General features: G+C 34.2%; 49 protein-coding genes, 1 pseudogene and 1 riboswitch (1 of these 51 running past the window's edge). Of the genes and pseudogenes, 40 read left to right on the top strand and 10 right to left on the bottom strand.

What is annotated here, in order from left to right; genetic code table 11:
* On the top strand, positions 1-129 hold the 3' end of the coding sequence (locus tag BLV68_RS00240) for a hypothetical protein (protein ID WP_093749690.1). 378 nt of this gene lie to the left of the window's left edge; only the last 129 of its 507 coding nucleotides appear in the window; its start codon lies beyond the left edge, outside the window; the stop codon is at positions 127-129.
* Positions 130-172: 43 nt separating this feature from the next.
* Here the strand turns inward: BLV68_RS00240 and BLV68_RS00235 are convergent, their stop codons facing one another.
* Positions 173-1,087 (bottom strand): DUF2935 domain-containing protein, encoded by a 915-nt coding sequence (locus tag BLV68_RS00235; RefSeq protein ID WP_093749688.1) that lies wholly within the window; start codon positions 1,085-1,087, stop codon positions 173-175.
* Positions 1,088-1,390: 303 nt separating this feature from the next.
* A riboswitch (purine riboswitch) is annotated at positions 1,391-1,493 on the top strand.
* Between the two features lie 140 nt (positions 1,494-1,633).
* Between BLV68_RS00235 and BLV68_RS00230 the strand changes: the two genes are divergently transcribed.
* The 15 genes from BLV68_RS00230 to BLV68_RS00160 all read left to right on the top strand — a co-directional run bounded on the left by BLV68_RS00230 (position 1,634) and on the right by BLV68_RS00160 (position 22,606).
* Positions 1,634-5,350 carry a phosphoribosylformylglycinamidine synthase gene (locus BLV68_RS00230; protein WP_093749686.1) on the top strand — a complete coding sequence of 1,239 codons (3,717 nt, stop codon included), beginning with the start codon at positions 1,634-1,636 and terminating at the stop codon, positions 5,348-5,350.
* A 116-nt stretch (positions 5,351-5,466) separates the two neighbouring features.
* Positions 5,467-5,952 carry a 5-(carboxyamino)imidazole ribonucleotide mutase gene (gene purE / locus BLV68_RS00225; protein ID WP_093749684.1) on the top strand — a complete coding sequence of 162 codons (486 nt, stop codon included), beginning with the start codon at positions 5,467-5,469 and terminating at the stop codon, positions 5,950-5,952.
* Positions 5,953-5,961: 9 nt separating this feature from the next.
* Entirely contained in the window at positions 5,962-7,320 is a 1,359-nt protein-coding gene (gene purF, locus BLV68_RS00220; protein WP_093749682.1) for an amidophosphoribosyltransferase, read from the top strand.
* Positions 7,321-7,335: 15 nt separating this feature from the next.
* The gene (purM, locus tag BLV68_RS00215; RefSeq protein WP_093749680.1) at positions 7,336-8,388 is read left to right on the top strand and encodes a phosphoribosylformylglycinamidine cyclo-ligase; all 1,053 of its coding nucleotides are present in this window, start codon (positions 7,336-7,338) and stop codon (positions 8,386-8,388) included.
* Positions 8,357-8,980, top strand: a complete 624-nt coding sequence (gene purN, locus BLV68_RS00210) for a phosphoribosylglycinamide formyltransferase (RefSeq protein WP_093749678.1) — start codon at positions 8,357-8,359, stop codon at positions 8,978-8,980. Before purM ends, purN begins: the two co-directional genes overlap by 32 nt.
* 4 nt (positions 8,981-8,984) lie before the next feature.
* Complete coding sequence (gene purH / locus BLV68_RS00205; protein ID WP_093750381.1) at positions 8,985-10,517, top strand: bifunctional phosphoribosylaminoimidazolecarboxamide formyltransferase/IMP cyclohydrolase; 1,533 nt, start codon at positions 8,985-8,987, stop codon at positions 10,515-10,517.
* A gap of 11 nt (positions 10,518-10,528) precedes the next feature.
* Entirely contained in the window at positions 10,529-11,800 is a 1,272-nt protein-coding gene (gene purD, locus BLV68_RS00200) for a phosphoribosylamine--glycine ligase (protein WP_093749676.1), read from the top strand.
* Positions 11,801-12,542: 742 nt separating this feature from the next.
* Entirely contained in the window at positions 12,543-14,135 is a 1,593-nt protein-coding gene (locus BLV68_RS00195) for an ABC transporter substrate-binding protein (protein WP_159428562.1), read from the top strand.
* 25 nt (positions 14,136-14,160) lie between these two features.
* Positions 14,161-15,171 (top strand): ABC transporter permease, encoded by a 1,011-nt coding sequence (locus BLV68_RS00190; protein ID WP_093749672.1) that lies wholly within the window; start codon positions 14,161-14,163, stop codon positions 15,169-15,171.
* Positions 15,172-15,181: 10 nt separating this feature from the next.
* Complete coding sequence (gene nikC / locus BLV68_RS00185; RefSeq protein ID WP_093749670.1) at positions 15,182-16,072, top strand: nickel transporter permease; 891 nt, start codon at positions 15,182-15,184, stop codon at positions 16,070-16,072.
* A gap of 15 nt (positions 16,073-16,087) precedes the next feature.
* Positions 16,088-17,872, top strand: a complete 1,785-nt coding sequence (locus BLV68_RS00180; RefSeq protein ID WP_159428561.1) for a dipeptide ABC transporter ATP-binding protein — start codon at positions 16,088-16,090, stop codon at positions 17,870-17,872.
* Between the two features lie 5 nt (positions 17,873-17,877).
* Positions 17,878-19,470, top strand: a complete 1,593-nt coding sequence (locus BLV68_RS00175) for an AroM family protein (RefSeq protein WP_234949791.1) — start codon at positions 17,878-17,880, stop codon at positions 19,468-19,470.
* Positions 19,471-19,496: 26 nt separating this feature from the next.
* Positions 19,497-20,594, top strand: a complete 1,098-nt coding sequence (locus tag BLV68_RS00170; protein ID WP_093749664.1) for a DUF917 domain-containing protein — start codon at positions 19,497-19,499, stop codon at positions 20,592-20,594.
* A 16-nt stretch (positions 20,595-20,610) separates the two neighbouring features.
* The gene (locus tag BLV68_RS00165) at positions 20,611-21,441 is read left to right on the top strand and encodes a hypothetical protein (RefSeq protein WP_093749662.1); all 831 of its coding nucleotides are present in this window, start codon (positions 20,611-20,613) and stop codon (positions 21,439-21,441) included.
* A gap of 4 nt (positions 21,442-21,445) precedes the next feature.
* Positions 21,446-22,606, top strand: a complete 1,161-nt coding sequence (locus BLV68_RS00160) for a PucR family transcriptional regulator (RefSeq protein ID WP_093749660.1) — start codon at positions 21,446-21,448, stop codon at positions 22,604-22,606.
* Between the two features lie 312 nt (positions 22,607-22,918).
* On the opposite strand, the gene nagA is transcribed toward BLV68_RS00160, so the two are convergent.
* From nagA to BLV68_RS00140, 4 genes are read right to left on the bottom strand one after another with little or no spacing between them, the layout of a single operon-like run.
* Positions 22,919-24,115 (bottom strand): N-acetylglucosamine-6-phosphate deacetylase, encoded by a 1,197-nt coding sequence (gene nagA, locus BLV68_RS00155; RefSeq protein ID WP_093749658.1) that lies wholly within the window; start codon positions 24,113-24,115, stop codon positions 22,919-22,921.
* Between the two features lie 10 nt (positions 24,116-24,125).
* A complete protein-coding gene (locus BLV68_RS00150; protein WP_093749656.1) occupies positions 24,126-25,454 on the bottom strand; it encodes a family 4 glycosyl hydrolase in 1,329 nt (442 codons plus the stop codon).
* Complete coding sequence (locus BLV68_RS00145) at positions 25,444-26,214, bottom strand: MurR/RpiR family transcriptional regulator (RefSeq protein WP_093749653.1); 771 nt, start codon at positions 26,212-26,214, stop codon at positions 25,444-25,446. Before BLV68_RS00145 ends, BLV68_RS00150 begins: the two co-directional genes overlap by 11 nt.
* Entirely contained in the window at positions 26,214-27,785 is a 1,572-nt protein-coding gene (locus BLV68_RS00140) for a PTS transporter subunit EIIC (RefSeq protein WP_200773573.1), read from the bottom strand. Before BLV68_RS00140 ends, BLV68_RS00145 begins: the two co-directional genes overlap by 1 nt.
* A 544-nt stretch (positions 27,786-28,329) precedes the next feature.
* Here BLV68_RS00140 and BLV68_RS00135 point away from each other — a divergent pair.
* Together BLV68_RS00135 and BLV68_RS00130 are read left to right on the top strand one after the other, a co-directional pair.
* The gene (locus BLV68_RS00135) at positions 28,330-30,000 is read left to right on the top strand and encodes a formate--tetrahydrofolate ligase (RefSeq protein WP_093749651.1); all 1,671 of its coding nucleotides are present in this window, start codon (positions 28,330-28,332) and stop codon (positions 29,998-30,000) included.
* A 73-nt stretch (positions 30,001-30,073) separates the two neighbouring features.
* Positions 30,074-30,382: a YerC/YecD family TrpR-related protein gene (locus tag BLV68_RS00130; RefSeq protein ID WP_093749649.1), complete on the top strand. Its 309-nt coding sequence runs from the start codon at positions 30,074-30,076 to the stop codon at positions 30,380-30,382.
* Positions 30,383-30,573: 191 nt separating this feature from the next.
* Here the strand turns inward: BLV68_RS00130 and BLV68_RS00125 are convergent, their stop codons facing one another.
* Positions 30,574-31,536 (bottom strand): zinc-binding dehydrogenase, encoded by a 963-nt coding sequence (locus BLV68_RS00125; RefSeq protein ID WP_200773572.1) that lies wholly within the window; start codon positions 31,534-31,536, stop codon positions 30,574-30,576.
* Between the two features lie 257 nt (positions 31,537-31,793).
* On the opposite strand from BLV68_RS00125, the pseudogene BLV68_RS00120 reads away from it, so the two are divergent.
* The 4 genes and pseudogenes from BLV68_RS00120 to BLV68_RS00110 all read left to right on the top strand — a co-directional run.
* A pseudogene (locus BLV68_RS00120) lies at positions 31,794-32,279 on the top strand (response regulator transcription factor); the annotation flags it as partial.
* Positions 32,280-32,283: 4 nt separating this feature from the next.
* Positions 32,284-32,403, top strand: coding sequence for a helix-turn-helix domain-containing protein (locus BLV68_RS15595; RefSeq protein ID WP_200773571.1), 120 nt, complete (start codon positions 32,284-32,286; stop codon positions 32,401-32,403).
* A complete protein-coding gene (locus tag BLV68_RS00115; protein WP_093749647.1) occupies positions 32,396-33,514 on the top strand; it encodes a sensor histidine kinase in 1,119 nt (372 codons plus the stop codon). Before BLV68_RS15595 ends, BLV68_RS00115 begins: the two co-directional genes overlap by 8 nt.
* A gap of 63 nt (positions 33,515-33,577) precedes the next feature.
* Entirely contained in the window at positions 33,578-34,456 is an 879-nt protein-coding gene (locus BLV68_RS00110; RefSeq protein ID WP_093749645.1) for an ABC transporter ATP-binding protein, read from the top strand.
* Here the strand turns inward: BLV68_RS00110 and BLV68_RS15590 are convergent.
* The gene (locus BLV68_RS15590) at positions 34,430-34,588 is read right to left on the bottom strand and encodes an MscL family protein (RefSeq protein WP_200773570.1); all 159 of its coding nucleotides are present in this window, start codon (positions 34,586-34,588) and stop codon (positions 34,430-34,432) included. The genes BLV68_RS00110 and BLV68_RS15590 overlap by 27 nt on opposite strands.
* 308 nt (positions 34,589-34,896) lie before the next feature.
* Between BLV68_RS15590 and dpaL the strand changes: the two genes are divergently transcribed.
* The gene (dpaL, locus tag BLV68_RS00100) at positions 34,897-36,117 is read left to right on the top strand and encodes a diaminopropionate ammonia-lyase (protein WP_093749643.1); all 1,221 of its coding nucleotides are present in this window, start codon (positions 34,897-34,899) and stop codon (positions 36,115-36,117) included.
* 48 nt (positions 36,118-36,165) lie between these two features.
* Here the strand turns inward: dpaL and BLV68_RS00095 are convergent, their stop codons facing one another.
* Together BLV68_RS00095 and BLV68_RS00090 are read right to left on the bottom strand one after the other, a co-directional pair.
* On the bottom strand, positions 36,166-38,166 hold the full coding sequence (locus BLV68_RS00095; protein WP_159428560.1) for a molybdopterin-containing oxidoreductase family protein: 2,001 nt from the start codon (positions 38,164-38,166) through the stop codon (positions 36,166-36,168).
* Positions 38,167-38,207: 41 nt separating this feature from the next.
* Positions 38,208-38,804: a TetR/AcrR family transcriptional regulator gene (locus tag BLV68_RS00090; protein ID WP_093749639.1), complete on the bottom strand. Its 597-nt coding sequence runs from the start codon at positions 38,802-38,804 to the stop codon at positions 38,208-38,210.
* Positions 38,805-39,029: 225 nt separating this feature from the next.
* On the opposite strand from BLV68_RS00090, the gene BLV68_RS00085 reads away from it, so the two are divergent.
* From BLV68_RS00085 to BLV68_RS00020, 14 genes are all read left to right on the top strand, one after another.
* Positions 39,030-39,992 (top strand): ABC transporter permease, encoded by a 963-nt coding sequence (locus BLV68_RS00085; RefSeq protein WP_093749637.1) that lies wholly within the window; start codon positions 39,030-39,032, stop codon positions 39,990-39,992.
* Between the two features lie 12 nt (positions 39,993-40,004).
* Entirely contained in the window at positions 40,005-40,835 is an 831-nt protein-coding gene (locus BLV68_RS00080; protein WP_093749635.1) for an ABC transporter permease, read from the top strand.
* Positions 40,836-40,839: 4 nt separating this feature from the next.
* Positions 40,840-41,808, top strand: coding sequence for an ABC transporter ATP-binding protein (locus tag BLV68_RS00075; RefSeq protein ID WP_093749633.1), 969 nt, complete (start codon positions 40,840-40,842; stop codon positions 41,806-41,808).
* Complete coding sequence (locus tag BLV68_RS00070; protein ID WP_093749631.1) at positions 41,798-42,784, top strand: ABC transporter ATP-binding protein; 987 nt, start codon at positions 41,798-41,800, stop codon at positions 42,782-42,784. Before BLV68_RS00075 ends, BLV68_RS00070 begins: the two co-directional genes overlap by 11 nt.
* Positions 42,785-42,803: 19 nt before the next feature.
* On the top strand, positions 42,804-44,393 hold the full coding sequence (locus BLV68_RS00065; RefSeq protein WP_093749629.1) for an ABC transporter substrate-binding protein: 1,590 nt from the start codon (positions 42,804-42,806) through the stop codon (positions 44,391-44,393).
* A gap of 65 nt (positions 44,394-44,458) precedes the next feature.
* Positions 44,459-45,847: a M14 family zinc carboxypeptidase gene (locus BLV68_RS00060; RefSeq protein WP_093749627.1), complete on the top strand. Its 1,389-nt coding sequence runs from the start codon at positions 44,459-44,461 to the stop codon at positions 45,845-45,847.
* Positions 45,848-45,858: 11 nt separating this feature from the next.
* Complete coding sequence (locus tag BLV68_RS00055) at positions 45,859-47,010, top strand: amidohydrolase family protein (RefSeq protein ID WP_159428559.1); 1,152 nt, start codon at positions 45,859-45,861, stop codon at positions 47,008-47,010.
* Positions 46,998-48,140: an amidohydrolase family protein gene (locus BLV68_RS00050; protein WP_093749623.1), complete on the top strand. Its 1,143-nt coding sequence runs from the start codon at positions 46,998-47,000 to the stop codon at positions 48,138-48,140. Before BLV68_RS00055 ends, BLV68_RS00050 begins: the two co-directional genes overlap by 13 nt.
* Before the next feature lie 106 nt (positions 48,141-48,246).
* Entirely contained in the window at positions 48,247-48,888 is a 642-nt protein-coding gene (gene pcp, locus BLV68_RS00045; RefSeq protein ID WP_093749621.1) for a pyroglutamyl-peptidase I, read from the top strand.
* A gap of 172 nt (positions 48,889-49,060) precedes the next feature.
* Positions 49,061-49,756 (top strand): response regulator transcription factor, encoded by a 696-nt coding sequence (locus BLV68_RS00040; RefSeq protein ID WP_093750375.1) that lies wholly within the window; start codon positions 49,061-49,063, stop codon positions 49,754-49,756.
* 4 nt (positions 49,757-49,760) lie between these two features.
* Positions 49,761-50,831, top strand: a complete 1,071-nt coding sequence (locus tag BLV68_RS00035) for a sensor histidine kinase (protein ID WP_093749619.1) — start codon at positions 49,761-49,763, stop codon at positions 50,829-50,831.
* A gap of 85 nt (positions 50,832-50,916) precedes the next feature.
* On the top strand, positions 50,917-51,684 hold the full coding sequence (locus BLV68_RS00030) for an ABC transporter ATP-binding protein (protein ID WP_093749617.1): 768 nt from the start codon (positions 50,917-50,919) through the stop codon (positions 51,682-51,684).
* Positions 51,671-53,635, top strand: coding sequence for an ABC transporter permease (locus BLV68_RS00025; protein WP_093749615.1), 1,965 nt, complete (start codon positions 51,671-51,673; stop codon positions 53,633-53,635). The genes BLV68_RS00030 and BLV68_RS00025 overlap by 14 nt, the downstream gene beginning before the upstream one ends.
* A 164-nt stretch (positions 53,636-53,799) precedes the next feature.
* Positions 53,800-54,672 carry a YitT family protein gene (locus BLV68_RS00020; RefSeq protein ID WP_234949790.1) on the top strand — a complete coding sequence of 291 codons (873 nt, stop codon included), beginning with the start codon at positions 53,800-53,802 and terminating at the stop codon, positions 54,670-54,672.
* 108 nt (positions 54,673-54,780) lie between these two features.
* Here BLV68_RS00020 and BLV68_RS00015 read toward each other — a convergent pair whose 3' ends face one another.
* Positions 54,781-55,662 (bottom strand): nucleoside hydrolase, encoded by an 882-nt coding sequence (locus tag BLV68_RS00015; RefSeq protein WP_093749611.1) that lies wholly within the window; start codon positions 55,660-55,662, stop codon positions 54,781-54,783.
* A 307-nt stretch (positions 55,663-55,969) separates the two neighbouring features.
* Here BLV68_RS00015 and BLV68_RS00010 point away from each other — a divergent pair, with 307 nt between their 5' ends.
* From BLV68_RS00010 to BLV68_RS00005, 3 genes are all read left to right on the top strand, one after another.
* Positions 55,970-57,208 (top strand): ABC transporter substrate-binding protein, encoded by a 1,239-nt coding sequence (locus tag BLV68_RS00010; RefSeq protein WP_093749609.1) that lies wholly within the window; start codon positions 55,970-55,972, stop codon positions 57,206-57,208.
* Positions 57,205-57,330, top strand: a complete 126-nt coding sequence (locus tag BLV68_RS16060; RefSeq protein ID WP_268807600.1) for a hypothetical protein — start codon at positions 57,205-57,207, stop codon at positions 57,328-57,330. The genes BLV68_RS00010 and BLV68_RS16060 overlap by 4 nt, the downstream gene beginning before the upstream one ends.
* A gap of 87 nt (positions 57,331-57,417) precedes the next feature.
* The coding region (locus BLV68_RS00005) for a transposase (protein ID WP_200773569.1) at positions 57,418-57,671 on the top strand (254 nt) is incomplete at its 3' end.

The raw sequence follows: 57,671 nt of genomic DNA, 5'->3' as shown, positions 1-57,671 counted from the left end.
GGGGAAATAGTTGAAATTACAAGCAATGAGGATGAGAAAGACATAACTAGACCAATAATATTAACTGTTGAAAAAACAGATGAAAATTGGATAATTAGCGATGTAGTATTAGGCGAGTATAATGAATAGATTTAACCTTGGCAGTAAAGCCAAGGTTTATGTTTTTTATTCATTAACAATTATTTAAAGCCTTTTTAAGTATTCTTATATATCTATTAGCCTCCCTAAGAGTATGGTCAGCAAGTAATGGGTTTATGATGGATTTGATTTTACACTGGATTATGCCTTCTGTACCACTGGTCTTAAATTCTTTAATGTCCTTAGTTGCTTCAAGATTTTTATTTGTTACTTTACAAAAGTCTTCCTCATCAGCTTCTTTAGTTTCCTTTAATAGTTTTTCAAACAAATGGACAAAGGAATCGGCTGTTTTAAATAATTGCTTTTCAGTAGGATCTAATAATCCCCTTATATATTGGGCATGTTCTCCCATGATGTCATTCCAAAATACTTCTTTTTCCAAAATATCCTCCATTGGTATCCTTTTTTCTTGAAGGGCTGATAGGGATTTTAAATAATATTTTCCCTCTTTTATTAGGTGATCCAACATGTTAGGATATATGAACATGAATATATTACAGTCCATAAACTGAACTAATAATCTTTCCTTAAAATCAATTAATTCCTGTAATAAATTGATATATCTGTTATTTAAATTAAAAACATAGTTTTCTATATAAGGGGTAAATTCATAATCAGGGTCGGAAATAAGTTTTAGTTCAGCTAATGTTAAATCCCTGTTTATACATACTCCTGTTAGGTCTTCTAATATCCTTTCTGCATCTAGTGTAAAAGGGGTTGCCAACTCTTTTGAAGCGATGACTTCTTTCGATATGGTTCCATTAGCTATATTTACTGTTTCCATCAGCAGTCCTTCAAAGGACCTTTTGAATTCGTCAGCTTCTAATATATAGTTGCTATTCTTTACAGGTAGACTAGCTTGGATGAAAGTCATGTGTTCCTTCATAATTCTGCCAAAAAATAGGTTGAGTTCTAATGAATTTTGAATAAATTCCTTTCTTTCTACCATAGAATTCCTCCTTTACAAATATATCTAACTAATAAATTCTATTAGGTATTAGGAAGGTTTATTACAATAGTGAGCAAGGAAATGTGTCCTTAAATCGAATAGCCATATTCTTCCACTATAGGAAATATGTCTTTAATAAGAAAAACCTATCCTTCGATTCGATTTTTTTCATCACAGGATTTGATATAAAATTTTTTGAGGGCCAGTTTGGAAAGAGGGATGTGTTGATTCACTACATTCCAAATAAGTAGATAGTAAAAACAATCCTTGACTTATTCTACACCTACTGATAATATGAAATTATACAAAAGTGAATATGAAGCTCATATAATTCTCATAATATGGTTGAGAAGTTTCTACCAAATGACCGTAAATCATTTGAGCTATGAGCGAAAGTGTGCCTAGGGTTCCGAAGGTTTTACCTTGTCTGGACCAAGCGGCGCAGATGTTGTCGTTGACAATATTACACCGAAGGGATAAAAGCCCAGTCGGGTAGGTTTCGCTTGCCTACCTGACTGGGCTTTATTTTTTCAAGGAGGGTTTAATGTGAATTTTAAAAGAGTTTTTATTGAAAAAAAAGAAGACCTTAATATAGAGGCATCTAATCTATATTGGGATTTTAAAAACTATTTAGGGATTGAATCTTTAGAAGGAGTAAGGATTATTAATTGTTATTATATTTTTAATGGAGATGAAAAAGATTATAAGGCTATAATAGAAAAAATACTTTTCGAAAAGAATTTAGACCATCTATACGAATCAAGCCTTCCTTTAAAGGATGATGACAGATGTTTTAGAGTTGAATTTGCTCCTGGTCAATATAACCAAAGGGAAGATGCAGTTAATGAATCTATCTATGTTTTACTCGGTAGAAAGGATATTAAAGTAAAGCACTCAAAGGTTCTTGTGTTAAAAGGTGTAAATGATAAGGAATATGAATTGATAAAAGATTATTATATAAACCCTGTTGAAATGAGAGAAATAGATATGGACTTTATTCCCTATGAAAAGCATGAAGAAGTTGGGGATGAAATAGAAGTTTTAGATGGATTTATCCTTATGACGGAAGAGGAACTGGCCCTAATGAGAGAAAAATACGGATTAGCACTGGACATGGAGGATTTGCTATTTACTCAGAATTATTTTAGGGATAGGGAGAAGCGCAATCCAACTATTACTGAAATAAAGGTAATAGATACCTATTGGTCGGACCATTGTAGACATACTACCTTTAGGACTGAAATAGAAGGCATAGAATTTGAAGAGGGCAAATACAAAATGCTAGTCGAAAAGGCCTTTGAAGAATACTTAAAGTCTAGAAGTTATGTCTATGGGGATAGGGAGAAGCCTATTAGTTTAATGGATTTAGCTACCATAAATATGAAGGAGATAAAGAAGAAGGGATTGTTAGATGATTTGGAGGAGTCTGAGGAGGTCAATGCAGCCAGTATAGAAATTGATATAGATGTGGATGGGAGGACGGAAAAATGGCTTTTGATGTTTAAAAACGAAACTCATAACCATCCAACTGAGATTGAACCCTTTGGTGGAGCTTCCACCTGCTTGGGAGGATGTATAAGAGATCCTCTTTCAGGTAGGGCCTATGTATATCAGGCAATGAGAATAACTGGGGCAGCAGATCCTAGACAAAGATTTGAAGATACCTTATCAGGAAAGCTTCCTCAAAGGAAGATTACCCAATTGGCTATGGAAGGCTATAGTTCCTATGGAAACCAAATAGGGGTACCTGCAGGTTATGTTAAGGAGATATACCATGAGGGCTATGTGGCTAAGAGGATGGAAGTTGGAGCATTGGTTGCAGCAGCACCTAAAAGAAATGTGGTGAGGAGATCCCCAGAGCCTGGAGATTTGATATTACTAGTAGGCGGCAGAACTGGAAAAGATGGATTGGGCGGTGCTGTAGGTTCATCTAAAAGACATACTGAGGAATCTTTGGAAAGGGGTGGAGCAGAAGTTCAAAAAGGCAATCCTCCGCTTGAAAGAAAGATTGTAAGGCTTTTTAGAAATGAAGAGGTTAGTAAGATGATTAAGAAATGCAACGACTTTGGTGCAGGAGGGGTTTCAGTAGCCATAGGAGAATTGGCTCCAGGGTTAAGGATTGATTTAGATAAGGTTCCTCTAAAATATCCCGGATTAGATGGAACTGAAATAGCCCTTTCCGAGTCCCAGGAAAGGATGGCGGTGGTAATAGAAAAGGGCGATTTAGAATCCTTCATTAAATATGCGAAAGATGAAGACCTAGAGGCGACAGTGGTAGCTGAAGTAAGTGAAGATGAAAGATTGATTATGAATTGGAAGGGAAAGAAGATAGTAGATATATCAAGGGAGTTTTTAGATACCAATGGAGTAAGCAAGAGAACGAAGGTATTAGTTGGAAGTCCTGAAGGAAGGGATTATTTCCATACTAAATCTTTCCATTTAAACGGAGATATTGAGAAAATTTGGATGAGCAATTTATCCTATCTAAACCACTCTAGTCAAAAGGGACTGATAGAAAAATTCGATCATAGTGTGGGCAGTGGAACGGTCCTTATGCCTTTGGGGGGGAAGTTTAAGCTAACTCCTGCTGAGGGAATGGCTGCTAAAATTCCAGTATTAGATGGAGAAACCAATACTTGTTCATTAATGACTTATGGATTCGATCCAGATCTTTCTAGATGGAGTCCTTTCCATGGAGGAATGTTTGCAGTTATAGAATCCTTAGCTAAGATTACAGCCATGGGAGGGGATTTCAGAAAAGCAAGACTTACCTTCCAAGAGTATTTTGAAAGATTAGGGGATAATGAGAAAAAATGGGGCAAACCCTTTGCAGCCTTATTAGGAGCATTTATGGTAGAAAAGGAATTGGATGTTCCAAGTATTGGCGGCAAGGACAGCATGTCTGGTACCTTTGAAGATATACATGTACCACCAACCTTAATCAGTTTTGCTGTTGCAGTGGATAAGGTTGAAAATATCATTTCCCCAGAATTTAAAGAATCAGGAAATATGGTAGCATTAATTCCACTGGATATAGATGAAAAGGGAATGGTAGACTTTGGGCAATTGAAAAGGAATTATACTCAGATTAAAGAGCTGATAGATGCTGGAAAAATTATTTCTGCTTCCTCAGTAAAAACTGGAGGAGTTGCTAGAAGCATTTCTGAAATGGCTTTCGGAAATAAGATAGGATTTAGATTTAGTGAAGAGTTTCATGAAGAAGAACTATTCTTACCTCTATATGGTTCAATTGTAGTTGAGATTAAAGGAGAGCTAGAGGAAGTATTAAGGGATATAGATTATAGAATATTGGGCGCCACTATTGAAGAAGAGTTTATAGAAATAGCTGGAGTGAAACTGGATTTGGATAAACTTATTGACGAATGGATTAAGCCACTTATAGATGTATTTCCCATTAGTGAAGGTAGGTTCCTTGAAAGTAAAGAAAGCCATTACGTCCATGGAAACCGTAGAAAATCGATAAACAAAATAGCCAAACCTAGAGTTTTCATACCAGTATTTACTGGAACCTTTGGAGAATACGATATGGAGAAAGCCTTTAAGAATGCAGGTGCTCAAGTGGATACTTTTGTATTTAAGACTTTATATTTGGATGAAATAGAAGATTCCATTAAGGAGATGGCAAATAGGATAAGGAATAGCCAAATAATTGGATTACCTGATGGAGCTATTTTGGGGGCTGAACCTGATGGAGGAGGCAAATTATTAGCCAATATATTAAGAAACCCCTATATAGAAGAAGCCATTATGGAACTATTAAGCAACAGGGATGGCCTAGTATTAGGAATAGGTGCTGGTTGTAAGGGATTGATAAAATCTGGCCTTTTATCCTATGGTAGAATACAGGACTTAGATGAGGATTCCATAAACATTACCTATAATAAGTCGGGATACCATATATCCACAATGGCGAAGATTAGGATAGTTTCCAATCTATCCCCTTGGTTTAATAATAGGGATGTAGGAGAAATTGAGATACTGCCCCTATCTACCAAAGAAGGAAGAATTGTAGGAAGTGAAAGGGCAATAGAAGAACTTATTAAAAAAGGCCAAATAGCAACTCAATACCTAGATGAAAACCCAACAGGGTCCATATATGGTATAGAAAGTCTAACTAGCCCTGACGGTAAGATTTTAGGAAGAATTGCCAACCCAGATAGAATTGGTAGAGGCTTGTATAAGAATGTAGAAAGTTCGGAAGAAGGAAAATTATTTAAAGCAGGAGTTGATTATTTTGGTTAATGGTTTTCCTATTAGCCAAAATAACATTGTAAATTGTGCATCGTGAACTATGAATTGGGTAAAATTGACAATTCTGCCTTACCAATTGTCAATTGAACAAAGAGGGAGGTTTTAAAATGAAGGTTGGTATTATCATGGGAAGCATTTCCGATAAAGATATAGTTGAAAAGACCATAGATGTTTTAAAAAGGTTTGATATAGATATGGAAGTAAGGGTTATTTCTGCCCATAGAACCCCATTTGAAGCAGCCGAATATGCAAGGACTGCTGAGGAAAGAGGTATTGAGGTAATAATAGCTGCTGCTGGAAAGGCAGCCCATTTAGCTGGTGTAATAGCTGGAATAACTCCCCTTCCAGTTATTGGGCTGCCTATAAAATCCTCTACTATGGATGGATTAGACTCTCTATTGTCTATAGTCCAAATGCCAAAGGGAGTACCGGTAGCAACGGTAGCCATAAATGGGGCAGAAAATGCTGGCCTTTTGGCAGTACAGATTCTATCAGTAAAATATCCAGAGCTTAGAAAGAAGTTTAAAGATTATAAATTGGAAATGGCAGAAGAAGTTAAGGAAATGGATAACAAAATAAAGGAGATTTATTAGTCCGAAAGGGTGAAAGACTTGTGTGGAATCATTGGCATATACAGTAAGGAAAAAAGGGATGTACCTAAAATAATCTATTATGGACTATATGCCCTTCAACATAGAGGCCAAGTTAGTGCTGGAATGGCAGTAAACAATAATGGATATATCGATTACCATAAAGGCTTAGGATTGGCCTACGAAGTACTGGATAAGGATGTATTAAATAGGTTAAGAGGGGATATAGGGATAGGGCATGTTAGGACTGGAAGTTCTGTAAAAACCACCACTGCAAATGCGGAACCTTTGGTGGTAGGATACAAACAAGGGGCCTTAGCCTTGGCATATGACGGGAGTTTGGTAAATTACAGAGAATTAAGGGAGAAAATGGAAGATGATGGGATAATATTCCAATCCTCCATCGATACGGAGGTAATAGCCAATTTAATTGCTAGATACCATAAGGAGGATATTGAACAAGCTATAATAAAGGCGGTTAAGGATATAAAGGGCTCATATGCTTTGGTTTTAATGACCAATGATCGATTAATAGGGGTTAGGGATCCTTATGGATTGAAACCTCTATGTATTGGGAAATTAGGCAAGGATTATATACTATCTTCAGAAACCTGCGCCCTAGATACTATAGGGGCCCAATTTGTTAGAGATGTAAATCCAGGAGAAATGGTGGTAATAATCGATCGAGATATTAAATCTATAAAGACCAAGGAAGCGGACAACAAAAATATTTGTTTATTTGAAATAATATATTTGGCTAGGCCAGACAGCAAATTAGATGGAAAAAGTATATACCGTTTAAGGCGAGAAGCAGGCAGGAACTTGGCAAGGGAACATCCAGTGGAAGGTGACATAGTAATCTCAGCGCCAGATTCGGGAACAGTTGCAGCCATCGGGTATGCGGAAGAATCTAAAATTCCTTACGATGAAGGACTCATTAAGAACCGGTATGTGGGAAGAACTTTTATTCAACCTACTCAGGAATTAAGAGAAATAGGGGTAAGGATTAAATTAAATGTACTCAAAGAAAATGTGGAAGGGAAAAGAATAATATTGGTAGACGATTCGATAGTTCGAGGGACAACTATGAAGAGGATCGTAAGAATGCTAAAGGATGCAGGAGCTAGGGAGGTACATGTGAGGATTGCATCTCCTCCAGTAAAACATCCTTGCCTTTTAGGAATGCATACTCCTAATAAAGAAAACCTTATTGCTGCACAGAAAAGCATCGAAGAAATAAGGGATAAAATAGGTGCTGATTCCCTTTCTTTCTTATCTTTAGAAGGCTTGTTGGAAGCTGTAGGTGGAGAAAATAGTTATTGTACTGGTTGCTTTAGCGGTCAATATCCAGTGGATGGGGATTTAATTTAGAGAGGTGAAAGTATAATGAAATTTACTTATAAAGATGCAGGCGTAGACAAAGAAGCCGGTTATAAGCAGGTTCAGCTTATTAAGAATATTATAAAGAAAACACATAGACCAGGGGTCTTATCTAGCATTGGTGGGTTTTCGGGGCTTTTTGAGTTGGATATAAAATCCTATAAAGAACCTGTTTTGGTTTCTGGTACCGATGGCGTTGGTACCAAATTGAAAATTGCTTTTATGATGGATAAGCATGATACCATAGGGGAAGATTGTGTTGCCATGTGCGTAAACGATATATTATGTCAAGGAGCAAAGCCTTTATTTTTCTTAGATTATATTGCTACAGGGAAATTGATCCCAGAAAAGATGGCCAAAATAGTAGAGGGAATTGCAAATGGCTGTGTAAAGGGAGAATTAGCTTTAATTGGTGGAGAAACAGCTGAAATGCCAGGCTTTTATAAGGAATACGAATATGATTTGGCAGGCTTTTGCGTAGGTGTGGTAGATAAGGAAAAAATAATAGATGGTTCCAAAATAGAGAAAGGAGATCTTATAATAGGTCTTCCTTCCAGCGGAATCCACAGTAATGGCTACTCACTAGTTAGAAAGATAGTATTTGAAAAGATGGGTTTTAAAGTAGATGAATATATACCCGAGTTAAATACTACTTTAGGAGAAGAACTATTAAAACCTACTAGAATATATACTAAGACGGTACTCCCTTTAATAGAGAAATACCACATTAAAGGTATAGTCCATATAACTGGTGGCGGATTCTATGAGAATATTCCAAGGGTTCTTCCTGATGGGTTGACCGCCAGCATAGACACTTTAAAGATAGACACTCCGGTGATATTCGACTTGTTGGCTAAGTGGGGAAATATTAGTATAGAAGAGATGTATTCCACCTTTAATATGGGAATTGGAATGATGCTTATAGTAGGTGAAGATGAAGTAGACAAGATTATTGCACAATTAAAAGATATGGAAGAAGAATTAGTTCTATTAGGAGAAATAAAAGGGGAGAGGAGAAGGTTTCACTATGGTGAATATAGGCGTATTGATATCGGGTAGTGGAACCAATCTCCAAGCCATCATAGATGAAATAGATAGAGGTAGAATAAAGGGAAGAATAAAGTTAGTCCTATCCAATAGGAAAGATGCCTATGGACTAGAGCGGGCACGAAAAGCTGGAATTGAAGCCCTATATATTGATAAAAGAGCATTTAATTCGGAGGAAGAGTACAATAGAAAACTTATCGATGAACTAACCAAAAAGGAAGTGGAGTTAGTAGTTCTTGCTGGATATTTAAAAATATTGTCTGAAGAATTCATAGAAAGGTATAGGGGAAGGATAATAAATATTCACCCATCGTTAATACCTAGTTTCTGTGGAAAAGGATGTTATGGAGATAAAGTTCACCAAATGGTGTTGGACAGTGGAGTGAAGATTACTGGGGCTACAGTACATTTTGTAGACGAGGGAACGGATACAGGCCCTATTGTCCTTCAAAGAGCTGTGGAAGTGAAGGATGACGATACGGTAGAAAGCTTGAAAGAAAGAGTATTGAAAGTAGAACATGAATTATTACCAGAAGCTATAAGGCTATTCTGCGAAAATAGGCTTATTATTGAAGGAAAAAAGGTTAGAATTAAATGGGAGTGATAATATGAAAAGGGCATTGATAAGCGTTTATGACAAGAGAGGGGTTGTCCAGTTAGCAAGGGAGTTGGTAAGCTTAGGCTGGGAAATAATATCAACTGGAGGAACTGGTAAGATTCTAAGGAACGAAGATATTCCTTTTAGAGATATAAAAGAAATTACTAATTTCCCTGAAATATTAGATGGTAGGGTTAAAACCCTCCACCCCCATATCCACGGAGGGATTTTATATAAGAGAGATGAAGAAGAACATAAAAGGATTTTAAAGAAATTAGACATCGGCTCCATAGATTTGGTGGTAAACAATTTATATCCCTTTGAAGATACCATTAAGAAGGAAGGCATAAGCCATGAGGAGGTCATAGAGAATATAGATATAGGCGGTCCTGCTATGATAAGGGCTGCTGCTAAAAATTATAAATATATTACTGTGGTTATAGACCCTTCAGATTATGGTAGGGTATTGAAGGAATTGAGAACAAGGGGAGAAACCTCTCTGGATTTAAGACGGGAATTAGCAAGAAAGGTATTCCAGTATACAGCCTATTATGATTCATTGATAGCTAATTATTTTAATTGCTTAAATAATGTGGAATTTCCTGACATCATAACTATACCCTTTAAAGATAAACAGGAGTTGCGATATGGAGAGAATCCCCATCAGAAGGCAGCATTCTACAAGGAATACAACAATTTAGATGGTACAATTGCTGCTGCCATTCAACTACATGGAAAGGAATTATCATTCAACAATATAAACGATGGAAATGGAGCTCTGGAGATATTAAAGGAATTTGATGAGCCAACGGTAGTAGCTGTAAAACATGCTAACCCTTGCGGTATAGGCAGCGGAAAGGACTTGTTAGAAGCTTATGTAAAAGCCTATGAATGCGATAAGATTTCGATATTCGGTGGAATAATTGCAGTTAACAGGATAGTAGATGAAGAAGTGGCAAAGAGGATAAATGAAATATTCATTGAAATAGTAATGGCTCCTGATTATACACAAAAAGCTCTAGAGGTTTTAGCTACTAAGAAAAATATAAGGATACTTAAGGTTCCAAATATTATGAAAAATGACTACGCCAGTTACGATATAAAAAAGGTTCTTGGAGGTGTACTAATTCAACAAAGAAATCGAGATCTACTGGGCCAAGAGCTAAAAGTGGTTACTAAAAGGAAGCCTACTGAAAAAGAAATGGAGGATTTAATATTCGGATGGAAGGCGGTAAAAGGGGTAAAATCCAATGGAGTATTATTGGCCAAGGATAAGGCTACTATAGGTATTGGGGGAGGAGAGGTAAATCGGGTATGGGCTGTAAAAGCTGCCATTGAAAGGGCAGGAGATAAGGCAAAGGGTTCGGTTTTAGCTTCTGATGGATTTTTCCCATTTAAGGATTCAGTTGAGGCCTTAGCCAAGGCAGGGGTAACAGCTATAATTCAGCCAGGAGGATCCTTAAGGGATCAGGAATCAATAGAGGAAGCGGATAAAAATGGCATGGTCATGATATTTACTGGAATGCGGCATTTTAAACATTAGGAGGGATACTAATGAAGGTTTTAGTTCTAGGAAGTGGTGGTAGAGAACATGCCCTATGCTGGAAATTGGCTGAATCCAAAAAGGTAAGCAAGGTATACTGTGCTCCCGGCAATGGAGGAACTAAAGAAATAGCTCAAAATATAGATATAGAACCGGAGGATATAGAAAAGTTAATGGAATTTGTATTAAAGGAAAGAATAGATCTAACCATAGTGGGTCCAGAAAATCCTCTAGTAATGGGAATTGTGGATAGATTTAAGGAAAAGGGACTGAGAATATTTGGAGCTAATAAAAAATCAGCCCAGTTGGAAGGCTCTAAAAGCTATGCAAAGGAGTTTATGGAGAAATATAATATTCCCACTGCTAAATATAAAAGGTTTACGGATAGTCAAGAGGCCATTAATGAACTAGATAGTTTCAATTATCCCTTGGTAATAAAGGCGGATGGCCTCTGTCTAGGCAAGGGTGTTGTAATTTGCAATTCAAGGGAAGAGGCTATCGTTTGTATAAGCGACTTTATGGAGGATAGGGTATTTGGGGCCAGTGGTGAAACCATCATAATAGAAGAATTCTTAGAAGGGGTTGAAGCCTCACTTCTTTGTTTTGTATCTAAAGGAAAACTAATTCCTATGGAAAGCGCTAAAGATTATAAGCAGATATATGAAGGGGATACGGGACCAAATACTGGTGGTGTAGGCTGTTTTTCTCCCAATCCATTGTTTACTGAGGAATTGGAAAGGGATGTAGAAGAGAAAATATTGAATAGGATTGAATTAGGCTTAGAAGAAGAGAAATTAGATTACGATGGGATACTCTTTATTGGGTTGATGATTACCGAATCTGGGCCTAAAGTATTGGAATTTAACGTTAGGTTTGGAGACCCAGAAACAGAAGTATTAATGCCAAGGCTTGAATCAGATCTAGTAGATATTATAGAAAAAACATTAGATGGGGACTTGAAAAAAGAAGATCTAATTTGGAAAAGTGAAAAGTGTGTAACCGTAGTGGCTACATCTAAAGGCTACCCTGGAAAATACGAAAAAGGGAAGGGGATTACAGGCCTTAAAGATGTGGATAAAAATATAGTGGTATTCCATAATGGAACTATTGAAAAGGATGGAATGATTTATACTAATGGTGGTAGGGTGATCTCGGTTACTGCTTTAGGAAATACTTTAGAAGAGGCTAGGGATATAATATATAAAAACCTAGGTATAATTAAATTTGATGGTATGTATTATAGAAGGGATATAGCAAAAATAGAATATCTTCCGATAAAGTAGACAGTAGAAAAGAAAAATTGTATTAAACAGCCATAGTTCGATGTCCAAGTAGCTAAGGCTGTTTAATCTTTTATAATTTTCATAATTATTGAAAAGATTTTTTACGTCTTTTATTTTTCATAATATATAATTTTTAATTAAATATTCTTCTATTTATATTAATCCAATATACTTCTATCATCCCATCACGAACACACTTTTTTACCTTAGGTATGCTTTTCGGAATTAAAGGTAACTATAATTTATTTTAATCCATTAGATTTATTCTCTATTCTTCTTTCTGTTTCTTTCCAATAGCAGAGCCAGAATTAATGGTTTGTGACGACGTATTTCTCTAATATAATTTCATTTCAGACATAATTTTATAAAAAACAACAAAAATCAACAATAATATTGTAAAAAACACAATGACAATTGTAAAATTTATTGCTATAATTATGTAAAATAACGCAAGATTAAAATAATTCAAAATATTGACAGTTATAATATGTAAAACATTCAAAAAGATACATACCAATATATGAAAAAGATAAATGGATATTTTTTAAGAGCCAATTTACAAGAGTTACTTTTTATTATTTATTGAAATTTTGTAAAAGCAGCAAAAAGTTTTTCGTTTTGGTTGTTTTTTCCTTCCATTTGTTTGATAATTCTTTTAATTTAAAATTAAATTCAGAAGGAAGGGAAGACGACCAAATTGAAATAGAACATTTGATACTATGATATGAAAAGGAGGATTATTATGAAAAAAAGAAGTTTGATGTTCTTTTTAGTACTGGTGATGGTATTAAGTTTATTGTCGGGATGTAAAAGTAACAATACTAATACTCAAACAGGTTCAAGTGAAAGAACAGGTGATAGAAGAATTGCTTATTATGCTTTTAACTCTGAACCTTATATAGACCTAGATCCAAGTGTTGAGTATTCAAATGGACTAATTGTTTTGCATAATGTATATGAAACTTTAACTAGATATGACCATAAGGAAGAAATAGTAAAACCACTATTAGCAGAATCCTGGACTTCTAATGACGATGGAACAAAGTGGACATTTCATATAAGAGAAGGGGTTAAGTTCCACGACGGTGCAGATTTAGATGCAGAGGCTGTTAAAAAATCAATTGATAGAACCATAGAAATGAAAATGGGAGCTTCTTTTATTTGGGATAGTGTAGAAAGCATCAATGTAGTAGATAAATACACTATAGAATTTGTATTAAAATATCCAGCACCTATTGATTTGATAGCATCTTCTTCATATGCAGCATTCATTATATCGCCTAATGCTGTTGAAAATGACAGTCAATGGTTTAACGATGGTAATTGTGCTGGAACAGGACCTTACAAAATTCAAAAAATAACAAAAGGTGAAGAAGTTATATTGGAAAAGTTTGATGATTATTGGCAAGGGTGGAAAGATAATCAATATACTAATGTAATAATTAAAAAAGTAGCTGAAAGTTCAGCAAGAAGGCAGTTACTTGAAACAGGAGAAGCTCAAATAGCCGCAGCATTTTCAGTAACAGACTTACAAGCTCTACGAGAAAAAAATGATTTGGAAGTTGTAGATGCAGCTACTTGGAGAAATGTTATTGGTTTCTTTAATACAGAGAAGGAACCTTTAAATAATGTAGACTTTAGAAGAGCATTAGCATATGCATTTCCATATGATGAGACTATAACAGAGATAAAGGAAGGACTAGCTGTACAATCATATGGTTTAATTCCTAAAGGATTATGGGGACATGATGAAAGCTTACCTCAATATGAATGTGATTTGGACAAAGCAAAAGAATATCTAGAAAAATCAGGTGTAGATACTAACGGTTTAAAATTGGAAATGACCTTTACTGCCGGTACAGAAGCTTATAGAAATTTTGCTCAACTATATAAAATAAACCTTCAAAAATTAGGAATTGAGCTGGAAATAAGGGAAATGAGCTGGGATAACGTTTGGGAAAAATCAAAGAACACAAATCCAGAAGACAGGCAAGATATATTGGTCATGAATTGGTGGCCTGACTATGCTAGCCCATTGAGTTGGGTACAAAGTCTTGTTCAATCAGAGGAAAGTATATTATTTAATTTGTCATACATTAAAGATGATAATTTGGACAAAATGGTAGCAGATGTTGAAAGATATACTGCAACCGATAGAGATAAAGCACAGGAACTGATTATAGATATTCAAAGGGAAGTAATAGATAAAGCATATTTTCTACACATTTATGATGATATGACTTCATGGGTTATCGATAAGAATTTTAAGGGGTTTGAATCAAATCCAGCTTATGAGTATGTGGTGTTTTTCTATGACACATATTTTGAGGAGTGATCCTAACTTTTAAAGGGGAGATAATATGAAACGATATATTTTAAAAAGAGTTCTTTTAAGCATAGCTGTATTATTAGGAGTAATTACAATTACATTTATAATAGCTAGAATCATTCCCTCTGATCCAGCTGCTAAATGGGTAGGACCAAGAGCAACTCCAGAGCAAATAAAGGCAGCTGAAGAAGAATTGGGTTTAAACGATCCTCTACCTGTTCAGTATATTAACTATTTAAAAGATTTAGCAAAAGGTGATTTGGGAAAATCACTAAGAACCCATAGACCCGTAACTGACGATTTAAAAACATTTGTTCCACCCACTTTAGAACTGGTATTGTTAGCATTTATTATTGCTATAATAATTGGAATTCCATTAGGCATATATTCGGCTAAAAAGAAAGACCAGTTACTAGATCATATAAGCAGGCTATTTTCTATTGGTGCAGTGTCTCTACCTACATTTTGGGTAGCCATGATCCTTCAGCTTATTTTTTATAAAAAGCTGGGGTTGTTTCCAATAGGAGGCAGAGTGAGCATGGAGACTGCAGTTTTATATGAACTACCAAATGTAACAGGTATGCTGATATTAGATTGCATCTTAACGGGGCATTGGTTTATTTTGAAGGATGTAATATGGCATATAGTATTACCTTGTATAACAATTGCTTTGTATCCTATTGGTTTAGTAGCTAGAATGACTCGATCTGCATTGTTAGAGATATTGAATGAAGATTATATTACTGCTGCTAGGTCTTATGGATTAAAAGAAAGATTAGTATTATGGAGATATGCATTGAAGAATACCCTAGGAGCTACTGCAACAGTAGTAACTCTTTCATTAGGATATACTTTAGTAAATACATTTTTAGTAGAAACAATTTTTAGCTGGCCTGGATTAGGAAATTACGTTGCCACATCCGTAGTAACTCTTGATTATCCTGCTATATTAGGTGTTACTATTTTTGCAGCAGCTTGTTATATAATATTAAATCTTATAGCAGATATAATAATTGCCTTAGACCCAAGAGTAAGATTGTAGGAGGGAGAATATGGACAAATTTACATTCTTAAAAGTAGCTAAATACAAGTTAAAGCAATTGAGGTACTACATATACTTATTAAATAGAAATAGGCTTACTCAAATAGCTTTTTATATAGTAATCTGTTTGTTTTTAACAGCTATTTTCTCACCAGTTATAAGTCCTTATCCTGAGCATATAACTGAAGAAGCAAATGCATCTAATAAGCTTTTAAAGCCTTCTTCAGAACATTTGTTTGGAACAGATGAATTAGGACGGGATATATTTAGCAGAGTCTTGTATGGTACCAGAGTTTCACTCACTACAGCTGTATTGTCGGTAGGATTGGCTTTACTAATTGGAGTACCACTAGGTGCTATTGCTGGAACTATAGGTGGGTGGATAGATGAAGTAATTATGAGAATTACAGATATGTTTTTAAGTTTTCCACCACTATTATTAGCTATAGCAATGGTAGCATTAGTTGGACCAGGTTTGGGTAATGCAATGGTAGCTATAGCCTTGTCTTGGTGGCCTTGGTATACAAGACTAGTCAGGGGTCAGGCTATTTCAATGAAGGAAAGAAAATTTGTACAAGCTGCAGAAACAATTGGAACCTCTACTTGGAAGATTATCTTTAAACATATTCTCCCTAATACTATTTCTCCTGTTATTGTACAAGCTTCAATGGATATGGGCGGAGTAATTTTGACAATAGCATCCCTTAGTTTTCTCGGTCTAGGTGCTCAAGCACCTACTCCAGAATGGGGTCTTATGATAAGTATAAGTAGAAACTATTTTCCTGATGCATGGTGGTACAGCATTTTCCCCGGTATGGCAATTTTCATTACTGTATTAGTTTTTAATCTATTAGGTGATGGATTAAGAGAAATATTAGACCCAAAAACCAGAGAGAATTAAAGGCAGGTGGCTACATTGGCATATTTTCAAATTAAGGATTTAAAAGTTTATCATAATACCTTTGAAGGGAAAAAGAAGGTATTGGATATCGATTCAATTGAGATAGAAAAAGGAAAAACTTATGGTGTAGTTGGAGAGAGTGGTGCAGGGAAAACTGTACTAGCTCTTTCAATTCTCGGATTGTTACAATGTCCACCAGGAGAAATTAGTACTGGAGAGATATTGTTGAATGGTGAAAATTTATTAGATAAAAGCGTGGAAGAAATGCAGAAAAATATCAGAGGGAAAAAGATCTCCATGATTTTTCAGGACCCTATGTCTACTTTAAATCCAGTATATACCGTAGGATATCAGTTAACCCAAGTAATAAAAGCAAATAAGGGGCTGAATAACAAAGATGCAAAAAAGGAAGCAATAAAGATGATCCAAACTGTCAAATTACCAGATCCAGAGGATGTGTATAATAAATATCCTCATCAGCTTAGTGGTGGGCAAAGGCAGAGGATAATAATTGCACTAGCATTAGTTTGTGGTGCTGAATTAATTATAGCAGACGAACCCACTAGAAATTTGGATGTAACCATTCAGGCTAATATATTAAAGCTTCTAAAAGAGTTACAGAAAGAGTTTAATGTTACCGTATTATTCATTTCAAATAATTTAAGCTTAGTTTCTATATTCTGTGATGATGTAGGAATACTCTATAAGGGAAAAATAGTTGAACAGGGGCCTGTACGAGAAATTATAGATAGCCCTAAAGATGAATATACAAAATTATTAATAGAATCGGTTACAATGAAAGCCGACCATGAAAAGAAGAAAAATACGAAACAGAAGATTCTATTGGATGTTCAAAATCTTAAGAAATACTTCCCTATAGACGATGGATTTTTAACATCAGCCAAAACATTTGTAAAAGCTGTAGACGGAGTTGACTTACAGATAAAAGAAGGGGAGGTTCTAGGGATAGTAGGAGAATCGGGATGCGGAAAATCTACTTTGGTGAATACTATTTTAAACCTTTACGAACCAACTTCTGGAAAAGTCTATTTTGATGGTAAAGATATTTTTGGATTAGATAAAAAAGAATCAAAAAAAATAAAAAAGAATGTTCAGATTGTTTTTCAAGACCCATATTGGTCCCTAAATCCTAGATGGCTTGTTAAAGATATTATAGCTGAGCCAATAAAAGTGCATGAAAAATTAAGCAATAAAGAGCTGCTGGAAAAAGTATTTGGGCTTTTAGACATGGTAGGATTGGATAAAGATTCAGCATATAAATACCCTCACGAATTTAGTGGTGGGCAGAGACAAAGAATAGCTATTGCAAGGGCTCTAGCTGTGAGTCCAAAGCTAGTTGTATTAGATGAGCCAACTTCATCGATAGATGTTTTTTCTCAAGCTCAAATTTTAAGTTTATTAATGGAATTAAAGGAAAAATTCAAATTGACAAATATTCTTATTTCTCATGACTTAGGTGTGGTGCATAAGATGTCTGATAATATTGCTGTAATGTATTTAGGGAAAGTAGTAGAATATGGAAATGCCAATGAAATATTTGCAAACCCTCTTCATCCATATACTAGGGCTCTGTTTAATTCAATACCATCTTTAGAGTTTAATGGGGTAGAGGAGCTTCATACTATTGAGGGCAATGTACCTAGTGCTATAAACCCTCCAAGTGGATGTAGATTCCATACAAGATGTCCAAATTGCATGGAAAAATGTAAGGAAAGCATTCCGGAAGCAATAAATTATAGTGATGGACATATGATATCATGTTTTCTTTATGAGGGGTGATGCGATTGTTAAAACAGGTAATTGAGATTTTTGAGATATTGGACAACCCTAAAGTCACAGGGGAAATTTTAAAGAAGTATTTTGAAAATGCTTATCCAGATGTGGATTTTGAAATAGTTAGAATAACAGGAAAAAATGCACCTGTGGACTTTATAAAAATAACAATAGAAGGTAGGAATGGAAAGAAAAGAGGAGGAGATGCTCCCACATTAGGAGTTATTGGAACACTTGGTGGAATTGGTGCAAGACCTGAAATATGTGGTTTTACGTCAGATGGAGATGGTGCATTGACGGCATTAGCTGCTGGACTGAAAATATGTGAGATGAAGAAGAGAGGAGATTGTTTAGAGGGAGATGTAATAGTAACTACTCATGTTTGTCCTTTTTCTCCTATTCTACCTCATGATCCAGTTCCATTTATGGATGCTCCTGTTTCTGATGAAATTATTAATAGGTACACTGTATTAGAGGAAATGGATGGGATTATTTCTGTAGATACCACAAAAGGAAATGAAATTATTAATCATAAAGGTTTCGCTATTACGTGTACAGTAAAAGAAGGTTATATTTTAAAGGTGAGTAAAGACCTGCTAGATATAATGAAAATAACTACAGGAATTCCTCCTGTAGTATTGCCTATATCTCAGCAGGATATTACTCCATATGGAAATGGAATATCTCATTTAAATAGTATATTACAGCCTTCCACATGTACGGATAAGCCAGTGGTTGGATTAGCTATAACAACTGAGACAGTTGTACCAGGATGTAGTAGCGGAGCTACCCATCTAGTAGATGTTGAGCAAGCTGCAAGATTTATTGTAGAAGTTGCAAAATATTTTAGTAGAGGCCAATGTAAATTTTATGATGTAGATGAGTTTAATAGATTAAAGAAATTATATGGGAGTCAAAAAAAATATCAAACTCAAGGATTAAATACTGGAAGAAAAGTTGGATTAATTACTATGGGAAAATCAAATCGGAAGGACATGAAAGAAGATATTGAAGATATACTCCAGCCTAAATTTGATATAGTTGGGATAGGTATTTTAGATGGATATTCTTTTGAAGAAATAAAGGAGAACTTCTGGCCAGAAGATGGAGAAAGTTTTATAGTATCTATGATAGATGATGGACAAGTGGTTAAAATTAGTGAATCAAATGCTTTTAAATTGATAGGTGAAAAAATAAATATTCTAGAGAATGAAGGTATTATATGCAATATGCTTATGTGCACAGGGAAATTCCCTGATTTCGATAATAAAGGTATATTATTAAGACCTGAACGGATAATTTATTCGATTTTAAAAGGGATGGACATTAAAAAACTTGGAATAATTGTACCAGATGAGGAACAAGTGAATGATTCATTAAAGCAATATTATGAGTTTAATCCAGAAATTGTAGCAGCTTCTCCTTATGGTTCAATAGATGATATAGGGAGAGCTAGCTCTAAACTTAGTAAAGATGTAGATTTGGTTCTATTAGATTGTATGGGATTTACAGAGAATATGAAAAAAATTGTTGAAGATAAAACAGGTTTAAAAGTAATGCTTCCAAGAACATTGGTAGCAGGAATATTAAATAATATAGCTTAAATAATGTTGGAGGAGGAGATGGATATATGAAAAAATTAGATAGACAAGATTTAATTGATATTTTATATGGATGTACTATTTTGGGTACTGGAGGCGGTGGAAGCCTTGCAAAAGGTATAGAGATGATCGATAAGGCGTTGGAATTAGGTAAGGAATTCATTTTAGTAGATTTTGATGAACTTAAAGATGATGATTTAATTGCAACTCCTTATGCTTGTGGAGCTATTTCTCCAGAAACTGAAGAGGAAAGAAAAAAATATGAGAATCTACCAGTTATTTCAGAGGTACCTCAAGTAGTTGCTTTAAGGGAAATGGAAAGATATTTAGGGAAGGAAGTTAAGGCGGTAATTTCTACTGAATTAGGTGGAGGCAATACTGCATTAGCTTTCTATTGCGGAGCAATGGCAGGGAAATATATTGTAGATGGGGACCCAGCAGGAAGATCAGTACCGGAATTACAACATTCAACATATTACTTAAATAATATTAGTATTACCCCTATTTCCTTAGTAAACCAATTTGGTGAATCTGCAATAATTACAAAGGTTGTAGATGATTACAGGGCTGAATCCTTGGTTAGGGCACTAGCTGTAGTAAGTAAAAATAATATTGCAGTAGTTGACCATGTAGATACTGCTGCTAACTTGAAGAATGCTGTTATTAGAGGTGCAATATCATGTGCATGGGAAATAGGAAAAGCATTTAGACTTGCTAAGGAAGAAGGAAAAGATTTTGTTGAAGCTGTAGCTAATGCAGGTAAAGGCAAAAAATTGTTTAAGGGTATAGTTAAAAAAAATAATTGGGATACAATAGATGGATTTACAATAGGGGAAGTAGAAATTGAAGGCAAAGACCTATATGAAGGAGATATCTACAAGATATGGTATAAGAATGAAAATATAATGTCATGGAAAAATGACGAGTACTATGCTTCAGTTCCAGATCTAATTTGTGTTTTTGATAGAACAGAAAAGGAACCTGTTTTAAATCCTCATTTTAAAGAGGGTATGGAGATTGAAATAGTTGCTTTACCAGCTCCTAAGGAATGGACAACTAAGAGAGGGTTAGAAGTATTTGGACCTAAGAGTTTTGGGTTTGATGTAGAATGGAAACCAATAGTTTAATAGGAGAGATCTGTATATGCCTATAGCTCAAATTACATTAACAGTAGAGGAATCAAAAAAGTTAATAGCTATGGCTGTTAGTATACATCCTAAGGTAAAAAATGTTTTAGAGAAAGGAAATATATTATTTAAAGGAGGCTCCACTGTTTCCCAAGTATCCAAAACAATTACTGGCAACTATTTAAGGTTGTGTGGAATGATAACTAAAAGGGGATGTGTTGTAAATGTGGGGGATGAGGAATCTCTCCCCCATGTAGCTTTATATAAAAATGGTGAATTTATAAATATTGATGAAACCTTTTTACAGGATGTATTAAAGTTAACAGAGAATGATTTAATTATATGCGGAGCAAATGCTATAGACCCCTATGGAAATGCAGCAATGATGACAGGAAGCTTAGGGGGTGGAGATACACCTTTTGCTTTTGGGACATGGTATGGAGAAGGGGTGCCTGTAATAATCCCTGTAGGTCTTGAGAAGCTAATTCCCAATAATATAAATGAGATAATCAAGCTAACTGGAAGGAGAAAAAAGAAGTATTCTACTGGAATGTCTGTAGGTCTTATGCCTGTTATAGGTGAAATAATTACAGAAGTGAATGCAATAAAATTATTGACAGGTTTGGAAGCCATCCCTATAGCTGCAGGAGGAATTGGTAATGGGAAAGGAAGTGTAACGTTAGATGTTATAGGAGAAGAGAAAGAGCTGAAAAAATTAATGGATTTAATATTGGACATAAAGGACCAGGTATTATATGAAGAGGAAAATTACTTAGAATGTAAACCTATATGTCTTCATTGCAAAGAGCATTTAGGATGCATTTATAAAAGCTTGTTAAGGGGTTGATAGAATGTCTATTTCAGTTGCTGATGCGTTAAAACTTCCTTCATTTTATGGTGCACAGATATTGGCAGGAAGTAGGGGATTAGATAGACAGTTACGTAGGATTAGTGTTGTTGAATGTCCTGAATTTCCTCTAGATGCAAGCATAGCAGGTAAAGAAAACCATTTATTTGAGGATGGAGATTTTTTTATTTCTAGTCTGTATGCTATAAAGAACACACCTGAGCTGTTGTTAGATACTGTTAAATTATATAATAAGTTTAATTCTAGCGGATTGTGTATAATAAATAGATATTTTAAGACCATACCTCAAGAGGTGGCAAACTATGCAAACGAAGTAAATTATCCTATTATTATGGTAGAGTGGAGCGTTGCCTATGCAGACATAATAACTGATGTATCTAGAGCTATATTATCTAGCCAAAACAATCATGTGGCTATATCTATAATAAATGATATTCTTAATGAGGATGACCCTGAAAATATTATGTCTTTAGCATATACTCTTAACAATAAATTTTACGATAATATAGTAGTTTTTTGTTTGAAAACAGTCATGTGTGAAGAAAGTAAAATAAGATTTTTGATTGGAAATTTGAACAACATAAAGAATTTATATTGTGTGAGTTATTATGATAATGTTTTAATATGTATTTCATCTCAATCTAAAATAACTGATAAAGACATAGATTTACACATAAATAATATAAAAAACGTAGTAGAAAGAAGTTTAAAAGATTATTATATAGGCATTAGTAACTCTTATGAAAGTTTAAAGAACTTGAAGGATGCAATAGAAGAAGCTTTAACTGCTTGCAAAGTGTCTAAAATAACCAAAAATAAGGTAGAGATATATAGTAAAATTGGGTCGTATCAACTTCTTTTGGATATAAAAAACAAAAATACACTAAAAAAATTCTATAATGAGTTAATAGGTCCACTTATAGAGTATGATGAAAATAAAAACGGTAAATTAGTTGAAACACTGTTTACCTATGTGCAGAATGATGGAGATATAGGGAAAACTGCCTTTGATTTATTTCAACATGAAAATACGATAAGATATAGGATATTAAAAGTAAAACAACTTTTAGGTTTAACAGAAGAAAGTATAAAGTTTTATGAGACTATATCATTGGCTTATAAAATATCTAAGATAATACTGTAAGAGTTATAGGAGATTTGTGTAAAAAGAATTACTCCCCCAATAAATTATATAAAAATTCAACAGACAGTATGATTGGTTAATCATACTGTTTTTTTATGTTGCAATTTCACATATAATAGTTTTAATTTAGAAGAAAACCTTAGGGAAGATGTAATTATCATTATGAAGGTTTGGGGAGCCAGAAAAGGGTAGGGGTAAATAATCTAATTTCTGAAAAATATTCTGAAATAGGAAAACATGCAGCCTATTATGAATGCCTATGTAATATAGGTACTATAAACTTAATAAAGGGTAGTGCTTGGACTACCCTTATTAATTAATATTTTGTTTTAATCCTTTTACGAAAACATCTATTAAGTTCCAATAGTCATCTACCACTATTACATCTGCATCTTTTCCCTCTTCTATGGAACCCTTCTTATCATATAGGTTAATGTACTTAGCTGGGTTTTCTGCTGTCATTTTTACTATATCGCTTATGGATGCTTTAACATTTTTTACTACATTTTTTACCGAATCTAAATAGTTCATTTCTAAATCCTTAACCTGTTCATAATTGTATTTATCCATTAATTCTTCCTTGCCATCTTCGCTAACTACTTTTATATAATCGCCTTGTGGAATGAAGGTTTGTTTACGAACATAATGGTAAAATTCATAGTTTACATGAGCTAATCCTACACAGTCGGTAGTTAGTATTATTTTATTGGGGCCTTTTAACCTATACATGATAGCAAATGCTTCAGGTTTTACTGTAAGTCCTGTTTGTTTTGCAAATTCTGCATACATATCATTGAAGTACATAGCAGCACCTACAACCCCAAGCCTTCTGTGGTGGAAGCCCCTCATGCCGCTGTAGGTATGGGTGAATCCTCCTAATCCTAAATCCTTTAGCCTTGCAATATCCTCGAATTCAGCAGCAGTATGGCCAACAGAAATCTGTATATTGTTTTTATTGGCATATTTAATGAATTCTTCTGAACCAGGTAGTTCTGGTGCCATGGTTATTAGCCTTATATTACCTTTACCAGCTATTTCAATAAAGTTTTCAAGTATTTCGATAGATGGATTTAATACATGCTCCTCTTTTTGCATTCCCTTGTATTCCTTGTTTATAAAGGGGCCTTCAAGATGGATGCCTATAACTTCTGCTCCTAAGGAAGGTTCCCAACTGTCCATAGCCTTTTTAGCTTCTGATAATTGGAATTTTATAAAGTCTAAGGAATCGGTGCCAGTAGTAGCTAAGTAGGATGTAACTCCAGATTTCACCAAATCTCTTGACATATTTCTAAGGGATTTTGAGCTTCCTTCATAGGTAAAGGAACCTGTAGCCCAACCATGAAGGTGGATATCGATAAAGCCTGGAAGTATTATATTCTGGCTATAATCTAGAACTTCTTCATTAGGTTCTACTTCAGGATATATTCCTTTTATAATGCCATCTTCTATCTTTAAATAACCGTCTTGAAATCCCTTAGGAGTATAAATGTTTTCGGAATAGATATACATACGATCACCCCTATCTCAAATACCAGTACTCTTTATTAGCTTCCATTAGATCATCTAATACCATCTTTGCTTTTACAGGATTTATAACGGTTCTATTCAAAGTCAAGGCCTGTAGTGCTTTTTGGTAATTAGACTCAAATAAGGATTCTACGGTTAGTTTTTCATAGGCATATTGGTTTACCAATAATCCTTCGTAGAAAGTATCTACTTTACCAATTGGATACCCTACAGCACCATCTTTAGTAAGTTCTCCTGCACATTCCACCATTGCATCTTCAGGTAGGTTGGTTATAATTCCTTCATTTCTGACTATTACTATGAATACTTTTCTTAAATCATAGGCAATGGACTCTGCAACCTCTACCATCATATTCCCATGGACTTCTCCAACTAAAAATGGTAATCCTTCTAGTGAATTCTGCTCCTTCGCTTTTTTACATATATCTAAAACTTTCTTTTCCCTACCTTCTTTTGCCTCATCTGCTCTAGTAAAACTAGGATTGCTTTCCTTAGCTATTTCATCGGGGAAGAAATAGTACTGCAAATAGGTATTAGGTAAATATTCAGGGAAGAAAGAAAGCATTTTATTCACGTTTTTATAAGTTTCAAGCCATGATGCTTCCCTTTGCTCTGCATTATATGGTTTAAATTCGTGTTTCATTAGATATTCTTTAAGTTTTGGCATTAAATCCTCATTAGTTGGTCTGTGATAAAGCTTTGTAAACCAACCGAAATGGTTTAGGCCAAAGTAACCTGGTTCAATGTCGTGTTGTTCTACATCGAGTATTTTAGAAAAGGATTTTAGCATGGAATATGGTTGGTCGCAGATATTTAATATTCTTTTATCATCTGGGAATACCTTGTCTAAGGCTACTGCTACAATGGCTGCAGGATTGGTATAGTTTAAAATCCAAGCATCCTTAGAATATTCTCTTATCTTTTTCACCATATGAACCATTGGGGCAATTGACCTCATTCCATAGGCAAATCCACCAGGACCACAGGTTTCTTGACCTACTAAACCATATTTTAAAGGAATCTTTTCATCTAGACTTCTCATTTCAAAGTTTCCTACCCTCATTTGTACGAATACATAGTCAACGTCAATATAGGCCTGATCTTCATCATCGGTAAAAATGAGTTCTGCTTCTGGATAATACTTTTCCATCATCAATCGTATATAATCTTTCTGTAATTCCATTCTGTCCTTACTAATATCAAATAAGGTTAATTTTCTCAAAGGAAATCTTTCCTTAAAATTGATCAAACTTCCAATAAGGGCTGGAGTCCTTGTACTACCAGCTCCTACAATGGTTACATTTTGTTTTTTACGATTCATTTTTAGTCTCCTTTCCAGCTGTGTCTAAGTATGAAATTAGTATCTGAATTAAAACGTGTAATCCTACCCTTGAAACCAAATCATTATATTTGGTTTCCGTATTGTCTGCAAAACAGAACATCCTATAATTAGCGATTTTCTGCAATGAGTTATTGGAAAAAGATGTTAAGGCTATAACATCAATACCAAGGGCTCTAGCTTTTTTTGCTACAGTTTTAATCTTTTCTGTCTCTCCTGATAAAGACATTAAAATTAGGCTTTCGCCTTTAGATAGATTTTCGCATATAACATCAATTAAGTTTAAATCGCTTATGAATATGGATTTAATCTTTAGTAGAGCAAGTCTTGAACAGAACAGGTCTGCCAAAGGCATGGAAGCTCCCCGAGCTATAATATATACAGCTCGGGACTTTCTAATAACTTCTACTATAGATTTAATATTTTCCTCATTTTGTAGTGACAAAGTCTTATTAACTTCATCGTATATATTTAGCAAAATATCATTAAATGAGGGCAATTTCTTTAAATTCTCTTGACTTTCAATATGATGCTTTACGTAATAACGGAGTTCGCTATAGCCATCAAATCCTAGTTTTTTTGATAAGTTGATTATGGAAGTTTTAGATACATATATTTTTTTAGCTAGTTCATTGGCTGTTAGATACAGTACATCTTGGGGATTTGATACTATATATTCAATTATTTTCTTTTCTAAATCCGTCAATTTATCGTAATTTTCTGTTAAGCGGGCTAGTATCATTAAACCACCTTGCCTTGTAATGCGCTATCCACAGCATTTTTAACAAATTCTACACTTGGTCCAAATACTATATGGATATGATTTTTTGCAGGGAAAAATATTCCTGATGTACCTGATTCTTTTAATCTCTCTTTGTCTACAATATGCATATCTTTTAGGTCAATTCTAAGTCTAGTTACGCAGTTTTCAACATTGACAATATTTTGTCTGCCTCCAAGGGCTTCTATTACTATTTTTGCTATTTCATCATATCTCTTTTCTTGTAACAATGCATTATACTCTATATCATCTTCTTCACGGCCTGGTGTAGGTATATTAAATTTCTTAATTGCCCAGCTAAATGTGAAGTATGTAATTATAGCTAAAGGAATACCTACTATCAGAATGTTGTACCATTTTGTATTTTCGTACATTAGCCCGAATATAGCAAAATCGAAAATAGTTCCTCTAATATAGCCTACGCCTGTTTTTAAAGCTGCTAAAACTACAGCACCACTTGCAGCTAAGAATACATACCATATATAGAGTAATGGTGCTATGAATAAGAAGGAGAATTCCATTGGTTCTGTAACATTACCTAAAAATGGAGTTAATACCATAGTTAAAATAATTCCCTTGACGAACTTTTTATTTTTATCATAAGCTGTTTTATACATTGCAAGACCTATTGCAGGAATCATAAATAATGTTACTAACATTTGATTTTGTGCCATAAATCTAGTTAAACTTGGCACCATTTCCCAAGCTTCATGGCTTGGTCCCAAATCAAATAGAATTTTATTTAAAGCGGGTAATACTCCTACAAATTCTTCGCCTGCAATCGTATATACTCCACCTGCAGGGGTAAATCTAAGCATCGCACTCCATACATGATGAAGTCCAAAGGGGATTAAAAGTCTTACCATTACAATATTTAGAAATACCCCTATATATCCACTTAATATTAGAGAGGACATGGATATAAGTGCCTTTGTAACATATTGCCAGATGAATGGAACTATAAGCCCAACGATGATTGTAACACCGATAGAAACTATAGGTACAAATTTCTTTCCACTAAAGAAGGCAAAGGCTACAGGTAGTTCTTTATCATGATATCTATCTGTTAATATTGCAGCGATAAGTCCACTTATAATTCCACCTAGCACATCAAGCCTTAAGGTTTGTATACCTAAAACCATTCCTTGTCCTACTTGAGCCATTTCTTCGGCAGAAGCTAAATTACCGGTTGCTATTAACCAAACATTAATTGTTGCATTTAAAATCAAATAAGAAATAATTGATGAAAATACGGCAATTCCTTTTTCCTTTTTCGATACTCCATAAGCAACACCCATAGCAAACAGAATAGGAGTATTGTTGAAAATAACGTTTGCAATATCCCTTAAACTTATTAAGATGGTGTTTAGAGTTGGAGTTCCTAAAAATGGAAGTTTCTCAATCATATAGCTTTGAACTAATGCCCCAGTAAGACCTAAAATCATACCGACTGGTGCCATTACCGCAATTGGCAGTAACAAAGAACGACCAAAGCGTTGAATGGCTTCATTTAATTTCTGTCTTTTTGTCAAATTTAATCACTCCTCGTTTTAATGATTGAATTTGCTTTACTAGCATGCTAGCATATAAATAATCCCACAAAAATTAGGATGATGCAATAGATTGAAAATTATAAAAACTATATAATGGAGATATTAATTTGGTCGTAACTAGTGACTAAAGTCATTTTACATTAATGCCTTGTTAGAAGCAATATTTTCACCACTATTTATAATTAGGACATAATAGGCGAGTATATAAATATGAATAACAATAGCTGAATTTGGTCAATAGTAGGAGGAACTAGCAATAACTAACAAATTATCGATAGTAGTTTGAGAAAACAAATAGGAAGAGTATTGAAGTTGTAAAAAGTATTTCAAAAACAGGCATAAATTTGATATAATACTATGTGGTTGTAATATTATATTAACGCTTTAATGTTTTATAATATAATAGACCAAGCCTTGTTCGAGCTCTATACTGAATATTATAATAACTAATATACATACTATTTATATTTGGATATAATTTTTTGTAAGCTGATGTTAAATTAGAATATAAGGAGGTAATCTTGTGAAAACGGATGTTCAAATTGCTCAAGAAGCAAAAATGCTTCCCATTACAGAGGTAGCAGCAAAATTAGGCTTAGAGGAAGATGATCTAGTACATTACGGGAAATATAAAGCAAAGATCAATCTTAAGGTATTGGAAAGGCTAAAGGATAAAGAGGATGGTAAGTTAATACTTGTAACTGCCATAAACCCAACTCCAGCAGGCGAGGGAAAAACTACTGTGAATATCGGGCTAAGTATGGCTTTAAATAAAATAGGCAAGAAAGCTATAACTGCCTTGAGAGAACCATCCTTAGGACCTAGCTTTGGCGTTAAAGGTGGAGCCGCTGGTGGAGGATATTCCCAAGTTGTACCTATGGAGGATATAAACCTACACTTTACTGGAGATTTCCATGCAATAACTACAGCTCATAACTTAATAGCAGCCCTATTAGATAACCATTTACATCAAGGAAATGAATTAAATATCGATCCAAGAAGAATTCTTTGGAAAAGGGTTCTTGATATGAATGATAGGGCTTTAAGAAATATAGTAGTTGGACTTGGTGGAAAGCCTAATGGAGTTCCAAGAGAAGATGGATTCGATATTACTGTAGCATCAGAAATAATGGCTATTTTCTGCTTATCTAGGGATTTAGAAGATTTCAAGGAAAGAGTAGGAAATATATTAGTAGCATATAAATACGATGGAAGCCCAGTATATGTAAGAGACCTAAAGGCTCAAGGTGCTGTAGCATTATTAATGAAGGATGCGATTCATCCTAACCTAGTTCAAACATTAGAAAACACTCCTGCTTTAATTCACGGAGGACCTTTTGCAAACATTGCCCATGGATGTAATTCCATGTTAGCAACTAAATTAGCTTTAAAACTAGCAGATTATACAGTAACTGAGGCGGGCTTTGGTGCTGACTTAGGAGCAGAGAAATTCTTCGATATTAAAGCAAGATTTGGCGACTTAAAACCAGATGCAGCCGTAATAGTAGCTACTGTAAGAGCATTAAAACATCATGGTGGAGTTAAGAAAGATGAACTAGGCGTTGAAAACCTTGAGGCTTTAGCTAAGGGATTTGAGAACTTGGCGAAACATATTGAAAACGTTAATAAATTTGGAGTTCCTGCTGTAGTAGCTATTAATAAATTCCCAACTGACACTGAAGCTGAATTAGATTATCTAATTAAGAAGACAGGGGAATTAGGTTCTGTAGCAGTACTAACTGAGGTATGGGGTAAAGGAGGCGAAGGTGGAGTTGAATTAGCAAAGAAGGTAGTAGAAGTTATTGAAACTAAACCTTCTAATTTCAAACCACTGTATGATATTAATGAATCCATAAAGGATAAGCTCCATAAGATAGCTACTGAAATTTATGGGGCAGATGGAGTAGAATATACAAAAGCTTGTGAAAAGAGGATTAAAGAAATAGAAAGTTTAGGATTAGATAAAATGCCAATATGTATGGCCAAAACACAGTATTCCCTATCTGATGATCCGACTTTATTAGCAAGACCAAAAGGATTCAAGATAACTGTTAGGGACATAAGAATATCTGCTGGTGCTGGATTCCTAGTAGCATTAACAGGAGAAATTATGACTATGCCAGGATTACCAAAGGTTCCAGCTGCTAACAATATAGATATTCTTGAAAATGGGGAAATTGTAGGATTATTTTAATAAAAAAGTCTGGGGATATTTCTCCAGACTTTTTTAACAGATAGAGGGTATCAATGTATTGGGAGGTGAAAATGTGTCACAAAATGAATTTAAAACCAAAAGCCCTCAGGTAGATAAGTTATTTGAAGCCATATTGAAACTTGAGACAATTGAAGAATGTTACCGATTCTTTGAAGATATATGTACAGTTAAGGAAATCCAGTCTATTGCTCAAAGACTAGAGGTAGCGAAACTATTAACCCTTAAAAATACTTATAATGAAATAGAGAAGAAGACGGGGGCTAGTACTGCAACCATCAGTAGAATAAATAGGTCAATGAATTATGGTATAGGTGGGTATAAGATCGTATTCGATAGATTAGATTTTAAAGATGAAGAATAGATGTAAAAGGGATGGGGATTTTTGCATCATGATAAATTAACATCAAATTGATAAGAATCCAGCTTATTGCTTAGACTTAGTAATGGGCTGGATTTTTTGACGCAAAAGGGATGAATGTTTTTGCATAATCACAAATAAAAAATATAAGGACTGAGCCCTTTAGAACTAGAACTCAATCCTTAATGGTTCTTCTAATCAAATGTCATAACTAGTCGACTTGTAACCTTACCTTCTTTTAAGCGTTCAAGCCCTTTTGGTACTTGTTCAAAGGATATTTCTTCTGTATCGATTCTTACCTTTCCTTCTTTCATCAATTTTAAGATTTCTTTTATATCTTCTGGTGTTCCTCCTACAGAGCCTACAATACTAGCTTCCTTCAAAATTAAGCTACTCGTATTTATAGTAGTTTCTAAACTTGCCATACCTACCACTACTACTTTGCCTCCTGGAGCAATGGCTTCTAATGCTTCGGCTGTTGTTTTGTTTGCACCAGCAAAATCCACAATGACTTCAAGACCCTCGTCTTTAAATTCCAATATGTTTTCTGCAGCCTTATAGGCACCTGCCTTTAAAGCCTTATCCCGTGCTGATTCCTTTCTGGATGCTACATATACTTGAGCTCCTTTTTGCACTGCAAATTGATTTCCAAGGGTTCCGAGTCCGCCTATACCGATTATTCCAACTTTAGTTCCTTCTTTTACGCCCCCTTGGCCTACTACTGCATGATATGAAGTCATTCCTGCATCTGTTGCGGCAGCTGCTTGGATAAAATCGACTTCATCGGGTATAGGTATTAACATTTCCGCTGGTGCAGTAGTATGGGTTGCATAACCTCCATCACGACCGTAACCTGGGCCTGTACCACCTGGTTCCATTGGACACACTGCTACCCTGTCACCAACTTTAAAGCCTTCAACTCCCTCACCAACCTCTGTTATGACTCCAGAAATTTCGTGCCCCATGATAACGGGAAATACTTTAATGATGTCCATCCAGCCTGGATCTTCTAAAGCACCAACATCACTATGGCATAGTCCACAAGCTTTAACTTCAATTACCACATAACCTGGTTTTGCTTTTGGAATATCCTTCTCAACAAGTACCAAGGGTTCATGAGTTTTTGTGAATTGCCAACCTTTCATTTTTCCACTCATTAAATCCCCTCCTTTTCTTTATTGTTAATTGTATAACAAATAAAAAACTAATTCTATTGATGAAATTGTGAGATTGTCAATTAACTAATTATCATATATGACACCAAAAGATGTGAGAGAGACAGAAGTTTTTCATTTTAATTTCAAAAATTGATAAATTCTTGAAATTTTTAAGATATAATATTAATGTTGATATACATGAATAAGAAAATTTTAATTGTTGATGATGAAGTGGACATGGTCAATATGTTAAAAATTTCTTCAAGTTAAAAGGTTTTGAAACGGTTGAAGCATATAATGGAGAAGAAGCTTTAGAAAGGCTAGAAAATAAGCCAGATATTATCCTTCTAGACATCAATATGCCTGAAGTTGATGGGTTTGAGGTTTGCAAGAAAATACGGCAAAGGACTAATTCTCCCATATTATTTTTGACTGCAAGAGGAGCTGAATCAGATAAAATCAAGGGATTGATGATAGGCGGAGATGATTATATTGTAAAACCCTTCTCGCTAGGAGAATTACATGCTAGAGTTTATTCTCACCTGCAAAGGGAAGAACGGCAAAAAAATAGTGCCAAAGATTCTTTAGGATTCAGTATCAATTACAGCTTACGAACTGTTCACTACAATGGGGTTGAAATTGTTTTTACCAAGACAGAATTTGATATTATTGAACTCTTATCTACTCATCCCAACATGATATTTGACCGTGAGAAAATATATTCATCCTTATGGGGGTTATGATGCCATGGGAGATAATTCTGTAGTGGCAGAACATGTTCGTAAAATCCGCTATAAAATATCGAAAGTAACGGATAGGGAATTTATACAAACGGTTTGGGGAGTAGGGTATAGATGGATTGGTTGAAAAGTTTGACTTTAAAATTGAGTTTAAAAAGGAGTTTTGTTATTTATCTTATTATATTTTTAACTGCTGGCATTTTTTAGCAAAATTCAATTCTACATTGATAGAAATATATCAAATGAATGTTTTGAAAGAAAAACTTCAACAGGTAGCAAAGGATGGAGAAGAATTTTATATTCTAATTGGTCAGAAATCAAATTCTTTAGGTAGGTTTTTTAGGGAAATTTTGCTGTTATATAAGGATTTTTCAGTTTTTCTTCACAGTATATTGTTTTCTTTACTGGGATTCTTTACATACTATAAGGACAAATTAGAAGAGCCCATAGGCTGTATATGTAAAATTGATGAAGGCAATTTAAACAATATTCCCGATGGAGATAATGAGCTTGTTTATGCTTGTAAAAAGGTTAATGATGAAATGATATATTTACACGAAGAAAAAATAAAAGTATGGAACCAATACGATGCTTTCAATCATATGGTATCATCCATGAGTCATGATATGAAAAATCCATTAGCTGTTATAAAGGGGAATATTGAAATTTTAGAAATGATGAATGAAGGGGAAGATTATAGTAGAATAAGGTCAGAAATTATACAGTCTACAAAAAGTAATATAAACAGGATAGAAAAGTACCTGGACCGTATCAAATATATACAATCAATGGAGCAACTGAAGATAAAAAGGGAGTATATCTCCATTTTAGAATTCATAAAAGCATTGAAACATAACTCAGAAGTACTAAATACTGACAAACGTATTCATTGGATAATTCCAAAAGAGGATGTAATTATTAACATTGACAGCCATCATATAGAAGAGGCCTTCGAAAATGTATTAAACAATGCCATAGCTTATGCAAACTCTAATATCTATATAAGCGTAGAGATAAAGGATGGAAGGTTGGTTATTTCCATACAGGATGATGGAAAGGGATTCTCGCGGGATGCTCTAAAAAATGCAACAAGTAAATTTTACTCAGAAAGACTGCGGTCTGGCAATATGGGACTAGGGCTTAATATAACAAAGTATATACTTGAAAAACACTCTGGAGATTTAATTATTACAAACTATAATGGTGGAGCATTAGTAAAAATGATCATTAATCTATAAATATTGAAAAAGTATTGAAAATTATCTGCTACACTCTTCTTAAGATAAGGAGGGTGTATTTTTATGGATGAAAGAATTGAAATAAAAAATTTAAATGTTGGCTATGGAAGGAAGCAGGTATTATTTAATGTATCTTTGTCAATAAAAAAAGGCATGTTTGGACTACTGGGGAGGAATGGTGCTGGTAAGTCCACTTTAATGAAGGCTTTGGTGGGTCTAATTCCTATTCAATCTGGTAAATTAAATGTTTGTGGATTATCTAATAATGACAAAAAACAAATACGTTCAATAATAGGATATCTTCCACAAGAGTTTAATATTTACCTCAATATGAAGGTGGACGAAGCTTTGGAATATCTCGGGACTTTATCAGAAATTGATGCTAAAACATTAAAAAGTAGAACAGAAGAAGTTTTAGAGCTTGTGAATTTAGAAAAGGATAGAAAACTAAAAATAAAGGCTTTATCCGGAGGGATGAAAAGAAGATTAGGTATTGTTCAAGCAATACTACATAATCCAAAGGTGTTAATAGTAGATGAACCTACAGCAGGGCTTGACCCTGAAGAAAGGATTCGCTTTAGAAATTTGTTAGCTAATTTAGCTGAAGATAAGATCGTTATTCTATCAACCCATATAGTTGGAGATATAGAAAGCACCTGCAATAATTTAGCTGTTTTAAACGGCGGGAGAATTATATTTAATGGGCCTACTGATGAAATCACAGAATCAGCTAAGGGATATACCTATAAGGTGAAAGTACCAAAAACACGAATTCATGATTTTAAAAATCGCTATGTAATTACATCACAGCAGGATTTTGGGGAATATGTTGAAACCAGAATACTTTATAAAGGCAAACCAGAAAATGAGTTTAAGAGGGTAGACCCTACTATTGAAGATGGATATTTGAACCTACTATATGATATTGGAGGGACTAAATAGTGAAATTAGTAATATTTGAAATGAAACGTTGTTTGAAAAATCCCATCTTTTAAAGGCTCCACCTATAATAATACCTACTGCCATTTCAATCATATTTCCCTTTAATGCGAAATTCTTAAATTCCTTTAACATTGTTTCCCTCCATTCTAACCATCTGGATTGTTCAAAAACTAGCTATAGTATTGTCTGGGTTTTTTAAGGTACTTTAATTCTATAGCTGCTAAATTTTTGTTCCAAGTTTCATATTCATCTGCTTTTTTATAAGAACTTTAATAATTATATACCCATGTATATTGAGAGTAATTATTTCAAACGATCAAATATTTAAATATAATATAATATAGAAGATTATTACATGAAAACAAGATATAATATAAGTAAACTATGGGCAAATAACCATTTCCATTGTATGTACGTTTCATTTGAGAAGGAGGGAAAATATGACTATAAATGATAAGCTAGTAAAAGCACATATAGTTGATTCAAAAATCGATAAACCAAAAGCAAATATAGGTTTTATTTCACATGAAATAGTAAAAAAAGTAAATGATTTTCATAAAGGGTTTAGTGAGTATTCAGTGACACCATTACATAAATTAGATGCTTTAGCAAAACATTTTGGACTAAAAAATATATTCGTAAAAGATGAGTCCTATAGATTTGGATTAAATGCCTTTAAAGTCTTAGGAAGCACTTATGCAATTGGTAAATATTTGGCTAGTAGATTAGGCATGGATATTTCAGAGGTATCCTTTGAGTATTTAAGTTCTGAGGAAGTAAAAGATAAGATAGGTGAAATTACCTTTGTTACTGCCACAGATGGCAATCATGGTAGGGGAGTTGCATGGGCCGCCAATCGATTGGGACAAAAATCGGTTGTCTATATGCCGAGGGGTTCATCATTAACTAGATTGAATAATATAAAAAAAGAGGGAGCAGATGCATCTATTATAGATGGGAATTATGAAGATGCTGTAAAGCTTTCAGAAGAGATGGCTGAGAAAAATGGCTGGGTAGTAATTCAAGATACTGCTTGGGAAGGGTATGAAGAGATACCGACTTGGATTATGCAAGGCTATGGAACCATAATATACGAAGCATTGGAGCAGTTAACTGAATACGGGATAGATAAACCAACTCATGTATTTTTACAGGCTGGAGTAGGATCTTTTCCTGGTGCAATACTCGGATACTTGATTAACAGATTTGGAGAAGATAGGCCTATAACGATTATCATGGAGGCTGACGCTGCAAACTGCCATTATCTATCTTCCTTAAGTGGTAAAAGGGAAATAGTAGAAGGAGATATGCCTACCATTATGGCAGGATTGGCTTGTGGTGCCCCAAATATTATAAGTTATGATATATTAATGGATTATGCAGATTGCTTTTTATCATTCCCAGACTATGTAACAGCGAGGGGTATGAGAATATTGGCTTCACCGTTGAAAGGAGACCCGCGAATCATATCAGGTGAATCAGGTGGTGGAGTTGGCATTGGTGTGGTAAGCCTATTGATGGAAAGGGATGAATATAAGGAAATAAGGAAAAAGCTAAAATTAGATGAAGAATCCGTTGTACTTGTAATAAGCACAGAAGGGGATACAGATCCAGATAGGTATAAGGATATAGTTTGGGATGGTGAGTTTAGTTCTAAATAGTGGTTTTGCTATAGACGAGCACAGATAAGAGGCCTATAAAGACTTCTCTTAATGGGAAACCTTTATAGGCCTTATATTACATAGGCATTCATAATAAGCTGCATGTTTTCCTATTTCAGAATATTTTTCAGGAATTAGATTATTTACTCCTCCTCTTTTTTGAACCCACCAACCTTCATATATGATAACTACATCTTCTCTAAGGTTTTCTTTTAGCCCTATTTTACACTGAAGGCTTCCAACTTCTGTGTAAACTTCTGCTAAATCTCCATCTGATAGATTTAAGTTTAAGCCTATTTCTTTATTTATATAAGCTGTAGGTATCTCGTCATCAACCATTACAAAATGCTGTGAATGGAGAGAATCTTTAGAGTGAGGTGTTAAAAGATAGAAGGGGTATTTGTTATCGGGTTTGATGCTAATAGGTTTATATACTGGTAAAGGTTCAAAACCTTCCTCTTTTGCAATGCTTGAATAGAACTCATATTTTCCACTAGGGGTTTTGAATACACGATCTTCCCAAGGAATTTTTTCGCCACCTGGAACTAATATGGGACCATTTTTTAAATCCTCTATTGAAATGCCAGTTTTCTTAGTTAAGGGCATTAGTACCCTTTCAAGCCACCAAAAATGATCTCTTATAGGGAAGTCTTTAAGACCTAGCCTTTTGACCAGTTCATTGTAAATCCAAAGCTCTGATGGTATCCATGGTTCGGGTTCAACTACTTGATTGCATAGATTTAGGTAACTATGGCTTGCAGGAGGACAGACTAAATCCACATCTTCTAAAAAATGTCTGCATGGCAGTATGATATCTGAAAGATTGGCTGTATCTGTTTTAAACATATCTATAGTAACTTTAAAATCTACTTTTTCAAAAGCCTTTATCATTTTCTGAGTATCCATACATTGGGTTATGGGATTTGCTCTGCTTATGAAAAGCATTTTTATTTCAGGATTTTTTTCAGTTAGTATGAAATCTGCTATTTCTGGTCTTGGAACTTTTCTACTATATTTCCTTAAGTATTGTCCTTGAAGATAATCGAAATCAATGTATTCATCCATTCTATTATTGTTGTAATTTACTCCTCCGCCTTTAATTCCAATATTTCCAGTTATAGCACCTAAGGCATCGATAGCCCTTATGGTATAACCACCATTTGTATATCTTTGAACTCCAAAACCCAATATTATTGAAGAAGGTTTATTAGTTCCATATTTTCTCGCTACAAACAGTATGTCCTCTCTTTTTATACCAGTAATTTCTGATCCTCTTTCAAGGGTAAAATCAGCAACATATTTTTTAAATTCATCAAATCCTAAAGTGTGTTTGTTTATGAAGCTATTATCCACTAACCCTTCCTCAATTAATAGATTGGCAATTGTTAAAGCCAAAGTTCCATCTGTTCCAGGATTAGGTGATATATAGAAATCAGCAAGTTTTTTTGTTTCTGTTTCTATAGGGTCAATTAATATTATATATGCTCCTTTCTTTCTGGCTTCTTTTAAAAAGAGAACTAGATGTATTCCTGTATTTATAGGATTTCTACCCCAGATGATTATGGTATTAGAATTAGTAACATCAGAAATATCATGACTTAATGCTTTCCCAAAGTCATATCTCTGGGCTTCATTTCCTGCACCTGCACATAAGCTACCAACAGGCACAGTTACTCCTCCATAAGCATTAAAAAATCTGCTATCTATATTCTTTAAAAGTCCAATATTTCCAGCGTGATACCAGTGAAGCAAAGCTGTAGTAGGATATTTGCTTCTAAGCTCATCTAGTTTGTATGATATAATGTCTAAAGCTTTATCCCAACTAATTTCTTTCCAACTATTGCCTTCTTTTATCATAGGTTTTCTTATCCTATCAGGATGTTCTAACATCTTAATATGCATCATTCCCTTTTTACAAAGGAAGTTTCTAGTAGCATGATTTCTTTCATCACCACTTATGGATATTATTTTGTTGTTTTTGACTTTAGCTATTATGGAACAGGAATCCCAGCAGTCCAAAGTACAGGATGTGCTTATATATTTAGCCATAAACATTTCTCCTTTATGCATTATTGTTTAGTTTGGGATTTTCATCTTTTTTTCAAAATACCGTTAATGAACCAATCTGTATAGTACTTCCTCTTGATTCTAATTCTTTCTTCTTCATCGGTTATGTTTTTTTCATCGAAATACATTAAAATATTGAACATAGTGGTTACATATAGATGGAATATTAGCTCTAAATCCAAATCTTCAACTAATTTGCCTTGCTTTTCTAATTCTACAAGTTCATCCCATACAATGCTATTCATTTCCTTGCTATATTCTCCAAAATAAAATTTCATTTTAACCTCTACAGGAGCATCATACCATGTTCGGTTGAGTGCAATTTCCTTAGGGCTACATACTTCTTCAATGGGAATAATCTCTGGATCTGTTAAGTATTGTTCTGTTCTTTCTTTATGTCTAGCATATATTTTCTTTTCTATTTCGGTCATGATGTACAAATATAAATCATCTTTATCATAAAAATATTGATAGAAACTACCTATTGAAATTCCTGCTTTGTTTGTAATATTTCGAATACTGACATCTTTGTAATCGTTTTCAATAAAGAGGTCATAAGCCGCATCTATTATTTTATTTCGTTTTTCTACAGATAGGTTGAAAAAGGTTTTTTTAGGCATGTTTTCCTCCTCAATGTAGTTTTTACCAAATTAATTATAACAAAAGAAATGTAAAAGTAAAAGGGTAAAGAATTTCTTTATACAGAATATATAGATTAAATAAAACTTTCAAAAAATATGTTGACATGTGTCAAGTAATGTATTATTATATAAGATAATTTACCAACATGAACGCGTTCATATAACGTATCATTTTCCACTTATATAAAATTGGGAGGAGTCTAAATGAAAAAGTATTTAGGGAAGAGATTGTTAACTGGACTATTAACTATTATTGTTGCATTTGTGATTAACTTTATAATAATCAATTTGGCACCGGGCGATCCAATAAAAACTTTAATGGGTAAGGAAAGCGATGATCCCGTTTTAAGAGCCGCTTTAGAGGAAAAGTATGGACTTAACAAACCACTTCATATGCAATTTTTTAGCTATCTCAAAACTGCTATGACAGGAGATTTAGGAACATCAATTATATATAATAGGCCTGTAACAGATATGATAGTTGAAAAACTTCCTGCTACAATCTTACTAGTGCTGACTTCTGCCATACTGTCCTTAGTTATCGGTACTGCTATGGGAATTATGGCTGGGAGAATGGAGGGGACATTTATAGATGTTTTGTTCTCCGGCTTTTCATACATATTAAATGCCATGCCAAGTTTTTGGCTGGGATTAATGCTCATTATCATATTTTCATCCATGCTAAATATACTTCCAACCTATGGAATGACTGACCCAAGGGCTTCATATACAGGCATAGCTTATGTATTGGATGTTATAAAGCATATGATACTCCCTGTTACCACTTTGGTTTTAATTGAAATTCCAATTTATTATAGAATTGCAAAATCATCAATACTGCAAGTTACAAATGAGGATTTTATACTTACACTTAGGGCAACTGGAATGGATGAGAAGAAGATCTTTAGGAAGTACATATTTAGAAATGCGATCTTACCTACTGTAACTATCTTTGGTATATCCTTAGCTTATTTGATAACAGGTGTATCCCTTATAGAAACGGTATTTGCATGGCCAGGAACTGGAAGGTTAGTATTGACTGCAATTACTCAGAGGGATTACCCAACCCTAATGGGGATGTACCTCATAATGTCTATTTCAATTGCCTTGATGATGATTGTGGTAGATATAGTATATGCAATACTAGACCCAAGGATTAGATACTAGGGAGGATGAAATATGATAAAGACAATAGTAAATGATAAACAGCTTTTATTTGGAATTATTGGTCTTGTTTTTTTACTTGCAGTTGCGGCCTTTGCACCAGTTATTGCTCCTGAAAACCCCTATTATTTTGGACCCGATGTTTTAAATAAACCAGGTATGAATGGACATATACTTGGCACTAATAAATTGGGGCAAGATATATTCAGCATGATAATTTATGGAACTAGAACATCTCTGCAGGTTGCCATAATATCAGCTTTTATATCCGGCTTATTGGGAATATTAATTGGCGGGGTTGCAGGTTTCTTTGGTGGAAATGTGGACAGGGTTATTTCTGAACTAATAAATGTATTTATGATGCTTCCTACATTCTTTTTAATATTGTTGATAATTGCCCTATTTGGGAACAGCATATATAACGTGATGATTGTAATTGGAATTACTACTTGGCCTGGCAATGCTAAATTGATGAGAGCTCAGGCCTTATCCTTAAGAGAAAGAACCTTTGTAAAAGCAGCTTCTGCTATGGGTGAATCAAAGTTGCAGATTTTATTTAAATACATAATTCCAAATGGAGTGTTTCCAGTTATTGCAAATACTACGGTGGGAATGTCAAATGCAATACTCACTGAAGCTGGGTTAAGCTTTTTAGGCCTTGGAGATCCCAATATAGTGAGCTGGGGTCAGATGATATATGATGGAAAATCATTTCTTACTTCCGCTTGGTGGATAGCAACTTTTGCAGGGATTGCCATTGTAATTACAGTAACCATATTCTATCTACTAGGAGATGGATTGAACCATGTGATGAACCCTAAACATTCTAAAGGTAAAGAGGTGTAATATAATGATCTTAGAAGTAAAGGACTTCAATGTTACCTATGTGAACAAGCATAAAAGAGTATACGCAGTAAAGAATGTAAATTTTAATATAGATAAGGGAGATTCCTTAGGTTTAGTAGGGGAATCTGGTTCAGGTAAATCAACTTTAGCAATGGCCCTATTGAGGCTTTTGTCTAAAAAAAGTACTGAGATATCAGGAACTGCTAACTTTCTAGGGAGGGATTTGGTTAATTTATCTGAAGAAGAATTAAAGGAAATTAGATGGAAAGAGATTAGCGTTGTATTCCAAAAATCAATGAACTCCCTCTCCCCCGTACATAGAATTAGGACTCAGGTTGAAGATATATATAGGGTACATAATCCAAAGGCAGCTAAAGAGGAAATAAGGGATAGGTTTACATATTTATTAAAGCTTGTCAACCTATCAGATAGGGTCTACAACTTATATCCTCATGAACTGTCTGGAGGCATGCTTCAGAGGGTTTCCATAGCCATAAGTCTTTTGAACAATCCAAAACTTTTAATTATGGATGAGGCTACTACAGCCTTAGATGTAGTAACCCAAGGGCAGATACTTGATGAGGTTGTAAAAATGGAAAAAGAGATGGACATGACTAGAATAATGATAACCCATGACATGTCAGTAGTTGCTACCTCCTGTAATAAGGTTGCAGTTATGTATGCGGGAGAGATGATGGAAATGGGTTATGTTAAGGAAGTGTTAAAGAACCCCCTACACCCTTATACGGAAGGGCTCATAGCATCTTTTCCATCCCTAAAGGGGAAGAAAGAAAAACTAAAGAGCATAGAAGGCTTTTTACCAGACTTATCAAAGAGATATGAAGGGTGTATATTCGCTCCAAGATGTAGCAAGGTAATGGATATATGTAAGAAAAAACCAGCCGAAGTTAAGATGGATAATGGGACTGTGGTAAGATGTCACCTATATGGAGGTGAGACAGATGAAGAATGATGCCTTTATAACTATAGATAATGTTTCTATGTGGTACCCAGCAAAGAAAGGAATTACATTGACTTCTAAAGAAAAGCAGCATGTTAAAGCAGTGGATGGGGTTTCCTTTATGATGGAGAAAGGCGAGATATTGGGAGTAATAGGGGAATCAGGATGTGGCAAGTCTACTCTGGGACGGATACTTGCAAGACTAGAGGAACCAACTGGTGGTGATATATACATAGAAGGGGAATCTACCAGCAGTCTTATAAAAAAAGACCCTAAGGCTTTTAGAAGGTTAGTTCAGATAGTATTTCAAAATCCGTACGATTCCTTTACTCCAAGGGATACAATTGAAAAAATACTAACAAGGCCTTTGAATATCCACTCTATTGGGAAGAACATGGAAGAAAGAAGAAAAATAATATTAGATGCTTTGGAAGCAGGAGGTCTTCATCCAGCAGAGGAAATTGCCAGAAGGTATCCACATGAACTTTCAGGAGGGCAGTTGCAGAGAATATCCATACTTAGGGCCATGTTGATGGAGCCTAAGTTTGTAATTGCAGATGAGCCTGTGTCCATGTTGGATGTATCTGTAAGAGCTGAGATAATCAATATGCTATTGAGATTAAGCAAGGAAAGGGATGCTGCAGTTATATTCATAAGCCATGATATTTCCCTTACTAGATATATTTCCGATAAGGTGGCAGTTATGTATTTAGGTAGGGTAGTAGAATATGGAGAAGCAGATGAGGTCATAAACAATCCAAAACATCCTTATACTCAGGCCTTGATCTCCAACTGTGGATCCATAGATCCTGATGAGGTTGTGGATAAGATAAGGGTAGAAGGAGAGCCTCCTACACCCATAAATCCAGGACCAGGCTGCTATTTTGCACCTAGATGTTTTAAGGCAAGTGATGAGTGTTTTAAGGCCTATCCAGCTACTTATGACCTTGGGGATGGTCACAAGGTAGCTTGTGATAAATTATTTTAAATTGATAAGGGGGTAAAATATGAAAAGAAAATTGATTTTAGCAATTGCAATTTTGACCTTGATAGCATTTATTAGTGTAGGATGTGGTGGCAAAACCAATGAGACATCAGGTGGGGATGGTGGAGGAAATGGTAAGGTAGAAAAAACATTAATTGTAAGGACCTTTGGAGATCCAATGTCCTTTAATCCAGACGTCACAGCAGACGATTACGCTTATACTATCGTGCAAAACATATTCAATAGGCTTGTAAAGCTAGATGCGAGTAAGCAAGTAATACCAGACTTAGCTACTGATTGGGAAGTAAGTGACGATGGTTTGACCATTACTTTCCACTTAAGGGATGATGCCTGTTGGCATGATGGAGAAAAGGTAACTAGTGAAGACGTAAAATATACTTTTGATACAATAAAGGACACTCCATCATATTTCTTATCAAGCAGATTACAAATTGTTGATTCCATTGAGGCACCAGATGATTACACTGTAGTATTCAAATTAAAACAGCCAGACGTTTCTTTTATTGCAGATATAGGATGGTATGCTTGTTTCATATTACCAGAACATATATTTAACAATGGACAAGCTTGGGAAGATAATCCAGCTTCAAAGGAACCAATTGGCTCAGGACCATTTAAGTTTGTAGAACATAAACAGGGAGAGTATATAACATTGGAAGCTAATCCAGACTACCACGAGGGAGCACCAAAACTTGATAAGATAATATTCTCAATTATTCCTGATGATGCTACTGCTGTACAAGCACTTATTAACGGTGAAATAGACGTGTTAGACAGTGTACCTGCAGCAAATGTGGATGAATTGTTGGCTAACGATAATATAAGGATGGTATTAAACGAATATCCATCCCCAATGAGAATCATATTTAATATGGATGATGAAGTAATAAAAGATGTAAACTTAAGAAGAGCTATAGCTACAGCTATAAATAGGGAAGAAATATCTGAAAAAGTATTCAAGGGAATACAAAAACCTGAATACAACATGTATCCTTCACTAATTGAATGGGTAACAAATAGTGAAGATACAGCTCCTAAATTCAATATTGAAGAGGCAAGAAGAATACTAGAAGAAGCTGGATATACACAGGATAGCGAAGGCTACTATGTAAGAGGAATTACAATTGATGTATTTGAGGACGGAAACTATCCTGATGCAGCAAAGCTTATGGCAGCAACATTAGCTGAAGCAGGTATTGAATTGATAGTTCAAGTTCATGAGTTCAATGCTTGGAGTGAAAAGGTAGCAAACCAGAGAGATTTCATGCTAGAACTGCAAGGTGGATTTATGGGACCAGATCCAGCAGCCTTGTATAAGCGCTTAGGTACAGGACAGGGTAGTAATTATGGAAACTATAGCAATGCTAAATTTGACGAACTATGCTTAAAGGCTGTGGCAACAGGCGACCAAGAAGAAAGGGCTAAACTATATAAGGAAGCCCAAGCAATTCTTGCAGAAGAACTACCTTATATTCCAATAGTAGCTTATTGTGCATATGATGCGAATAATGTAAAAGTTATAAACTTACCAATAGACGGTACTGGAAAATGGGGCTGGTCAGAATATACATTTACAGACTTTGTAGAATAACAAAAAAGCTAATTGCATATTATTATGCAATAATATGCAATTAGCTTCTATTTGGGGGGTATATGATGAACAAATTATTTGAAGATGTAGTAAACAGAATTCCAGATTATAAAGTATTTTTAACTGTAGATGAAATGGATGAAAGCAGCAAAAAATTAGCTAAAGAATATCCTGATGTAGTGGAGTTATTAGAGATAGGAAGGACAAGAGATAATCATCCATTGTATTGTTTAAAGATTGGGAATGGTTCAGATAATGCTCTAATGTTTGGGTGTCCCCATCCAAATGAACCTATAGGGGCAATGCTTTTGGAATACTTTTCAAGAGAGCTAGCTGAAAATAAAGAGCTTCGGGAAGAATTAGACTATACTTGGTATATTGTAAAATGCTGGGATGCTGATGGAACAAGATTAAATGAGAAATGGTTTAAAGGTCCTTTTACCTTATATAATTATGCAAGAAATTTCTTTAGGCCAGCAGGCCATCAGCAGGTTGACTGGACTTTCCCAATAGATTATAAGAATCTACACTTCCACGATACTATACCAGAAACCAAGGCTATGATGAAGTTAATAGATGAAATAAGACCTAAATTTATCTATTCCCTTCATAATGCAGGTTTTGGAGGGGTTTACTGGTATTTGACTAGGGATACATCTGAAATATATGAGGATATGAGAAACGCAGCAAAAAAACAAGGGATACCTCTTAACCTTGGAGAGCCAGAAGCTCCATACTGTGAGGCTTTTGCCCCTGCTATATATAAGAGTTTGGGAATAAAACAACATTATGATTATCTAGAGAAATATGGAGTTGAAAAGCCTGAAGAACATATAAAGTGTGGAACTTGTAGTGCAGATTATGCAGAAGAAGTTTGTAATGCTTTTACACTACTCACAGAACTACCATATTTTTATGATAAAAGAATAAATGATCTATCTATTTCAGATATAACGAGAAAAGAAGCAGTGTTGGAAAGCTTAAAATTTTCTGAGGAAATGGATGGATTCATTAAGTCTACTTTAAAAGATGTTACGAAATATATGGAAGAAAAGAATCCATTTAAATTAGCCCTAGAAGCTTTTACTAGAAATGAAGAGGACAATGAAGCTACCAGAAAGATGATCAATGAAAATCCTGATTATAATAGGCCTGCTACTGTTGCTGAAAAATTTGACAACCTACTCGTTACAAAGTTCTATAAAATGCTTTCTTTAGGCTTATTGGTAAGGGCAAATGAAATAGAATTGGAAAAAATGGAAAAGAACAAGGAAGATAATCCAGAAAAGAAAAGGGTCTTGCAGAAAGCGTATGATCAGGCTTTAACCAAGTTAAAGGAGTTAAGTGAGTATCTTGAAGAAAACATTGATTATGAGGTAGTGCCTATTAAAAAATTAATAAGTATTCAACTTGAATGCGGATTATTGATGGCAGAATATTTAAAGAGAATCTAGGGGGAAGGCTAATGCTTTTAATAAAAGGTGGAACAGTTCATGATGGAAAAGGAAGGATACTTGAAAATACTGATATATTGATTAATAATAACCTTATTGAAGATATAGGAAACTCTATAGAGGTTTCTGAAAATGTGGAAGTTTACAATGCCAAAGGCAAGGTGATTTTTCCAGGCTTTATAGATTCCTTAAATGTATGGGGAGCTAAGGGGCCTGGCTGGGGAGATGATGATTTAAGTGAGCTATCAGACCCTGTTACTCCACAGATGGATGTAGTTTATTCCTTTGATCAGGATAACATGTGTTTTCAAAGGGTATTTGAATATGGGATAACTAGTGCAGGTCTAGCACCTTCCACTTCAAATGTACTTGGAGGATATATGGCAGTGTTTAAAACCTATGGAGAGCATCCATATAGGATGCTTGTAAAGGACAAGGTAGGGCAGGTAGCCTCTATATCATCAAAAACAAAGGCCATCTATGGTAAAAGAAATACTTGTCCAATGACTAAAATGGGAGCTGTTTCCTTGCTTAGGGAGGCCATAATTAAAGCTATGAACTACAAAGAAAATCACAAGGAATACGATTCAAAAAACCATGCCTTACAGTTGATTATAAATAGAAAGGTACCTTTAATGATAAACTGCAATACTAAATCTGAAATGGATGCTATAGAATTGGCCTTAAAGGATCTATCAGTAGATATAGTATTTACTGGTGCCTTTGGAGTAGATGAACATACTGGCTATATATTAGATGATAAATTTAGTGTCATTTTGGGAGACCTAACAGGGCATATGTCCTATGTAAACACTCAAGTGGATTTTGAAGGTATAAAAAGGCTAATGGAAAGAGGGGTTGATATAGCCATTAGTTCCTGTGGAGACAATGTGGCATCAGGTAAGGAATCCTTGCTATGGAATGCAATATTGTGTTATAAAAATGGCTTAGATGCAGAAGATGTTTTAAGGATGATCACTTCCATTCCAGCTAAAATACTTGGTGTAGATGATAGAATAGGCTCTATTGAGATAGGGAAAGATGCTGACATTGTCATCTGGTCAGATAATCCTATTAAGACTTATTCTGCTAAAGTTGAAGCTTCATTTATAAATGGACAAAATATCCTTCATTCTAGGAGGTATAATACATGTTGGTCATAAAGAATGCAAGAATATATACTTCGGCTGGTATAGTTTATGAAAAGGGAGACATACTTATAGAAAATGGGAAAATTACAGATGTTGGAGAGTCTTTAAGTTGTGAGCAAGCTGAAGTAATAGATTGTAGTGGACTTGTTGTCATACCTGGTATAGTAGATGCTCATAGCCATATTGGAGGCTTTGGTATGGATATGACGGACCAGGACTTAAATGAGATGACTAAAAATATCACTCCTGAAGTTGAGGCTATCTATTCAATAGATACTAAATCGCCAATGTTTCAACGGGTTATAAAGGCAGGGATTACTACTTCTGCTATTGCCCCAGGAAGTGGTAATGTTATAGGTGGACTTGTGTGTGCTGTAAAATCTCATGGTAAAAATATAAAAGAAATGTGTATTAAAAATCCTATAGCTTTAAAAGCAGCATTGGGCGGAAATCCTAAAGGGGTTTATGGCAAGAGAAATCAACTGCCTATGACACGTATGGGAATTGCAAGTGTTCTGAGGGATACCTTAATCAAAGGACGGGAATATATGAAAAAAAAGGAAAAGGGAGAGGCTGCTTTTGATGTAGGACTGGAACATGTATGTAAAGTCCTTAAAAAGGAAATCCCTTTAAAGGTCCACTGTGAACAGTTCGATATGCTTACAACAATTCGGATAGCGGAAGAATTTGACATAGAATTTACTTTAGATCATGCCTGGGGAGCTAGTGATTTCTATGATGATATTGCAGAAGCCAAGAATTTAAAGGGAGTAATATATGGTCCCGTAGGGGTATTATTGCTTCCAGGTGAATGCGGAAAAATTGATATATATAGTTTAATAGAACTGGATAAAAGGGGAGTTCCATGTGCAATAATGACAGATGGACCTATATGTAATCCTGACCTTATTATAGTTCAAGCTGGAGAAGTAGTAAGGTTTGGTGGTGATATTGAAAGGGTAATAAACATGCTCACAATAAATCCAGCTAAAATAATTGGAGTTGATGACCGAGTTGGCTCTATTGAAAAGGGCAAAGATGCAGATTTAGTTATTTTTGAAGGCATGCCTGCTTTAGATACTGATGCAAGGGTAAGATACACAATTATAAATGGTAATATAGTATATAGTGTAGATAATTAAACCAGAGAGCTTTGCCTCTGGTTTTTTAAATGCAAAAAATATAATATAATATATAATTATGAAATTGGTTTTGGTTTTCTAAGTCCAAAACAGGGGAGGTTTTATTGTGAAGGTTTTAGTTACAGGTTTTGATCCCTTTGGGGGAGAAAAAATAAATCCTTCTATTGAGGCTGTCAAAAGGCTAAATGACAAGATAGCAGGAGCAGATATAGTGAAAGTAGAAATACCAACTGTCTTCTATAAGTCCATTAGAAGGCTTGAGAAAGCTCTGGATGAGGAAAAACCAGATATTGCTATATGTGTGGGTCAAGCAGGTGGAAGGAGTAGGATAAGTATAGAAAGGGTAGCAATAAATATTAGCGATGGTAGGATTCCAGACAATGAAGGGAATCAACCTATTGATGAGGTAATATTTGAGGAGGGGGATACAGCTTATTTTGCTAAACTCCCTATTAAAGCTATGGTTAAGGAAATGAATAAAAGAAATATTCCAGCGGAAATATCAAATACAGCAGGGACATATGTGTGTAACCACCTAATGTATGGCCTTTTATATAATATCCATAAGAAATATCCAAATATGAAGGGAGGATTTATACATATACCATTTATACCAGAGCAAGTAATAGACAAAAAGGGTAGTCCCAGCATGTCTTTAGACCTTATAGTGAAAGGATTAACCATTGCTATAGAAACTGCCATTAAATACGATGAAGATATAAAGGAAATTGGCGGTGAAATTCATTAACTGACAAGGTAAATTATGCCATTTACTCAATAAAGGGTATCCTGTCATGGCTTCTGGAGAAGATACCCTTTATTGTACTTATGTATGTCTCCGAAACTTACTAGCTTATTTACTTTATAAATCTGTTATAATAAAACTAACAAAAATGAATAGAGCCTTTTGGAGTGATAGTATGTATAAGGTGTTAATTATTGAAGATGATGAGAAGCTTAGAAATTTAATAAAGGATGGACTTGTAAGGTATAATTATGACGTATCAATAGTAAATGATTATTCCAATATAAAGGGAGAATTTATTAAGGCAGAACCACACCTAGTATTGATGGACATAAATCTTCCGAACTATGATGGATTTTTTTGGTGCAGGGAGATAAGGAGTATCTCTAAAGTTCCAATAATGTTCATATCAGGAAGATTTTCAGATATGGACCAGGTCATGGCCATAGAAAATGGTGGAGATGATTATATAGTCAAACCCTTTTCATTCGATTTATTAATGGCCAAAATAAAAGGAGTCATGAGAAGAGTCTATGGAGAATATGCCGAAACCTTCTCGCGTGATGTCTTGGAGGTGGATGGTCTGTACCTTTTTCCTAGACAAAATATAATTCAGTGGAATCATCAGAAGGTAGAGCTTAGCAAAAAAGAATTTGCACTAATATATATACTCCTTAAAAACTTAGATAATATCGTTTCCAGAGAAGAACTGTTGGAAGAGCTTTGGGATGATAAGGATTTTGTAGATGATAATACTTTATCTGTAAATATTGCAAGGCTTAGAAAGAGATTAGAAGATATAGGAATATATGAGTCAATACAGACTAAAAGAGGTCAGGGATATTGTATGGTTAAAACTTGGAATAGGTGATGTTATGAGATTTACTGATTATATAATTGATAGGCTCTTATATATATTGTTCTATTTTATAAGTATTATTTTAGTAATAATTATTATGAGCCTAGATTCTATAAATAATAACAAGGTTCTTAATATAGGAACTATATTATATTCTATAATAATCTCCATTGCTATGCTCTTAATTTTTTTCTCAATAGATTATTTAAGGAAAAAAGAAGTGTATATAGTAATAAACAGAGGGCTTGAGGGGGGCGAATTTAACTATATATTCAATCTACCTGATAGAGCTAATAGGGAACATAAAGTATTTAAAGAGCTGCTTACTAAAAATCACATGTATTATGAAAATACCTTGGATAAATATAGGAAAAGATATAAGGAGAGCCTTAATCTAAAGAGCAGGTGGATCCATCAGCTAAAGACCCCAATATCCGTAATTAAGCTTCTTTTAGAAAAAGAAAAGGAAAAGATTATAGATGAAAACACAAGGAGGAGCTATGAAAGCATAGAAGAAGAGCTTGAAAAGCTGTCCCATGGTCTTGAAATGGAGTTATATTCTTTAAGAATAAACGATTTTGAAATGGACTTTAAGGTGGAAAAGATTGATCTAGTTGATATTGTGAGAGAGGTTGTCAATGAAAATAAAAATGCTTTTATAGTTAATTCAATTTATCCAAATTTGAAATCAGAAGGGGATATATATGTTAAAAGCGATAAAAAATGGCTAAAGTTCATAATTAGTCAAATAATATCCAATTCCATAAAGTATACCAAAGTGAGGGATGTAGAAAAAAAATATATACATGTTAGTCTTTCTAAAGAAGAGGAAAGGACTGTTCTTTCCATAGAGGACAACGGAGTAGGTATACCCAAAAAGGACTTGGCCAGGGTGTTCAATGCCTTTTTCACAGGAGATAATGGAAGGAAATATTATGAATCAACGGGAATGGGACTTTATTTAGTAAAAGAAATATGCAACAAACTGGGTCATGGAGTGGAATTAAGATCAGAGGAAGATGTGGGAACCATAGTGAAAATTATATTTTATGACACAAGAAGTATATATGACAAAATTGTAAGCTAGTGTTTCTGTTTTGAAAGAGAAATCGATGGTAGGATTTCTCTTGTTTTTTTATAATGTTTAAGAGTAAACATTAGGAGGGTGGAAAATGAACGTATTAGAAACTATAGGATTATCTAAAATATATGGTTCTAAAGGAAAAGGAATAGTTGTAAAGGCATTAGACGATTTTTCCATTGCTGTCCATGAAGGAGAATTTGTAGGAGTCATGGGACCTTCAGGTAGTGGCAAAACTACACTTTTAAATATCCTTGCCACAATAGATTCACCTTCATCTGGTCAAGTATTTATAAATGGTAAGAATCCCCATAAGCTGGATAAGGATAAATTAGCCTTATTTAGAAGGAGAAATCTGGGATTTATATTTCAGGATTTTAACCTTCTGGATACCCTTTCAGCAAAGGAAAATATAATACTCCCTTTGGTTTTGGAAGGAAAGGTGCAGAAGGAAATTGATAAAAGGGTAAAAGACGTGGCTAAAATACTTAATATAGAGGATATATTAGAAAAAAGAACCTATGAAATTTCTGGAGGGCAACAACAGAGAGTAGCTTGTGCCAGAGCTTTAATAAATGATCCATCCATAATACTTGCAGATGAGCCTACAGGCAACTTAGATTCAAAAGCATCTATGGATTTAATGGAGGCTTTGGAAACCATAAATAATAAAAGGGGAGCTACAATTGTAATGGTTACTCATGATGCTTTTGCAGCAAGTTTTTGTAATAGAATCATAATGATTAAGGATGGGAGATTTTTCTTGGAGATAGTAAAGAATTCATCAAGACAAGTATTTTTCAAGGAAATACTGGATTCCCTTTCTTTAATTGGGGGTGGATATAATGAGACTATATGATTTGGCCATTAGGAACTTAAAGGGCAATGCATATAGATATATAATGTACTATTTAAGTAATGTATTTACTATTGCTGTATCCTTCATATTTATAAACTTCTTATTTCATCCAAGGCTTGAAAGTGGCCCATTAGCTCCTAGTGGAGTGGTCCATGTTGGAGCAATGAATGGTATCTTTATATGCCTAATTATAATAATCATATTTACAGTTCTGTTTATTGGCTATGCAACTAGTATGTTTATTAAATCCAGAGGAAAGGAATTTGGACTTTTATCCTTGTTCGGAATGACAAATAAGCAAATAAGAAAATATATAATGGCAGAAAGCACCATAATTACAATACTATCCATAATAAGTGGAGTATTAATAGGGATTTTATTTTCAAAGCTTTTTTTCATGGCAATGGAAGCTTTTATGGGGATAAGGCTGCCCTTTAACATCTCTTTAATGGCCCTACTTATTACAGTTGTGGTCTTCTTTATACTGTTTGAAGTAGTTAACCTGTTAGCCTTAGTTAGAATAAGGAACAAGGAGATAGTAGAGCAGCTCAAATCATCTAAGATACCAAAGGAAATACCAAAGTTTTCAAACAAAAAATCAGCTTTTGGAGTTATCCTTTTACTTATAGGATATGTAACAGCTTGGTTTGTAGATGGGGCCTTTGTGATACTTGCTATGATACCAGTAGTATCAATAGTTGTCTTGGGAACATACTTCATATTCACTCAATTCAGTATAGCCCTAGCAAATAAATTGACAAAGAACCCAGAGCTGTTTTATAAGAAGGCTAATATGGTAGCTTTTTCTCAAATGATATTTAAATTGAAAGATACTGCCAAGGTATTGTTTTTGGCAGCTATATTGGGAGCTATAACCTTTACTGCAACTGAAACCATATATTCTTTTTTCACGGTAGTACCAAATAAAATGGGTTTAGATAATGTACCTCAGGATATTGCTATAGTTCAAAAAGGAGAGAATCTATATGATGAAGAAAGCATAAATAAAGCTATTGACATATTAAAAAACAATGGATTAAAAGTAGAAGGATTTCATAAAGTAAAGCTAATAAAGGTTATCAATGAAACTATTAAGGATGGGGAAGTAAATGGGGGAGCTACCGTAGTCATATCCAATTCCGACTATAATAGGTTGGCCAGCTTTGAAGGAAGGGAAGAGGTAAAAGTAAATAAAGGAGAAATGATCTACAATTATCCACATCCTTGGCCTTATACCTATGAAGGCATAGAAGAAAGGGTATTTCCATATGAAGCTGCTATAGTGATCTTTAATGATGAAAGAATGGAATTAAGAGTAAAGGGAGAAGTTTATGGTTCTGCAACCACATTGATTATGGACAGTTATGATCCTTTAATATTAAATGATGAAGATTTCAACAGATTATCTAATATGGCTACAGATGAGGATTTAATAATTTTTAATGGGATAAATGTTGATAGATGGAAAAGGTCATATAAAGCCTCATTAGAAGTTCAGGATATGCTAGGTGAGGCATATCAAGGGGACTATTATTCTAAAGTTATGCCCTATAGAGAAATGAGAAGCTTATATGGATTTACTCTGTTTCTAGGATTTTTCATTGCATTTTTGTTTTTCCTTGCTACTGGGAGTATAATCTACTTTAAATTATTTAATGAAATTAAACAGGATGGTCTTGAATATGGAATACTTAAGAAAATAGGAATTACTAAAAAGGAAATGAATAGTATGATAACAAAGCAAATAGCAGTTATATTCTTCTTGCCTTTTGTAGTAAGTACTCTACATTCCTTATTTGCCCTTAAGTCCTTGGCAAATTTATTAGATGAACTATTAATTAGTAATGGATTAATTGTAATGGTAGGGTACTTTATATTCCAAGGTATATACTTTTTAATTATAAGAAGAATATATATAAACAAAATAAATGAGTTAACATGCACAATGTAGTGGTTAATGAATTAAGCATAGATAGTTCAGAAGCACCATTTTATATTTACCTTATCTGCTTGGTGGACAGAGATAAATAATTAGTTCGCCTAAATTGGGATTTAAATGGGTAATAAAAAGTGTTATTATAGGAATATAAAAATATTTACATAAAGGGGATTATGATGGCATCTGAATTATCTAAAAGATTAAATACTAAAGAAATTATTAAAAAAATAATTATTATCATAATAGGCAATTTATTCTGCTCCATCGCCTTTAATGTATTCTTTATACCTAATAGGCTTTTAAGCGGTGGTGTTGGGGGATTAGCAATTATAATCCAGTATTTAACGGGAATACCAACAGGTATATCTGTGTTCTTTTTGAATATTCCTATTTTCTTGATAGGTTCTAGATTAATAGACAGAGAGTTTGCATTTTTTGCTTTTATATCGATGTTAATATATTCTTCCATACTGACAATAACAAGGGGATTAGGATCCCATTTTATAGTTGATGATATAATTCTTGCTTCAGTATTTGGAGGAGTATTTAATGGAATTGGAATGGGTTTAATGTTTAGAAACAGGGCTTCCCAAGGAGGTTTCGATATAATAGCAGCTATTTTGAAGAAGAAATACAATGTGAATATAGGTTCTGGCCTAATGGCAGCAAATACGGTAATAGTATCACTGTCCTCCTTTTTATTTGGATACAAATCTGCAATGTATACATTAATAGCCATGTATATTGGTTATGCTGTAGTTGATAAGGTACAAATAGGATTTAATGTTAAGAAAAATGTAATTATAGTTTCTGAAAAGGCAGACTTAGTAGCTGAGGCAATTCTTAATAGGCTTCATAGAGGTGTTACTTTTCTTGAAGGAATGGGAGGATATACCCATGAAAATAAAAAGGTAATATATTGTATAGTAACTTCTAGAGAAACTGCTAAATTAAAGGAAATTGTAGAAGAAATAGACCCCATGGCTTTCTTTACTGTAAATGATGTAGTGGAAGTAAAGGGGAAAGGGTTTAAAAATGTAGGCATATGATAATTAAGATGCTTAGGAACTAATTTCTTTGCAGAAGTAAGCTCCTAAGCATTTTTGTTATTAAAGAATTTAGCTTTAAGGATTCAAGGTGGATAAATTACCACTCTGTTATATGTTCCCCTTGTCCATTTTCCATGCTTCAAAGACAAGTTCATTAAATTTAACTTTGTCTTTTATAGTAGTTGGTATATTTACTTTATAACCTTTTTTTGCATTGTTATCTATTTTAAGAAAACCTGTTTTTAAATCATCTTCAGTGGATATTACATTCTCAATACTATCTATAAATAATTCAGGGTTAGTTGTATATACTGCTGCTACAATATCCCAGTTGTAAAATTCCTTTGTATTATAGGAATCGGTAAAATATTTGTACCATTCATAGGATTTATTCCTAATATATTTATAACTTTTAATATAGTTTTCTTTGATTAAACGAGTAAATTCTTCTTCTCCAAAAGTAGCTTGTAAGCATATGTGTCCAGTCAATATGGTTACCTTACTACTAGAGCTTAAAATTGTATATGTAGCTAGAGGGTCTGAGGAAAAATTAAGCTCATTCATAATTTTTCCTTGTATTACTAATGGTTTAGTTATTCCTCCCATTAATACAATTTCCTTGACTTTTTTGAAGAAATTCATATCAATTTCATATGCACCATATAGATTGGTTAGTGAGCCTGTAGCTAGAATTGTTACATTCTGAGGAAATCTATTTACCATTTCTACAAGGAATTCTGCTGCTTCACTTTGTCGGTTGTTTGTATTGGGAGCACCTTTTTTAAGTGGAATATGCTTTATATCTAATTCATTAAACATTTCTACTGTATTGTTATGTACATCTTCTATTGTGCTGTTACCAAATGTAGTGGTAACTCCAATAAGGTTCACATCTTTTCTTCCAAGAAGATAAAGTAGAGCAAGTCCATCATCTACATCCTTACCATATAACCCCATTGTATTGTCGCAGTCAAATATAATCTTTTTCATTTCCCTCTCCTTTGTTTTTTTAATATATTATCATAAATAAGGATAAATGGACAAATCACCTAAGCATAATATTAAATTAATTTATTTTATTTGCTTTAATATAGATAAATTGAATATTAAAGCAAACCCAATAAATTAGCTATTTGGTAGTTTCTTAAAGCTGCCAATGGCTATAAATCACAATAATTTTATTGATAAATCTATGAAGTTTAGGTATATTAATGGATGCAGAAGGAGATTTTAGCTTATTATATTGGAATACCCCATTAAATTTATACAGAAATTAAAAGATGATGGAGGAGTGAATATGAAAAAAAAATCCATTGCAATTTTTATGATTATGATACTCGTATTTGGATTAACTGGTTGTAAAGAGGAAAGTACTGTAGAATACAATCTTTCTGAAAAGGATTGGGATACTATATTGGAAGAAGCAAGAGGAACTACTGTAACCATATATGGCTATGGTGGAGATCAGAAGACTAACAATTGGATTGATACATATGTGGCTAGTGAGCTTAAGGAAAGATATGACATAACTTTAAATAGGGTAGGAATGAATATAGATGATATTTTGAACAATTTATTAAATGAGAAGCAGGCTAATGTGGAAAGCGGAAATATGGATGTTGTTTGGATAAATGGTGAAAATTTCTTTACTGCTAAACAAAACGACTTATTGTTTGGGCCTTTTACTGACAAGCTTCCAAACTTTCATAAATATGTCGATACAGAATCTGTTGAAGTTAATTATGATTTTGGATATCCTGTAGAAGGATATGAAGCTCCTTTTGGCAAAGCTCAATTTGTAATGATATATAATAGTGCAAAAGTGGATAAGGTACCTAGAAATCATAAGGAATTAATGGAATTTTGCAAGAATAATCCAGGGAAATTTACGTATCCAGCACCTCCAGACTTTACTGGTAGTGCTTTTGTAAGAAATATAATATATGATATTGTAGGATATGAGCAGTTTATGGATATGGAAGCAGATGAGGAAGTAATAAAAGAGGCCATTCAACCAGCTATAGATTATTTTGTTGAATTAAAGCCTTATTTATGGAAGGAAGGGAAGACCTACCCTGCAGAAGCTGGATTGCTTGATAATATGTATGCAGATAATGAAGTTTATATGACTATGTCATATAATCCAAATAAAGCTTCTGGGAAAATTGGAACAGGTGAGTTTCCAGAAAGTACAAGAACATTTTTATTTGATAAGGGAACCATAGGAAATACTCATTTTTTAGCAATACCATATAATGCACCAAATAAATCTGGAGCCCTAGTAGCCATAGATTTTATATTAAGTGTTGAAGCTCAAGTTTCAAAATATGTGCCGGAAACATGGGGAGACTTACCTGTACTTGACAATAATAAATTAAGCGAAGAAGAAAAGGCAATGTTTGATAATGTGAAACTTGGAATAGCAACTCTTCCACAGGATGAGCTTCTAGAAAAGAGGTTACCTGAAGTTCCTGCAGATTTAGTACCTATAATAGAAAAAATATGGATGGAATCTGTACCTGGAGAGAGTGAATGAAATTGGAAAACAAATTAAAACCTTATGTAATGATTTTGCCTGTAATGCTCATCATAATAGGAATATTTATAGTAGGTCTTAGCATGGGATTTGTTCAAAGTCTTGGACATTTTAAAGGGTAGTGTAAAATAATTTGTGCTTTTAGGAAATAAAATTCTCTTTTCTGGCAAGAATCTAAATAAGACCAAAACTAGAAAGGAGAATTTTTTATGGCAACTTTACCAAAGGAAGTTTTAAGAAATATGATAGTAGATGGAGATTTAAAAACAGTAAATGATCTCCACACATATCTTAAAGAAATGTTTAAAGATGCACTACAAGAGATGTTAGAGGCAGAATTAGAGGTAGAATTAGGATATGTAAAAGGAGATAAAAAGAACAAAAATACAGATAATCGTAGAAATGGTACTACGAAAAAGACTGTAAGCACTCGTTTTGGAGAAATTGAGTTAGATATACCAAG

Origin of the sequence: Tepidimicrobium xylanilyticum (assembly GCF_900106765.1) — a bacterium.
Taxonomy (GTDB): Bacteria; Bacillota; Clostridia; order Tissierellales; family Tepidimicrobiaceae; genus Tepidimicrobium; species Tepidimicrobium xylanilyticum.
The sequence above is the reverse complement of the archived record's forward strand: the minus strand, read 5'-3'. Positions and strand labels throughout refer to the sequence as shown.

Coding starts and splice junctions, on each gene's coding strand:
- BLV68_RS00235 (WP_093749688.1), bottom strand. CDS start 1,087: ATGGTAGAAAGAAAGGAATTTATTCAAAATTCATTAGAACTCAACCTA.
- purE (WP_093749684.1), top strand. CDS start 5,467: ATGAAGGTTGGTATTATCATGGGAAGCATTTCCGATAAAGATATAGTT.
- purM (WP_093749680.1), top strand. CDS start 7,336: ATGAAATTTACTTATAAAGATGCAGGCGTAGACAAAGAAGCCGGTTAT.
- purN (WP_093749678.1), top strand. CDS start 8,357: ATGGTGAATATAGGCGTATTGATATCGGGTAGTGGAACCAATCTCCAA.
- purH (WP_093750381.1), top strand. CDS start 8,985: ATGAAAAGGGCATTGATAAGCGTTTATGACAAGAGAGGGGTTGTCCAG.
- purD (WP_093749676.1), top strand. CDS start 10,529: ATGAAGGTTTTAGTTCTAGGAAGTGGTGGTAGAGAACATGCCCTATGC.
- BLV68_RS00195 (WP_159428562.1), top strand. CDS start 12,543: ATGAAAAAAAGAAGTTTGATGTTCTTTTTAGTACTGGTGATGGTATTA.
- BLV68_RS00190 (WP_093749672.1), top strand. CDS start 14,161: ATGAAACGATATATTTTAAAAAGAGTTCTTTTAAGCATAGCTGTATTA.
- nikC (WP_093749670.1), top strand. CDS start 15,182: ATGGACAAATTTACATTCTTAAAAGTAGCTAAATACAAGTTAAAGCAA.
- BLV68_RS00170 (WP_093749664.1), top strand. CDS start 19,497: ATGAAAAAATTAGATAGACAAGATTTAATTGATATTTTATATGGATGT.
- BLV68_RS00165 (WP_093749662.1), top strand. CDS start 20,611: ATGCCTATAGCTCAAATTACATTAACAGTAGAGGAATCAAAAAAGTTA.
- BLV68_RS00160 (WP_093749660.1), top strand. CDS start 21,446: ATGTCTATTTCAGTTGCTGATGCGTTAAAACTTCCTTCATTTTATGGT.
- nagA (WP_093749658.1), bottom strand. CDS start 24,115: ATGTATATCTATTCCGAAAACATTTATACTCCTAAGGGATTTCAAGAC.
- BLV68_RS00150 (WP_093749656.1), bottom strand. CDS start 25,454: ATGAATCGTAAAAAACAAAATGTAACCATTGTAGGAGCTGGTAGTACA.
- BLV68_RS00145 (WP_093749653.1), bottom strand. CDS start 26,214: ATGATACTAGCCCGCTTAACAGAAAATTACGATAAATTGACGGATTTA.
- BLV68_RS00125 (WP_200773572.1), bottom strand. CDS start 31,536: ATGAGTGGAAAAATGAAAGGTTGGCAATTCACAAAAACTCATGAACCC.
- BLV68_RS15595 (WP_200773571.1), top strand. CDS start 32,284: ATGGGAGATAATTCTGTAGTGGCAGAACATGTTCGTAAAATCCGCTAT.
- BLV68_RS00110 (WP_093749645.1), top strand. CDS start 33,578: ATGGATGAAAGAATTGAAATAAAAAATTTAAATGTTGGCTATGGAAGG.
- BLV68_RS15590 (WP_200773570.1), bottom strand. CDS start 34,588: ATGTTAAAGGAATTTAAGAATTTCGCATTAAAGGGAAATATGATTGAA.
- dpaL (WP_093749643.1), top strand. CDS start 34,897: ATGACTATAAATGATAAGCTAGTAAAAGCACATATAGTTGATTCAAAA.
- BLV68_RS00095 (WP_159428560.1), bottom strand. CDS start 38,166: ATGGCTAAATATATAAGCACATCCTGTACTTTGGACTGCTGGGATTCC.
- BLV68_RS00090 (WP_093749639.1), bottom strand. CDS start 38,804: ATGCCTAAAAAAACCTTTTTCAACCTATCTGTAGAAAAACGAAATAAA.
- BLV68_RS00085 (WP_093749637.1), top strand. CDS start 39,030: ATGAAAAAGTATTTAGGGAAGAGATTGTTAACTGGACTATTAACTATT.
- BLV68_RS00080 (WP_093749635.1), top strand. CDS start 40,005: ATGATAAAGACAATAGTAAATGATAAACAGCTTTTATTTGGAATTATT.
- BLV68_RS00075 (WP_093749633.1), top strand. CDS start 40,840: ATGATCTTAGAAGTAAAGGACTTCAATGTTACCTATGTGAACAAGCAT.
- BLV68_RS00070 (WP_093749631.1), top strand. CDS start 41,798: ATGAAGAATGATGCCTTTATAACTATAGATAATGTTTCTATGTGGTAC.
- BLV68_RS00065 (WP_093749629.1), top strand. CDS start 42,804: ATGAAAAGAAAATTGATTTTAGCAATTGCAATTTTGACCTTGATAGCA.
- BLV68_RS00060 (WP_093749627.1), top strand. CDS start 44,459: ATGAACAAATTATTTGAAGATGTAGTAAACAGAATTCCAGATTATAAA.
- BLV68_RS00055 (WP_159428559.1), top strand. CDS start 45,859: ATGCTTTTAATAAAAGGTGGAACAGTTCATGATGGAAAAGGAAGGATA.
- BLV68_RS00050 (WP_093749623.1), top strand. CDS start 46,998: ATGTTGGTCATAAAGAATGCAAGAATATATACTTCGGCTGGTATAGTT.
- BLV68_RS00040 (WP_093750375.1), top strand. CDS start 49,061: ATGTATAAGGTGTTAATTATTGAAGATGATGAGAAGCTTAGAAATTTA.
- BLV68_RS00035 (WP_093749619.1), top strand. CDS start 49,761: ATGAGATTTACTGATTATATAATTGATAGGCTCTTATATATATTGTTC.
- BLV68_RS00030 (WP_093749617.1), top strand. CDS start 50,917: ATGAACGTATTAGAAACTATAGGATTATCTAAAATATATGGTTCTAAA.
- BLV68_RS00025 (WP_093749615.1), top strand. CDS start 51,671: ATGAGACTATATGATTTGGCCATTAGGAACTTAAAGGGCAATGCATAT.
- BLV68_RS00020 (WP_234949790.1), top strand. CDS start 53,800: ATGGCATCTGAATTATCTAAAAGATTAAATACTAAAGAAATTATTAAA.
- BLV68_RS00015 (WP_093749611.1), bottom strand. CDS start 55,662: ATGAAAAAGATTATATTTGACTGCGACAATACAATGGGGTTATATGGT.
- BLV68_RS00010 (WP_093749609.1), top strand. CDS start 55,970: ATGAAAAAAAAATCCATTGCAATTTTTATGATTATGATACTCGTATTT.
- BLV68_RS16060 (WP_268807600.1), top strand. CDS start 57,205: ATGAAATTGGAAAACAAATTAAAACCTTATGTAATGATTTTGCCTGTA.